This window comes from Streptosporangium sp. NPDC050855, assembly GCF_044456585.1.
Lineage (GTDB): Bacteria > Actinomycetota > Actinomycetes > Streptosporangiales > Streptosporangiaceae > Streptosporangium > Streptosporangium longisporum.
In genome coordinates, this window is record NZ_JBITFY010000001.1 from 1077820 (window position 1) to 1135490 (window position 57671).

Annotated in this window: 37 protein-coding genes, 1 tRNA gene and 1 pseudogene (2 of these 39 only partly in view); 26 read left to right on the forward strand and 13 right to left on the reverse strand. The window is 72.9% G+C overall.

The genetic code is table 11. From position 1 onward, the window contains the following. The 5 genes from ACIBCT_RS04870 to ACIBCT_RS04890 all read left to right on the forward strand — a co-directional run. Positions 1-950 carry the 3' portion of a hypothetical protein gene (locus ACIBCT_RS04870; protein ID WP_399186035.1) on the forward strand. Its footprint begins 733 nt before the window's first position, so the window shows 950 of its 1683 coding nt (coding positions 734-1683); its start codon lies beyond the left edge, outside the window; the stop codon is at positions 948-950. Positions 951-1091: 141 nt separating this feature from the next. Then, positions 1092-1223, forward strand: a complete 132-nt coding sequence (locus ACIBCT_RS04875) for a hypothetical protein (RefSeq protein ID WP_344889137.1) — start codon at positions 1092-1094, stop codon at positions 1221-1223. A 191-nt stretch (positions 1224-1414) separates the two neighbouring features. Then, entirely contained in the window at positions 1415-2710 is a 1296-nt protein-coding gene (locus tag ACIBCT_RS04880) for a glycosyltransferase family 4 protein (protein ID WP_399186036.1), read from the forward strand. Positions 2711-2716: 6 nt separating this feature from the next. Continuing rightward, positions 2717-6922 carry an alpha-(1->3)-arabinofuranosyltransferase family protein gene (locus ACIBCT_RS04885; RefSeq protein ID WP_399186037.1) on the forward strand — a complete coding sequence of 1402 codons (4206 nt, stop codon included), beginning with the start codon at positions 2717-2719 and terminating at the stop codon, positions 6920-6922. Further along, positions 6919-8277: a DUF3068 domain-containing protein gene (locus tag ACIBCT_RS04890; RefSeq protein ID WP_399186038.1), complete on the forward strand. Its 1359-nt coding sequence runs from the start codon at positions 6919-6921 to the stop codon at positions 8275-8277. The genes ACIBCT_RS04885 and ACIBCT_RS04890 overlap by 4 nt, the downstream gene beginning before the upstream one ends. Here the strand turns inward: ACIBCT_RS04890 and ACIBCT_RS04895 are convergent. Continuing rightward, entirely contained in the window at positions 8207-9484 is a 1278-nt protein-coding gene (locus tag ACIBCT_RS04895; RefSeq protein ID WP_399186039.1) for an acyltransferase family protein, read from the reverse strand. The genes ACIBCT_RS04890 and ACIBCT_RS04895 overlap by 71 nt on opposite strands. Positions 9485-9646: 162 nt before the next feature. Between ACIBCT_RS04895 and ACIBCT_RS04900 the strand changes: the two genes are divergently transcribed. From ACIBCT_RS04900 to ACIBCT_RS04910, 3 genes are all read left to right on the forward strand, one after another. Next, positions 9647-10564 (forward strand): DUF3068 domain-containing protein, encoded by a 918-nt coding sequence (locus ACIBCT_RS04900; RefSeq protein WP_399186040.1) that lies wholly within the window; start codon positions 9647-9649, stop codon positions 10562-10564. A 239-nt stretch (positions 10565-10803) separates the two neighbouring features. Further along, on the forward strand, positions 10804-11919 hold the full coding sequence (locus ACIBCT_RS04905) for an NAD(P)H-dependent flavin oxidoreductase (RefSeq protein WP_399186041.1): 1116 nt from the start codon (positions 10804-10806) through the stop codon (positions 11917-11919). 137 nt (positions 11920-12056) lie between these two features. After that, positions 12057-13790, forward strand: coding sequence for a hypothetical protein (locus ACIBCT_RS04910; RefSeq protein ID WP_399186042.1), 1734 nt, complete (start codon positions 12057-12059; stop codon positions 13788-13790). Position 13791: 1 nt separating this feature from the next. On the opposite strand, the gene ACIBCT_RS04915 is transcribed toward ACIBCT_RS04910, so the two are convergent. The 4 genes from ACIBCT_RS04915 to ACIBCT_RS04930 form a co-directional block, all read right to left on the reverse strand. After that, entirely contained in the window at positions 13792-15006 is a 1215-nt protein-coding gene (locus ACIBCT_RS04915) for a cysteine desulfurase-like protein (protein ID WP_399186043.1), read from the reverse strand. 354 nt (positions 15007-15360) lie between these two features. Then, on the reverse strand, positions 15361-17034 hold the full coding sequence (locus ACIBCT_RS04920) for a TROVE domain-containing protein (protein WP_399186044.1): 1674 nt from the start codon (positions 17032-17034) through the stop codon (positions 15361-15363). 302 nt (positions 17035-17336) lie between these two features. Beyond that, positions 17337-17396 (reverse strand) — tRNA-Ser (locus ACIBCT_RS04925). Positions 17397-17659: 263 nt separating this feature from the next. Beyond that, the gene (locus ACIBCT_RS04930; protein ID WP_399186045.1) at positions 17660-19801 is read right to left on the reverse strand and encodes a family 16 glycoside hydrolase; all 2142 of its coding nucleotides are present in this window, start codon (positions 19799-19801) and stop codon (positions 17660-17662) included. A gap of 242 nt (positions 19802-20043) precedes the next feature. On the opposite strand from ACIBCT_RS04930, the gene ACIBCT_RS04935 reads away from it, so the two are divergent. The 5 genes from ACIBCT_RS04935 to ACIBCT_RS04955 all read left to right on the forward strand — a co-directional run bounded on the left by ACIBCT_RS04935 (position 20044) and on the right by ACIBCT_RS04955 (position 26070). Continuing rightward, positions 20044-21063 (forward strand): LacI family DNA-binding transcriptional regulator, encoded by a 1020-nt coding sequence (locus ACIBCT_RS04935; protein ID WP_399186046.1) that lies wholly within the window; start codon positions 20044-20046, stop codon positions 21061-21063. Between the two features lie 207 nt (positions 21064-21270). Next, positions 21271-22626 (forward strand): extracellular solute-binding protein, encoded by a 1356-nt coding sequence (locus tag ACIBCT_RS04940; protein ID WP_399186047.1) that lies wholly within the window; start codon positions 21271-21273, stop codon positions 22624-22626. After that, positions 22626-23585, forward strand: coding sequence for a carbohydrate ABC transporter permease (locus ACIBCT_RS04945; protein ID WP_399186048.1), 960 nt, complete (start codon positions 22626-22628; stop codon positions 23583-23585). The genes ACIBCT_RS04940 and ACIBCT_RS04945 overlap by 1 nt, the downstream gene beginning before the upstream one ends. Continuing rightward, positions 23585-24436 carry a carbohydrate ABC transporter permease gene (locus tag ACIBCT_RS04950; RefSeq protein WP_399186049.1) on the forward strand — a complete coding sequence of 284 codons (852 nt, stop codon included), beginning with the start codon at positions 23585-23587 and terminating at the stop codon, positions 24434-24436. Before ACIBCT_RS04945 ends, ACIBCT_RS04950 begins: the two co-directional genes overlap by 1 nt. 2 nt (positions 24437-24438) lie before the next feature. Next, on the forward strand, positions 24439-26070 hold the full coding sequence (locus tag ACIBCT_RS04955) for an FAD-dependent oxidoreductase (RefSeq protein ID WP_399186050.1): 1632 nt from the start codon (positions 24439-24441) through the stop codon (positions 26068-26070). Positions 26071-26183: 113 nt separating this feature from the next. Here the strand turns inward: ACIBCT_RS04955 and ACIBCT_RS04960 are convergent, their stop codons facing one another. Next, the gene (locus ACIBCT_RS04960; protein ID WP_399186051.1) at positions 26184-26999 is read right to left on the reverse strand and encodes a crotonase/enoyl-CoA hydratase family protein; all 816 of its coding nucleotides are present in this window, start codon (positions 26997-26999) and stop codon (positions 26184-26186) included. 257 nt (positions 27000-27256) lie between these two features. Between ACIBCT_RS04960 and ACIBCT_RS04965 the strand changes: the two genes are divergently transcribed. From ACIBCT_RS04965 to ACIBCT_RS04990, 6 genes are all read left to right on the forward strand, one after another. After that, positions 27257-28807: an acyl-CoA synthetase gene (locus ACIBCT_RS04965; RefSeq protein WP_399186052.1), complete on the forward strand. Its 1551-nt coding sequence runs from the start codon at positions 27257-27259 to the stop codon at positions 28805-28807. Positions 28808-28862: 55 nt separating this feature from the next. Further along, a complete protein-coding gene (locus ACIBCT_RS04970) occupies positions 28863-29744 on the forward strand; it encodes a Zn-ribbon domain-containing OB-fold protein (RefSeq protein WP_399186104.1) in 882 nt (293 codons plus the stop codon). Then, complete coding sequence (locus ACIBCT_RS04975; protein WP_399186053.1) at positions 29745-30764, forward strand: thiolase domain-containing protein; 1020 nt, start codon at positions 29745-29747, stop codon at positions 30762-30764. Between the two features lie 77 nt (positions 30765-30841). Next, the gene (locus tag ACIBCT_RS04980; protein ID WP_399186054.1) at positions 30842-31999 is read left to right on the forward strand and encodes a thiolase domain-containing protein; all 1158 of its coding nucleotides are present in this window, start codon (positions 30842-30844) and stop codon (positions 31997-31999) included. 18 nt (positions 32000-32017) lie between these two features. Then, positions 32018-33613 (forward strand): acyl-CoA synthetase, encoded by a 1596-nt coding sequence (locus ACIBCT_RS04985; protein ID WP_399186055.1) that lies wholly within the window; start codon positions 32018-32020, stop codon positions 33611-33613. A 177-nt stretch (positions 33614-33790) separates the two neighbouring features. Beyond that, complete coding sequence (locus ACIBCT_RS04990; protein WP_399186056.1) at positions 33791-34606, forward strand: hypothetical protein; 816 nt, start codon at positions 33791-33793, stop codon at positions 34604-34606. Between the two features lie 75 nt (positions 34607-34681). On the opposite strand, the gene ACIBCT_RS04995 is transcribed toward ACIBCT_RS04990, so the two are convergent. Both ACIBCT_RS04995 and ACIBCT_RS05000 read right to left on the reverse strand, forming a co-directional pair. Next, complete coding sequence (locus ACIBCT_RS04995) at positions 34682-36598, reverse strand: Ig domain-containing protein (protein WP_399186057.1); 1917 nt, start codon at positions 36596-36598, stop codon at positions 34682-34684. Positions 36599-36652: 54 nt separating this feature from the next. Beyond that, positions 36653-38047: a glycoside hydrolase family 43 protein gene (locus ACIBCT_RS05000; RefSeq protein WP_399186058.1), complete on the reverse strand. Its 1395-nt coding sequence runs from the start codon at positions 38045-38047 to the stop codon at positions 36653-36655. A gap of 320 nt (positions 38048-38367) precedes the next feature. Here ACIBCT_RS05000 and ACIBCT_RS05005 point away from each other — a divergent pair, with 320 nt between their 5' ends. The 4 genes from ACIBCT_RS05005 to ACIBCT_RS05020 all read left to right on the forward strand — a co-directional run bounded on the left by ACIBCT_RS05005 (position 38368) and on the right by ACIBCT_RS05020 (position 43604). After that, complete coding sequence (locus tag ACIBCT_RS05005; RefSeq protein WP_399186059.1) at positions 38368-40299, forward strand: glycoside hydrolase family 127 protein; 1932 nt, start codon at positions 38368-38370, stop codon at positions 40297-40299. After that, positions 40296-41666, forward strand: a complete 1371-nt coding sequence (locus tag ACIBCT_RS05010; protein ID WP_399186060.1) for an ABC transporter substrate-binding protein — start codon at positions 40296-40298, stop codon at positions 41664-41666. The genes ACIBCT_RS05005 and ACIBCT_RS05010 overlap by 4 nt, the downstream gene beginning before the upstream one ends. A gap of 103 nt (positions 41667-41769) precedes the next feature. After that, on the forward strand, positions 41770-42642 hold the full coding sequence (locus tag ACIBCT_RS05015) for a carbohydrate ABC transporter permease (protein ID WP_399186061.1): 873 nt from the start codon (positions 41770-41772) through the stop codon (positions 42640-42642). Then, the gene (locus ACIBCT_RS05020) at positions 42639-43604 is read left to right on the forward strand and encodes a carbohydrate ABC transporter permease (RefSeq protein WP_399186062.1); all 966 of its coding nucleotides are present in this window, start codon (positions 42639-42641) and stop codon (positions 43602-43604) included. The genes ACIBCT_RS05015 and ACIBCT_RS05020 overlap by 4 nt, the downstream gene beginning before the upstream one ends. Positions 43605-43707: 103 nt before the next feature. On the opposite strand, the gene ACIBCT_RS05025 is transcribed toward ACIBCT_RS05020, so the two are convergent. Both ACIBCT_RS05025 and ACIBCT_RS05030 read right to left on the reverse strand, forming a co-directional pair. Next, complete coding sequence (locus ACIBCT_RS05025) at positions 43708-44712, reverse strand: LacI family DNA-binding transcriptional regulator (protein WP_399186063.1); 1005 nt, start codon at positions 44710-44712, stop codon at positions 43708-43710. A gap of 169 nt (positions 44713-44881) precedes the next feature. After that, the gene (locus ACIBCT_RS05030; RefSeq protein WP_399186064.1) at positions 44882-45895 is read right to left on the reverse strand and encodes a LacI family DNA-binding transcriptional regulator; all 1014 of its coding nucleotides are present in this window, start codon (positions 45893-45895) and stop codon (positions 44882-44884) included. Between the two features lie 243 nt (positions 45896-46138). Here ACIBCT_RS05030 and ACIBCT_RS05035 point away from each other — a divergent pair, with 243 nt between their 5' ends. Beyond that, positions 46139-49447: a discoidin domain-containing protein gene (locus ACIBCT_RS05035; protein ID WP_399186065.1), complete on the forward strand. Its 3309-nt coding sequence runs from the start codon at positions 46139-46141 to the stop codon at positions 49445-49447. A 376-nt stretch (positions 49448-49823) separates the two neighbouring features. After that, positions 49824-51290, forward strand: coding sequence for an aldehyde dehydrogenase (NADP(+)) (locus tag ACIBCT_RS05040; protein WP_399186066.1), 1467 nt, complete (start codon positions 49824-49826; stop codon positions 51288-51290). A gap of 146 nt (positions 51291-51436) precedes the next feature. Here the strand turns inward: ACIBCT_RS05040 and ACIBCT_RS05045 are convergent, their stop codons facing one another. Both ACIBCT_RS05045 and ACIBCT_RS05050 read right to left on the reverse strand, forming a co-directional pair. Beyond that, complete coding sequence (locus ACIBCT_RS05045) at positions 51437-54700, reverse strand: hypothetical protein (RefSeq protein ID WP_399186067.1); 3264 nt, start codon at positions 54698-54700, stop codon at positions 51437-51439. After that, positions 54697-56025 (reverse strand): SWIM zinc finger family protein, encoded by a 1329-nt coding sequence (locus tag ACIBCT_RS05050; RefSeq protein ID WP_399186068.1) that lies wholly within the window; start codon positions 56023-56025, stop codon positions 54697-54699. Before ACIBCT_RS05050 ends, ACIBCT_RS05045 begins: the two co-directional genes overlap by 4 nt. A gap of 332 nt (positions 56026-56357) precedes the next feature. Here ACIBCT_RS05050 and ACIBCT_RS05055 point away from each other — a divergent pair. Then, positions 56358-56537, forward strand: a pseudogene (locus ACIBCT_RS05055) (transposase); the annotation flags it as partial. A gap of 294 nt (positions 56538-56831) precedes the next feature. Here ACIBCT_RS05055 and ACIBCT_RS05060 read toward each other — a convergent pair. Continuing rightward, a protein-coding gene (locus ACIBCT_RS05060) for a M16 family metallopeptidase (RefSeq protein ID WP_399186069.1) crosses the window boundary here: on the reverse strand, positions 56832-57671 show its 3' portion. Its footprint extends 336 nt past the window's final position; the window shows 840 of its 1176 coding nt (coding positions 337-1176); its start codon lies off the right edge, out of view; its stop codon occupies positions 56832-56834.

Sequence of the window (57671 nt, forward strand, 5' to 3'; positions counted from 1 at the left end):
TGGGCAGCGCCGCCGTCACCGATCCGGCCGGGGTGCGGGCCTTCGCCCCCCGGGCGGACGGGCCGCTGGGGACCCTCGGCAGCCTGCTCACCCTGGGCGGGGTGTGGAACTCCGGTGCCGTCGTACCGGGGCAGGAGACCTGGTGGTCGGCCCTGGTCCGGCTCGCGGTGACCGTGACGGCCGTGGCGGGTCACGCCCTGCTCGTCCGGGAGCGACGGGAGCGGCGGCGGAGTCAGCAGCGGGGACGGGACGGGGCGTGGGAGTGGGAGGAGGGGCTGGCGGTGGCGTCCGCGGCGGGGCTGGCGGTGGGGTGCGCCGGCGCCTTCCTGCCGGGGGCGGTACAGGCGCTGGTCGGGTTCTGGCCCGGCTTCGGGCCGCTGCGCGACGGGCAGCTCTACCTCGCGCCCTTCGCGCTGCTCCAGGCGGTCGGCCTGGCCGCGGTCGCGGCCCGGCTGCCCGCGACGATCCGGCCGGGCATGATCCTGGTGCCGCTGCTGGTGCTGCCCACCTTCGCGCTGGGGGCGTTCGGCAGGCTGGTCGCGGTCGAGTACCCGCCCGACTGGTCGCGGGTGCGGCAGATCGTGGACGCCGACCCGGCCCCGGGGGCGCTGCTGACGCTGCCGTGGAGCGCGTACCGGGCGTTCGGCTGGAACGGCGGGCGGGTGGTGCTGGACCCGGCGGTCAAGTCCTTCCACCGCCGGGTGGTCTGGAACGACGGCCTGACGGTCGGCCTGGGGGACGGCCGCACGCTCGCCCTGGGGGCCGAGGACCCGCTGGCGCGCGAGATCGGCCCGCTCCTCGCCGGGTCCGGTGCCCTGACCGGGCCGCTGGCCGGGCGGGGGGTCAGCCACGTGCTGATCCTGAGGGCGAACGAGAACATGTTCCGTTCCAGGCTGCCGGGCGCGCGGCTGCTCCACGCCGGTCCGGAGCTCCTGCTCTACCGCCTCTGAGCTCGTGAGATGCAAATATTGTAGGATTTACCCAGCGGTAACTTTATTTATCACATTTTGACCAAGTTGCTGGCTGGCGAGCTGTATCACGTTCTACTCTCGGGCAGACTGCACGATCCACGCGTTGGAGGGAGAACTCGGGTGTTGCGAGTGATTGCCGCTCTGGCGGTAGGGGCAGTGCTGGCGATCGGAACCTCGGTGGCGGTCGTGAACGTCGCGGCACCGACCCCCGAGCCGCCCAACAGGCCGCTGTACAACTACGGCACCAGGTGACGGCCCGGGGCCGCCGACCGGCCCCGGCGCTCACCTGAGCCTTCGGGTCCCCGGCGCGGGGAATCGTCCCGACGGGACAGGGGCCGGCCTCGGCATGCCCGCGGACGCCCCTGTGTCACCGCGCCGCCGTTCCCGCATGCCGTGCGGAGACACGCCGTGCGGAGACACGCCGTACGGAGATAGGAGTGCTCGTGGCCGGACAGGGCGCCAGAGCGATCCCGCGCACCCCCGTCGCGCCCGCAGTGCCGGTCGCGACCGTCGCGCCCGCCGGTCTGGTCGCCGCGACCGGGCCGCGCCGGCTCTCCATGCGCGGGGTGCGCGTCGCCGTCCTGAACTTCCGCGAGCCGTCGCAGTCCGTGGCCGGGGGCGCCGAGGAGTACGCCTGGCAGGTCAGCCGCCACCTGGCCGGGCAGGGCGCCGAGGTGACGTTCGTCACCGCCAGGGAGGCCGGGCAGGCCGCGGCCGAGGAGCGCGACGGCATCGCGCTGCGGCGGATGGGCAACCCGTTCCTGGTCTACCTGCTGGTCCCGCTCTGGATGCTGCTGCGGCGCAGGCGCTTCGACGTCGTCATCGACTGCATGAACGGCATCCCCTTCTTCGCCCCCCTGGTGGTGAGCCGCCGGACCGTGGTCGTCTCGCTGGTGCACCACGTGCACGACCGCCAGTTCTACGCCTTCTTCCCGCCCTGGCTGGCCCGGATCGGCTGCTTCATCGAGGGGCCGGCGGCCCGGCTGGTCTACCGGCGCCGCCCGACCGTGACGGTCTCGGAGTCCTCCCGCGCCGAGCTGCGCGAGAGGCTGGGCTGGCTCGCGCCCATCCAGGTGATCCCGAACGGCAGCCCGGTGGCCCGGCCGGTGGCCGATCCCGGCGGGGTGGCCGGCGACCCGGCCGTGGTCTACCTGGGCAGGCTGGTCGGGCACAAGCGCGTCGAGCGGGTGGTGGACCTCGCCCGCGACCTCGGCGACGCCTGGCCCGGCATGCACGTGCACGTCATCGGGCGCGGCCACGAGCAGGAGCGGCTCACCGCCCACGCCTCCGGCCGGGGGGTGGAGGACCGGGTCCACCTGCACGGCTTCCTGCCCGAGGCCGCCAAGAACGCGATCCTGGGGGCCGCGCGGCTGAACGTCACCGCCTCGGAGTTCGAGGGCTGGGGGCTGACCGTGATCGAGGCCGCCGCGCTCGGCGTCCCCACGGTCGCCTACGACGTGGCGGGGCTGCGCGACTCGGTGCGCGACGGCGTCACCGGCTGGCTGGTCGGGGACGGTGAGACGCTGGCCGACGTGGTGGACCGCGCGCTCGGGGAACTGTCGGACCCGGTCCGGCGCGAGGAGATCCAGCAGGCGTGCCGGCTCTGGGCCGCCGAGTTCACCTGGGGGAGGACCGGCGCTACGATGACCGGACTGATCACCACAGAATTAGCCAAAAACGGTCGTCACCTTCATGCATCCGATCTCTGTCTCGCCTCGGGTGAGACCGACCCGCCGTAAGCGCCCGTGACCCCTGACACGTGGATCGCCCGCCTGTCGGCACCCGTCGCCGAGTTCGGCGCCTCCGACACCGGGCTCCGCCGCAGGCTCAGGCTGCTGGCCGGATGTCTCTTCCTCGCCGCGGTCGCCTTCCACATGGCGCCGGGCAGGCTCATCGCCGAGACCAAGCTGGACATGCCGATCAACCCGATCGGCTTCCTGGCCCAGGCGCTGAACATGTGGGACCAGGACTACCTGGGCCACCTGCAGAACCAGGCGTACGGCTACATCTTCCCGATGGGGCCCTTCTACACCCTGCTGATCAACTCGGGCATGCCGCCCTGGGTGGTCCAGCGCCTGTGGGTGACGCTGATGCTGTGCGCGGCCTTCGTCGGCGTCGCCCAGGTGGCGCGGGCGCTGCGGATCGGCGGCCCGCTCGCCGGGGTGCTGGCGGGCCTGGCGTACGCGCTCGCCCCGCACGCGCAGGCCCTGATGGGGTTCAACTCCGTCGAGTTCGCCCCCAGCGCCGTGCTGCCCTGGGTGCTGCTCTTCCTGATCAGGGGCGCGAGGGGGGAGACGACCCCGCGCCGGGCCGCCTGCCTGTCGGCGCTGGTCTTCCTGTTCGCCGGGGGCATCAACGCCGCCGCCGAGCTGGCCGTGCTCGTCGTCCCGATGATCTACCTGCTGACCCGGCGCCCCGGACCGCGCAAGCGGCGGCTGATCGCCTGGTGGCTGGCCGCGATCGCCGCGGTCTCCTTCTGGTGGCTGGTCCCGCTGGTGCTGCTGGGCCGCTACGTCTTCTCCTTCATGCCGTTCACCGAGAACGCGTGGACGACCACGGTCGTCGGGTCGCTGACCAACGTGCTGCGCGGCATGAACCACTGGGTGGCCTTCCTGCCGGTGGACGGCCGCCCCTACCTGCCCGCCGCCTACGAGCACGCCACCGTGCCCTGGCTGGTCGTGGTCACCGCCCTGGTGGCCGGGCTGGGGCTGGCCGGGCTCACGCTCGCCCGCACCCCCGAGCGGCCCTTCCTGGTCCTGACCGCCCTGGCCGGCGTGATCGTTCTCGTCGCGGGCCACACCGGGCCGCTCGCCGAGCCGCTCAGGGCGCTGCTGGACGGCCCGCTGGCCCCCTTCCGCAACCTGCACAAGTTCAACGCGCTGCTGCGGCTCCCGCTGGTGCTGGGCCTGGCCGCCCTGGTCTCCCACGTGGGGGCCGTCAGGGCCGCCGTCCGCCTCCCCGCGACGGTGGCCGTCGCCGCCCTGGCCGGGCTGACCCTGATGCCCGTCGCGACCGCCGGCATCGCCCCGGGCGGCGCCTTCGCCGACGTCCCCGAGCACTGGCGGCAGGCGGCCTCCTGGCTGGACGAGCGGGCCGACCAGGGCACCGTGCTGGTCCTGCCGGGGGCGCGGCGCGGGGAGTACACCTGGGGGCGCCCGCTGGACGAGCCGTTCCAGCCGCTGCTGAAGAAGGCCAGGTGGGTGAGCAACACGATCGTGCCCTGGGGTACGGCCGGGTCGAACCGCCTGGTCAAGGCGATCGACGACCGCTTCGCCAACGGGCAGGGCTCGGCGGGGCTGACCCGGGCGCTGCGCCGGATGGGCGTGCGCTACCTGCTGGTCCGCAACGACCTGGACCGCGTCGCCTTCGGCGATGCCTGGCCGGCCCGGGTGCACGAGGCCCTGGACCGCTCTCCCGGCCTGAGCAGGGTGCGCGGCTTCGGGCCCTCCGTCGGCTTCGAGGACTCCCCGACCGCGTCGGGCCGGCTCGACCAGCCGTACGCGTCCCTGGAGATCTACGAGGTCACCGGGGCGAGCCCGGTCGTCGGCACGGTGCCCGCGGCCCGGCCGCTGCGGGTCTCCGGCGCCCCGGAGGCGCTGCTCACCATGGCCGAGGAGGGCGTGCTCGGCGACGACCGCCCGGTGATCCTCGGCGACGACCCCGGCGCGGACGCGATCCCGGCCGAGGACACGGTGCTCACCGACACCATGCGCCGTCGCGAGCTGGTCGTGAGCGACCTGCGCAGGCCCTACACCGAGACGATGACGCCGGACGAGCCCTACGAGGGACGCGGCACCGCCCACGACCTCACCGACCCCGCCTGGGACGAGCCGAAGACCGTCGCCGTCCTCACCGGCGTCGAGTCCGTCACCGCCTCCTCCTCGCAGTCCAGGCTGGGGGCGACCCCGGGCACCCGCGACGCCGGGCAGCAGCCGTACGCGGCGCTGGACGACGACCTGCGCACCGGCTGGCGCTCCACCGGCTGGGAACCGGCGGTCGAGCAGTGGCTGGAGGTCCGGCTGGCCGAGCCGGTCGCGGTCCCCTCGATCCAGGCGGTGTTCGAGCGCTCCGAGGAGGCGGTGACGGTATCGGAGGTCATGGTGGAGACCGACACCGGCCGGGTCCGCACCCGGCTCGGCCTCACCTCGCTGTGGGAACGGCTCAACGTCCCGGCGGGGAAGACCTCCAGGATCCGGATCCGGGTGACCGGCGTCCTGCGCGACCCCGACCCCCGGGTCGGCATCACCGAGATCGCCATCCCCGGCGTCCGCCCTGGCCGTACCCTCGTGGTGCCCTCCGTGACCCCGGCGGACCCCTCCGGGGACGCCCCGGAGCCGGGACGGACGGTCGTGACCAGCCGGACCGACGCCGCCCCCGGCTGCATGCTCGGCTCCTACGCCTGGACCTGCGCGGACCGGCTGCACTACGTGGGCGAGGACGGCTACGCCTTCGACCGGTCGTTCCCGGTCGCCACCGGCCGGCGCGTGCTGGAGGGCAGGGCCGTGCTCGCCGACCAGCGGGCCGCCGAGACCGTGCTGATGCCCCCCGGCACCTTCCCGCGCGTCACCGCCTCCTCCACCGCGGCCGACGTCCCGGCCGCGGGGGCGTACGCGGCGTTCGACGACGACCACAGGACCGTCTGGTACGCCGGGCGGGCCGACCTCGCGCCCACCCTCACCGCCGAGCTGGGCAGGACCGTGACCCTGTCGCGGCTGCGGGTCGACTTCCCCGACACCAGGCTGGGGGCGCCACCGGTGCGGGTCACCGTCACCGCCGGTGACTCCGTCCGGTACGCGTGGGCGTCCCGGGACGGCTGGATCGGCTTCGCGCCGATGCGGGCCGACCGGGTCCAGATCACCTTCACCGCCCTGGGCTCGTGGCGGATGGAGGTGCTCGGGGTGTCCGTCCCCGGGATCAGGCCGCTGCCGGCCCTGGGGGCGCAGCCGCTGAGGATGCCCTGCGGGTTCGGCCCCATGCTCACCGTCAACGGGGTCGAGACGCCCACCGAGATCCGCGGCGGGACCCTGGGCGACCTGTTCGCCGGCCGCCCGGTCCCGTACCGCACCTGCGAGGCGGTCTGGACGCAGGCGGGCACGCTGCGGGTACGCGCCGCCGCCGCCCAGGGGTTCCGGGTGGACTCGATGGTCCTGCGCGGCACCGGCGGGACCGGCGGGACCATCGCAGGTCCCGGTGCGGCTCCGGCGGTGCTGCGCCCGGCCGCGGTCGAGAGCTGGGACGCGGGGGAGCGCCGGGTCCGGGTCTCCACGACCGAGCCCTCCTACCTGGCGCTCGGCGAGAACTTCAACGCCGGCTGGCGGGCCACGTTCGGCGGTCGCGTGCTGGAACCGGCCCGGCTCGACGGCTGGCGGCAGGCCTGGCTGCTGCCGCCCGGGGACGGGACCGTGGTGATGACCTACGCCCCGGACGGGCTCTACCGGACCGCGCTGCTCGTCGGCTGGGCGCTGGTCGCCCTGGTCGCGGCGCTCGCCCTGGTCCGGCCGCGCCGGGTGCGGACGCTCGCCGCCGCACCGGCCGCGCGGGTGCGGGCGGCCTGGCTCTGGCCGCTGGCCCCGGTGCTGGGCCTGGTGGCCGAGGGCTGGGCCGGTGCCGCGCTCGCCGGTACGGTGGCGGCGCTCGCGCTGTGGCTGCGCGGCGTCGCCTCGGCCGAGCACAGCGCGGGCGGCCGGGCGTACCGGATCGGCAGGGCGTTGCTCACGCCGTTCCCGGTGGTGGCGGGGCTCGGCGCGGCCGGTCTCGCGCTCGGGTACGGCGGGGAGGCCGGGGCGGTCGTGGCGCAGTACCTGTGCCTGACGGTGCTGGGCCTGCTGTTGGCCGCGGTGCGGGTGCCCCGGCCGTCCAGGCCGTGGCTGCGGGTGCCCGACACGGCCGTCGCGGTGCCCGTCGAGACCGCCCCGGCGCGACCGGCCGAGCGACCGGCGGAGCGACGGTGACCGGCCGCACGACGGACCCGCGGGCCGTCCCCGAGACGACCGGTCCCGAGACGACCGGTTCGGTGGCGACCGGTCCCGAGGCGACCGGTTCGGTGGCGACCGGCCGGGGGATGAGCGGGGAGCGGCTGCGCGGGGTGCTGGTCCTCGCCGCCGGGGCCTTCCTGATCACGCTGGCCGCGCTGGTCCGCCTGTACGTCTACCCCAGCGGTCTGGTGCTGCCCGCCGAGCAGAACCGGATCACCATGCTGACCACCGAGTCCGGCTCCTACCTCGACACCGCCGCCCTGCGCGTCCGCAGCGGCGTCCCGCTGGAGCAGGCCGTGGCCCGGTACGGCGACACGATCAGGTCCACGCCCGACGTCGCCGTGTGGACCGAGTTCGTCTCGCTCGCCACCCGGAGCGGGCAGCGCGTCGACTACCACGAGCGGCGCCTGGCCTTCGACCGGCGCACGGCGCAGGCGTTCCCCTGCTGCGAGGACTACGTCGACGAGAACCCCGACCCCGCCCCGCGCGGCCTGCTCTTCCGCTGGCCCTTCGAGGCCCGGCCGATCGCGTACCAGGTCTACGACCCGCTGGCCCGCAGACCGGTGACGGCCCGCTTCGACGGGATCGAGACCCTGCACGGCGTGCGGGTGTACCGCTACGCGCAACGCCTGGTCGACGAGCCTTACGTCCAGCAGCCCATGCGGCTGCCCGGATCCGTCCTGGGGCTGGAGGAGCCGGAGGAGCGGAAGACCGCGAAGCGCCCCGAGAAGAGGCGGACCCCGAGGACGCCCGGCCCTCCGGGGACCGCGAGGACCACGGGGACCGCGGGCACCGCCGGGACCTCGGGCACCGCCGGGACCTCGGGAGCCTCCGCGTCGGACGCGGAGCTGTTCCCGGTCGACGCCTACCTGGACGGGACCCGCACCTTCTGGGTGGAGCCGACCAGCGGCATGGTGATCGGGTTCAGGGAGAACCTGGTCAGGACCCTGCGCACGCCGGACGGCCGGGGGAAGGTCGTCGCGCTCGCGGCCGACCTGCGCACCAGCGCCGGGGACGAGCGCTGGAACGCCGGGGAGGCCCGGCAGTTCCGGAGCCGGGCGACGCTGGTCAACCTGGTGATCCCGATCTCCTTCCTGGTGCTGGGCGTGGCGGTGCTGGTGGCCGGTGTGCGCCTGATCCGCGCCGCCGGTCCGGACGGCGACGACGGCGACGACGGCGACGGTGCGGACGGCCGCGGGACGGGTGAGCCCGGCGACGGCGGTGCGGGCGGTGCGGGCGGTGCGGACGGTGCCGGCGGGGTCAGTCCCGGGCGGGACGGCGGCGCAACCGGTGCAGGCGCAGCGCCGGAGCCTCGACCAGCCGATGGCTGAGGTCGGCGAGCAGCACGGTGAGCGCGGTGCACACCGCCAGCGTGGAGAGCAGGCCGCCGCTGAAGGACTCCTGGCCGGTCAGCTCGTACCAGCCCACGATCACCACGAACTGCCACAGGAAGACGCCGTAGGAGATGCGGCCCAGGTAGCGCATCACCGGGTTGCCCAGCAGCGAGCGGATCGGCGAGGGGCCGGGGGGCTGCAGGGCGACGGGGGAGAGCAGGGCGAGCACGAACACCGTGTAGAGCGTCATCTCGAACAGGTCGGTCCACAGGTCCTGCATCTCGAACAGGCGGCCCCCCGCGATCGGGCTGGCCGCCACCACGTAGACCAGGCCGGCGATGATCCAGCAGGTCACCCAGGACTCGCGGATCCCCCGGGTCAGGCGCCGTACCGGAGCGTCCGGATCGGGTTCGGCGTGCGCCCAGAGCGAGACGACCGCCAGCGCCATGCCGGCGGCGAAGTAGACCAGCAGCCGGGGCAGCCAGAGGCCCAGCTCGGGGCGGTGGACCGGGTAGTGGCTGAAGGCCGCCCACAGCGGGGAGACCGCCCCGAGCGCGCAGACGCCGCCGAGCAGCAGCCGGGCCCTGGCGACCGGGTCCGCCCCGCGCCGCGCCAGCGCGTGCAGGGCGGCGGCGATCAGCGGCAGGGCCAGGTAGAAGGTCATCTCGACCGAGAGGCTCCACATCTGCCCGAGCCCCGGCGGGCTCACCCCGCCCCACCAGGGATCGGGGACGTAGTTCTGCACCAGCAGCACGAACGGCAGCCACTTCCACGGGTCGGCCGCCTGCGGCCAGGACCAGAGCGTCAGCGCCACCACGACCACCAGCCAGTACGCGGGCAGGATGCGCAGCGCCCGCTTCCACAGGTAGTCCCCGACGTCCGGGGCGGCCACGGCGTCTTCGGCGTCCCCGGCGTCCCTGGGATTCCCGGTGTCCCCGGCCCTCTCGTGGGCCCCGTGGACCCGGTCCGCCCCGGTTCCCCGTACGGTCCGGCGCGCCCAGGGCCGGTAGAGCAGGAAACCCGAGAGCAGGAAGAAGATCGGCACCCCGATGTCGCCCCGGGAGAGCAGGGAGGGCAGGAACCCCTCCCGCAGGGAGGCCCCCGTCGTGCTCGCCACGTGGTAGAGAAGAACCCCGAACGAGGCGACCGCGCGGACGCCGTCCATGGCGTCCAGGTGCCCCCCGATCGCGGGGAGATCGCCCACGTCACCGACGGCCGGCCTCCGGTGAACCGGCATAGAACCTGTTTCGGTCACTTTTTGGCATCCCTGGTGACGTAGATGACTCCCAGCACTAACATATCGCGAAATGGAACTTGTTATAGGGCAATCGGCACACCTGTATAGCGGACGGCCCCTGGAGGAGCGATGCGTCGCGTCATCGGTTTGGTACTGATCGGACTCGGGGCTTTCCTCCTTGTTCTCGCGCCCCTGGTGCGGTTCCAGGTGGCGCCCGCCCTGATCGCCGCGCCGGCCGACCAGTACGGGATCAGCAAGCTCGAGGCCACCGACGCGCAGTACTTCAGCGTCGGGGACAAGGGCAAGGTGGTGACCGGCGATCTCGACATCACCGTCACCACCAGGGGGGACGTCGCCGGGGCCCAGGGGGACCGGGTCGTCTGGGACGAGGTCATGGTGGTGAACGACGTCACCAACTCCAACCCCCTCATCACCTACAGCGAGCGTCGCAGCGCCTTCAACAAGTACACCGGCGAGGGCATCAACTGCTGCTCGGTAAAGATCAACGACGAGCCCGCCCAGCTCCAGGGCCAGATCTACAAGTGGCCGTTCGACGTGGAGAAGAAGACCTACAGCGTCTTCAACTCCACCACCGGCAAGGCGTTCGACGCCAGGTTCGTGACCGAGGAGCAGGTCGGCGGCCTGAGGGTCTACCGGTTCGAGCAGACCATCCCGCCGACCACGATCGACACCCTCTCGGCCCCGGCCTCCTACCTGGGCATGGACGAGACCGGTGACGTGGAGGTCGACCGCGTCTACGACGGCGTCAACACCTTCTGGATCGAGCCGACCACCGGCTCGCCGGTGCGCCAGGAGCAGCAGCGCCACGACGTGCTCAAGACCCAGGACGGCGTCGAGCGCTCGGTGGCCTTCGTCGCCACCGCGAAGATGACCCAGCAGACCCAGGACGAGCTGGTCAAGAACGCGACGGACGGCAAGAACACCATCACGATGCTCAGGACCACGATCCCGCTGGTCCTGCTGGTGCTCGGGCTGGCGCTGGTGATCACCGGCCTGCTGCTGATCAGGCGCCGCGCGGAGCGGTGAGGCGTCCCGGCCGGTGGCCGGGGTCCGTGACACGACCGGACGAGGACGGCGGCGGGAGGCCGCGGGCGGCGACGCCCGCGGCCTCCCGCCTTTCGCATGCCCTGGCGGGCATGGAACTGGAACCCGTTCCACACTTTTCGATGTTGATTACTCACGAGTAGCTTAGGTTCCGGAACGAAAGAAAGGTTCTGCATTAGAACACGTTGCAGTTTGTTCCCGGGCGGTCGTACAGTCACAGCATGCGGACACGTGTAACCGACATGCTCGGGATAGAGTTGCCGATCTTCGCGTTCAGCCACTGCCGTGACGTCGTCGCCGAGGTCAGTCGTGCCGGGGGGATGGGTGTGCTCGGCGCCCTCTACTTCACCCCCGAGGAGCTCGAGGTCGAGCTCGCATGGATCGACGACCACGTCGACGGCAGGCCCTACGGCGTCGACGTGGTCATGCCCGCCTCCTACGCGGGCTCTGACCTGGGCGTCGACTCCCCCGAGGACCTGGTCGGACGCCTCCAGGGCATGATCCCCCAGGGGCACCGGGAGTTCGTCGACGGCCTGCTCGCCGCCCACGGGGTGCCGCCGCTGTCGGCCGGCGCGGACGCGGGCAGGGTGCTGCTCGGCTGGACCGACGCCACCGCCCGACCGCAGGTGGAGGTGGCGCTGCGCCACCCGATCGCGCTGCTCGCCAACGCGCTCGGACCGCCCCCGGCCGACGTGGTCGACCAGGCCCACGCCAAGGGGGTGAAGGTGGCCGCGCTCGCCTCCACCCCCCGCCACGCGATCAAGCAGGTCGAGGTCGGCGTGGACATCGTCGTCGCGCAGGGCACCGAGGCCGGCGGGCACACCGGGGAGATCTCCACGATGGTCCTCATCCCGCAGGTGGTGGACGCCGTCGACGTCCCGGTGCTGGCCGCCGGGGGCATCGGCGACGGCCGCCAGATGGCCGCGGGGATGGCGCTGGGCGCCGAAGGGGTGTGGACCGGCTCCATCTGGCTCGCCGTCGAGGAGGCCGACACCCCCGAGATGGCCAAGCGCCGCATCCTGGAGGCCACCTCGCGCGACACCGTCCGCTCGCGGTCCTGGACCGGGAAGCCCGCCCGGCTGCTCCGCAACGAGTGGACCGACGCCTGGGAGGCGGCCGACTCGCCCGGCACGCTGCCGATGCCGCTGCAGTTCATGCTGGTCTCCGACGCGCTCCGGCGGATCGGCCGCTCCGACGCGGCCGAGCTGGCGACCTTCCCGGCCGGGCAGATCATCGGCACGATGAACCAGGTCAGGTCCTCCAGGGACGTCGTCTTCAGCATGATCGAGGGATACCTGGGCGCCGTGGAACGATTGGGTCGCATCACCGATGAGTAGGTAGCCTCTCCGGGGCGCGTACGTTAGGAACTCATCCAGAGCGACGAGTGTGGAGAACGATGCCGTCCCCCCAGGTCACAGACCGTGTCCCCGCCTCCCGGGCAGGTGCCCCCCGGCCCCCGTCCCGGGACCGGCGGGTGTTCGCCGTCGCCCTGGTGCTCGTCGTGGGCCAGCTCGCCTGGCGGGCCACGATCCTGAACCGGGGCGGCTTCTTCGGCGACGACCTCAACATGATCGGGCGGGCCACGGCCGAGCCGCTCGACCCGGGGTACCTCTTCGGCGTCTACTCCGCGCACGTGATGCCGGTGGGGATGATCGCCAACAAGCTGATCGTCGTCTTCGGCGCCTACAACTGGACGGTGACCGCCGCGGCGCTGCTGCTCCTCCAGCTCGCCGCCTCCCTGGCCGTGTACCGGATGCTGCGCGTGCTGTTCGGCACGCGCCCGGCGATCCTGGTGCCCTTCTCCCTGTACCTGTTCTCCCCGCTCGCGCTGCCCGCCTTCTACTGGTGGGCGGCGGCGGTCCAGGCGCTGCCGCTGCAGATCGCCATCGCCCTGGCCGTCGCCTCGCACGTGACGTTCCTGCGCTCGGGACGGGGGACGGACGCGCTGGTGACCGGGCTGTGGTTCCTGTTCGGGCTCTGCTCCTTCCACCTCAAGGCCGTCTTCGCCATCCCCCTGCTGCTCGTCCTGATCACCGTGCTGTACTTCCCGGTCCGGGAGCGCCTGCGCTCCCTGGCGGTGGTCCTCGGCGCGTACGCGGCCGTGGCGGGCGCGTACTCGGTCCTGTTCCTCCTGCAGCTCGACCGGCTGCACGGGCAGAGCGTCGAGACGCCCGCGGCGGAGGTGGCGGGCCGGGCGACGGCCCGGATGCTGGGCGTGACCTTCCCGGTGCTCGCGGCCGGAGGCCCGGGGAGCTGGTGGTACAAGTTCTACGCGGTGCCGCCTCCGCTGATGGTCGGCGCGGCCTGGCTGCTCGTCGCGGCGGTCGTCGCCGTCACCCTGTTCTTCCGGCGGGGGGCCTGGAAGGCGTGGCTGATCCTCGCGGTCTACCTCCCGGTGCTGATGGTGCCGATCCTGGCCGGGCGCGCGTTCGACAAGGCGCTGGGGGAGGAGGCCCGCTACCTCGCCGACGCCGTCCCGGTGCTCGCCCTGTGCCTGGCGCTGGCCACCCTGCCGCTGCTGGGCGAGACGCGGCCGTACCGGCGGCGGATCCCGGCCCGCGGCGCGGTCCGGGCGGCCTGCGTGACGCTGGCGGTGGCCGTCACCGCCCTGTCGGTGTACTCCGGGGAGAGGTACGTGGCCGGGACCGAGCCGGGCCGCGCCGAGATCCGCTCCTACCTCGCCTCGGTACGCGCGACGCTGGCCGCGGCACCGCCCGGCTCGGACGTCTACCCGCAGAAGACCCCCTACGACCGGTTCGGCTTCGGCTACGGCGACGAGGGCCTCAGCAACCTCACGCTCAGCCCGCTGGCCCCGCCTGAGCTGGCCGCGCTCATGCGCAACCCCCGGCCCGCGGCGAGCCCGCTCGTGCTCGACCCCACCGGCCGCAGGCTGGTCCCGGCCCGGCTCACCGGCCCCTACGTCGCGGCGCCGGGCGGCTGCTTCCCGCAGCAGGGCGGGGTGATCTCGATCCCCCTCGCGCACCGGGGCGGCATGGTCGTCCTCGGCCTCGACTACCGCTCGACCGCCCGGACGGCGGCCTACGTGCGGGTCGGCGGGCAGGAGGTCGAGGTGGTCTTCGAGCAGGGGGCCGGGAAGATCCACGTTCCGTTCACCGAGCCCGGCCGTTCGGTCCGGATCGAGGTGCTCTCGGCCCAGGCCCAGGTCTGCGTCACCGGCGGCCTCTTCGGCGGCCCGGCCCCGGGGTGACCTACCCGCCGAGACCGGAGGCCAGCTCGCGGACGCCCTCCAGCAGCCGGTCCACGTCGGAGGCGTCGGTGTAGGGGGCGATCCCGGCCCGGACCGCGCCGGCGTCGCCCAGGCCCAGCCGGCGCGAGCACTCCAGGGCGTAGAAGTGGCTCGCGGGGGCGTTGACGCCGCGCCCGGCCAGGAAACGGTAGACGTCGGCGGGCTTGACGCCGTCGACGGAGAACAGCGTCGTGGGGGTTCGCTCGCGCGTCGCCGCGCCGTACGAGGTCACCCCGGCGATCTGGGCCAGGCCGGTGTCGAGCCGGTCGAGCATGGCCCTCTCGTGGGCCTGCAACGCCGCCATCGAGACGGCCAGCCGCTCGCGCCTGCCTCCCTCGCCCGGCACGAGACCGGCGAGGAAGTCCACCGCCGCCGTCGTCCCGGCCAGCAGCTCGTACGGCAGCGTGCCCAGCTCGAAGCGCTCGGGCACCGCGTCGCCGGAGGGGAGCAGCTTGTCGGGACGGATCGTCTCCAGCAGGGCGGGGTCGGCGGCGAGCACGCCGAGATGCGGGCCCAGGAACTTGTAGGGCGAGCAGGCGTAGAAGTCGGCGCCGAGCCGGGCGAGATCGACCGGGACGTGCGGCGTCAGGTGCACGCCGTCGACGTAGAGCAGGGCCCCGGCCGCGTGCACCCGTTCGGCGATCGCCGGGACGTCCGGCCGGGTGCCCAGCAGGTTCGACGCGGCCGTGACCGCCACCAGCCGGGTGCGCCCGCCGAGCAGCCCGGCGACCTCGGCCACGTCCAGCTCGCCGCGCCCGGGGTCGAAGTCGGCCCAGCGGACCGTGACCCCGCGCGCCTCGGCCGCCTGCACCCAGGGCCGGATGTTGGCGTCGTGGTCGAGCCGGGTGACCACCACCTCGTCGCCGGGACGCCAGTCCTTGGCGAGCGCGCGGGCCATGTCGTAGGTGAGCTGCGTCATGCTCCGGCCGAACACGACGCCGTCCGGCCTGGCGCCGAGCAGGTCGGCCATGGCCTGGCGGGCCTCGGTGACGATCCGGTCGGCGCGCCGCTCGGCGGCGGTCTCGGCCCCCCGGTTGGAGACCGCCGACCCCAGCACGCCGGCCACGGCCCGCGCGACCTGCTCGGGGACCTGGGAGCCGCCCGGCCCGTCGAAGTGCGCCGCCCCCTCGTCCAGCGCGGGAAAACAGGCCCGTACGGCCGCCACGTCGTATGTCACGGAGTCTCCTTCGTCGCGCCTGCCGTCCATCTTGCCAGGGCGCGACCGGACCGGCCGGACCGGTCCACGGCCGGGCGAGGGGCCGGTCCGCGACCGGCAGAGGGGTGGGGGGGGGGGGGGGCGGCGCCCCCCCCCCCCCCCCGGAGCCGCGGGCGGGGGGGGGGGGCGGCCCCCCGCGGGGGGGGGGGGGCGCGCGCCGGCGCGGGGGGGGGGCCCCCCGCCGCCCGGCGGGNNNNGGGGCGGGGGGGGGGGGGGGGGGGGGGGGGGGGGGGGGGGGGGGGGGGGGGGGGGGGCGCGCGCGGGGGGGGGGGGGGCGCGGCCCCCCCCCCCCCCCCCCCCACCCCTCCTCCGTTCTCAGCGGCTCCGGAGGAAGCCGTTCACCACCGAGGGCAGGGACGCGTCCAGGCCCGCCATGTTGAGCACGCCCGCGTCCTTCGGGTCGCCGATCGAGTGCCCGGCCGCGGTCATCGCGGTGACCACGACGCGCACCCGCGGGTTGACCGCATTCCGGTAGGCGGCCAGCGCCTGGCTGGGGTGGGAGCGGCCCGCCCAGGTCTCGTTGTCGGTGAAGACCACGATGCCGTCCACGTGCCGCTTCTTCCGCAGCGCCCAGTCGAACGGCAGCGACAGGTCGGTGCCGCCCCCCGAGGGCCGCCAGGAGGCGATCTCCCGCAGGTTCGTCCGCGCGCTCACCCGGGAGGTGTGCACGGAGGTGTCGACGTCGATGACGTGCACGTTCCCCCTCTCGATGCGGGCCAGCATGACCGCCATGGCGCAGCCCACCTCGTACGGGGAGCCGATCTCCGACCCGCCCACGGTGAGGCGGCCGCCCCAGGTGCCGCTCATCGACCCCGAGGAGTCCACCGCGACCAGCAGCCGCCTGCCGGACGGCTCGACCGTGCCGAAGGAGAGCTCGTAGGTCTCCTCCAGCGCGTCCAGGATCGCCGGGACCGGCCGCCACGTCTGGACCTCGGCCCGCGGGTTCGGCCGGGAGCGGCCCGAGGCGTAGACGCGCAGGGCCAGCCAGGCGTCCATCGGGTGGATCCGCGCCCGCAGCAGCGCCTCGGCGTCGGTGAGGCGCGCGACCGCGCGGCCGGTGGCGTCGCCCAGCGGGACGAGGGTGCCGATCCTGGTCATCCGCGCGAGGTTGCGGATGAGCGCGGTCAGGCCGACCGTGTCCACCAGCGCGTCCCAGACCTCGGGCTCGCGCAGCATCGCGTCGGGCAGGAACTCCCACGGCACCCGCCGCTCGGACACGACCCGCACGGCCTCGGCCGGCGTGCTGACCGCCCTGGCCGTGAGGAACCGGTCGACCGCGGGCAGCGCCTCGCGGGCCGCGTCGTCGCCGACGTTGCCCGCGATCCACCCGAACAGCGCCCGGTGCTCGGGCGTGGCGGCCGCGGGGTGGGCGATGCGCAGCACGTCCCGCAGCGCGAGGGCCTCCCCGGCGGGGGTCCTGCGCTGCATCGCCTTGCACGCCCGGAACGCCACCGCGTCCGGCTCGTCGCGCAGGAACCAGCTCGCCAGGGTCGTCCGCAGCGCCCGCCCCACGACCAGGGAGGAGCCGTTGCGGCTCGGCTTGCCGCCGAGAGCCTTGAGGTAGCCGACGAACATCGCCAGGTGGTCGGTGGTCCGCACGACCAGCGGGAACGCGGCCTTGACGGCCTGGCGGGTGCCGGGGTCACCCCGGGCGAACGCCGCGGCGAGCGCGAAGACGGCGGGGCGGGGCTTGGGCGCGCGGGGCGGCCGCGCGGTGGAGACGTCCACGATCAGCCGGACGGCGCGGGGGCCGTCCTCGTCGATCGCCCGGAACAGCACGTCGGCGTTGTCGGCCGTCAGCCTGTCCTCGCCCACGTAGTACGTGCCCCCGGTGGTGCCGAGGATCAGGAAGTCCTCCAGCCCGTTCCAGACGTCCTTGGCGAAGCCGTAACCGCCGGCGTTGTTGCGGACCTGGTCGCGGCGGCCGGGGAGGCGCCGCATCTGCGACGTCACGATCGTGGAGATCCTCGCGAGTGGATCACGTGCCATGGCGCTCTCCTTCTGGCTCGACCCGCCGGGGAGCGGGTGTGGGGACGCGGCCCGCCGGGGTGCGGGCACGCGAAAGGGGAGGGCGGATGTGGTGACGAACGCCGGGCTTTTCCAATTGCTCTGCCGTCTGAGCTACACCGTGGCCGGGCCACGGTGGCGGGACTCGAACCCGCGACCCATTGATCCCATAACCGACGTTCTTCGACCCGCCCTCCCCTTCCGATCGGTCCTGCCGGTGGTACGGATGTGGGAGCTCCGACCGGCATAGGTGTCCTTGGCCGCTGGACGACGGATCCACAGGGTGGATCCGGCGGGATTCGAACCCGCGTCACCCGCTGAGAAGGCGGTAACCGACCGGATTCGACCCGTACCGCCGGCAGGACCGGCCGGTTCACCGGGCCGGGAGAAGACGCGGATGTGGCGACCCCGGCCGGCTTCGAGATCCGGGGATCCCGTCAGGAGTCGAACCTGTGAACCGATGACCGACCGGGTTCGACCCGTGCCCTCTCCGAGCCCGGCGAACCACGTGAAACGCTACAGAGCCACCGGAGAGCGCGCACCTGCATTTCCTGCGGGGTGGGTGCCGGGCCGGGCGCTCACCCCCGGGCAGCCCGCGTCCGGGGGGCTACGGCGTCGTGACGAGCAGGTCGTCGAGGGTCGCGGTGCCGGAGTGCATGCGCAGGCCGACCCTGCCGGACGCCGGTCCGGTGGCGGGGCCGGTCCAGGTGAGCACCTGGGCCCCGTCGACGAAGCCGGTGACGGCCGAGCCGGACATGGTCACCCTCAGCGTGCGGAACGTGCCGGGGACGATCGGGACGGAGGCGCCGGCGAGCAGGGTGAGCGTGCCGCCGCTCTTCCTGTACAGGTCGGCGGTGTCGGTCGTGTCGTTGAGCCGGAACAGGTAGAAGTCGGACGCGGACGCGTACCGGAAGACCAGGCCCGCGTTGGCGCCCGCGGTGTTCACCCTGACCCGCCCCTGGACGGTGTGGTCGGTCCAGGGGACGGAGCCGGTGACGGCGAGGCTCTCGGCGGGCGCGGTGGAGGTCTGGGAGTACGCGCCGCCGGTGACCGACCACGACCCGCCGGAGGTCGTCCAGCCCGCCGCGTCGCCGTCGCCGAAGTCGTCCGACAGCAGGACGGTGGCGGGGACGGCGGCCGACTCGTGCGCGCCCCGGTCGGGGGCGCCCTGGTAGAGCGCGGTCCCGAAGAAGTCCCGGCCGCCGGACGGGGAGACCGCGACGCCGCTGTCGATCGCGGGCGAGCCCGGCCGGAGCCGGTAGGCGCCCGCGGAGGCCAGGCCGGTCGCGCCGCCCGGCGTGACGAACCGGGGATCGGCGATGATCTCGTGGGGATCGTCGGGCTGGGAGGCGTTGGTCCCCCAGTAGAGGTTGTGGTCGTAGGTGACGTTGCCGCTGATGCTGTAGGCGCCGCCTGCCTGGTTCACGAAGATGTTGCCGACGTAGGCCACCTGCCCGGTCGACGTCCCGGTCATCTGGCCGGTCTGCCCGGCCGAGCGGTAGAAGACGTTGTTGTGGACCTTCAGGTCGCCCGACCCGTTGACCAGGTGGAACACCCCGACGCTGCGGTCCAGGTCGTTCTGGGAGATGTTGTAGCGGAACACGTTGTCGTCGGTCTGGTCCATCACGAGCAGCGTGCCGCCCTCGTTGTCCTGGCTGTAGTTGTACTGGTAGACGCTGCGGTGGACCCTCTGGTCGAAGTCCCAGGGCTGGCCGTCGCCGTCGAGCCTGCGGGTGCGGAAGGCCTGGTTGAACTGGAAGACCGCGTCGGTCGTGGCGTACATCCACTGCGCGGCCACGACCGCGATGTCGTCGAGGTACGGCAGCGTCGAGGTGGTGGACTCGCCGATCCGGTCGGTGGTGTTGTGCTCGACGAGCGGGGCCAGCCCGGAGCGGACGAGGATCCCGTCGCGGTGGATCCGGGTGACGGTGTTGCCGCGGATCACCAGGTTCCGGAAGGCGTCGAGGTCGTGCGCCCAGGTGGTGTTGAGCAGCGCGTCGGTCATGGTCTGGATGCCGGTGTCGGCGACGTTGTCGATGGTGTTGCCCTCGATGAGCACGTCCGTCCAGGTGCTCTCGGGGTCGGTGGCGGCTCCCCGGGCGTGGACGTTGATCCCGCCGGTCCGCCGGTCGGTGCCGAACACGTCGTGGACGTACATGTTCCTGACGTGGATGTGCGCGAGGTTCCCCGCGCCGGCGCCCTCGCCGACGACGAGGACCCCGCTGCGCCGCCGGTCGGTGGGCTGCTGCCCGCTGGTGATCTCCAGATCGCCGATCTCCCAGTGCGAGACGTTCCGCAGCCGCACCCCGAAGCCCTCGCCGTTCACGGCCGTGTCGGCGAAGTCGACGCGGGGCCTGGCGCCGGTGCCGTACCGGCCCAGGACGATCGGCGATCCGGCCGCTCCCGAGCCGCGCAGGTCGAGGTACTGGCCCGTCCAGACGCCGCCGGACTTCAGCAGGATCCGGTCGCCGGGGCCGAAGACCTGGGCGTTGACCTTGCCGAGCGTCCTCCACGCCGTCGCGGCCGAGGTCCCGGCCGCGGTGTCGGAGCCGCCGGTCGCGTCGACGTGGTAGGTGGTCCCGGCGACGGCGGCACGGGAGACCCGGTCCGCGCCGGTGTGGACGGTCGCGGCCGTACGGGAGACGGCAGCCGTGCCGGAGGGGGAGACGGTCCCGGCCGCGTGGGCGGCCTGCGGAAGGAGGAGTGCGCCGACGAGCGCCAGGACGGCCGAGGTGCCGGAAAGCCCCACGCTGATACCTCTGATTCGTATTAGTAATACATGACCTGCGAAAACATGCGCTTCCCCGATTCGTAGGGGGAAGGTAGCCCCCGGGCTTCGCGACCGTCAAGGGCGGGCTTCCGGCAGGTTTCGAGATCCTTTCGCCGAAGGTGTTGACAGCGCCCCGTCCGTCTTGCAAGGTTTCGCCAATACGAATCAGCCAACATCCCTTGATGGCTGTCCCCGCTGAACTGATACGAATTAGGAGAGTGATGGAGGGACAACGGCGCCGGGCCCGCCAGGCCGACGTTGCCAGGCTCGCGGGCGTCTCCCAGGCCACGGTCTCCGCGGTCGTCAACGGCCGGGGCCCGGAGACCGGGATCCCGGAGCAGACCGTCCAGCGCGTGCTGGAGGCGGTGCGCCAGCTCGGTTACGCCGCCAACCCGGCGGCCCGCAGCCTGCGCGGGAAGCGCAACCGCCTGCTCGGCGTCCACACCTTCGAGTCGATCTTCCCGGTCGACCAGCTCGACTTCTACCACGAGTTCCTGGTCGGCATCGAGCAGCAGGCCGTCGCCGACGGCTACGACCTGGTGCTGTTCGCCTCCACCGAGGACCTCGACGGCCGCCGCCGGATCTACAGCGACGGGATGAACCGGCTCGCGCTCGCGGACGGCAGCGTCCTGCTCGGTGTCGAGCCCGGCTCCACCGAGCTGGCCCGGCTCGCCGCCGAGGGATACCCCTTCGTCCACATAGGGCGCAGGACCGTGCCCGGCACCGAGATCGCCTGGGTCGGCGCCGACTACGCCAGCGCCACCCGGGAGGTCGTCGGCAGGCTCGCCGCGCTGGGTCACCGGCGCATCGCCTACGTCACCGGGCCGGACCGGATGGAGGTCTTCCTCGACAAGGAGGCCGGCTACCGGGCCGGCTGCGCCGACGCGGGACTGCCCGAGCTGATGTACGTCACGTCGCAGCTCGACCCGGCCTGGGTCGACGCCGCGCACGCCGGTGGCGTCACCGCCGTCCTGGCCGAGAACGAACCCCTGGCCAGGCAGCTCGTCGCCGCGCTGGCCGAGCGCGGCATGGCCGCTCCCGCGGACATGTCGGTGGTCGTCCTGGTGACGATGACCGAGAGCGGCTGGAGCAGCCTGCGGATCCCCCGCAACGAGATGGGCCGCAGCGCGGTGAAGATGCTCACCCGTATCCTGGCCGGTTCCGGGGACCCGGGCGACCGGCACCACCTGCTGCCCTGCGGCCTGCCCGACGACCACATGATCGGCCCGCCCGGATCCTGACCACGACCGAACCCCACTTCCCGGCGGCCACCCGATCGGCCCGCCCGGACTCTGACGACGAACCACGACCGGCCCCACGGCTCCCGATGACCACCTGACGGCCCGCCGGGCTCCCGGCCACGAACGAACACCTCCCACCTCCCGGCGGTCCAGCGCCGGGAGCCGCCCCTCCCCCTTTCGAATCACCCTCCGAAACAGGAGCAGCTCATGATCACAAACCGGTGGACGTCCGTCGACAGGCGCGGACTCCTCGCCGCCGCGACCGCCGCGGGCGTCCTTCTCGCCGTGACGGCCTGCGGGACGGGCGGCGGTGGCGCCGATGGCGCCGATGGCGCCGGTGGCGCGACCGGCGCGGGAGGCGGGGACGCGAACGCCGCGCTGACCGTCTGGTTCCCCGGCAACTCCGCCCCGGAGATCGAGCTCGTCACCAAGAGGCTGGTGCCGGAGTTCGAGGCCGCCAACAAGGCGAAGGTCCAGGTCACCTTCGTCGACTGGGCCCAGATGTCGCCCAAGCTCAACGCCGGTTTCGCCGGCAACAGCGCCCCCGACGTGTTCGGCCACGGCCCGGCCGCCGCCGCAGGTTTCGCCGCGGCCGGGCGGATCGAGCCGCTCGACGACCGGATCGCCGCCCTGCCCGCCGAGGACAGGACCGACCTCGCGCCCTACCTGGCCGGTGGCCGGGTGGAAGGCAGGCAGTACCTGATCCCGCTGGGCGGCAACGGCGTCCTCGTCGCCTACCGCAAGGACCTGCTGTCGGAGGCCGGCGTCACCGAGCCGACCACCTGGGCCGAGGCCGCCGAGGCGGCCGGGAAGCTGACCGTCCGCGACGGTGGAACGATCCAGCGGGCCGGGCTGATGCTCCAGTCCGCCAAGATCCAGCGCGTGCAGAGCTTCCAGGGGCTGATCGGCTCCGAGGGCGGCACGCTGCTGTCACAGGACGGCCGGAAGGTCACCTGGAACTCACCCGAGGGCGTGAAGGCGCTGGAGTACTTCGCCGGTCTCTACAGCGGCGACGCCAAGGTCAGCGACCAGCTCGGCCGCGACTTCGCCAACCAGCCCGCCGGGCAGAACCCGCTCGCCACCGGCAAGGCGGCGATGGTCTCCGCGACCGCGGGCCAGGTGCTCCAGATGGTCAAGGCCGTGCCCGGCCTCGCCTCCAAGATCGGGGTGCTGCCCCCGCTGAGGTCCGCCGAGGCGAAGACCTTCGGCGGGGCGACCACCGGCCTGTTCGTCAACGCCGACTCGGCGAGGAAGGACCTCGCCTGGAAGTTCACCGCGTTCATGGTCTCCAAGGGCGTGAACGAGCGCTACGCCGAGGCCGTCGGCGGGCTCCCGGTGCGCGCCTCGGCCGCCCAGGGCGCCTACGTCACCGGGCAGCCGCTGCTGAAGCCGTTCATCGACGCCGCCCCCGCCTACCAGGGCAGCCCGAACGTCCCGGCCTGGGTGCAGGTCCGCGACGTGCTCGACAAGCACCTGGAGGAGGCGCTGGCCGGGAAGGCGACCGCGAAGAAGGCCCTGGACGACGCGGCGGCCGAGGCCGGGCCGCTCCTCGCGGCCCAGTGATGGCGCTCCTTGCCGAGCGCGGCGGCGACCGGCCCGCGGCACCGTCGCGGACCGGTCCCCGGGGGATCCGGGGGGCCCGGGGCGCCTCGGGCAGGGGCCCGACCGGGCGCCGCAGGCTCGTCGGGCTCGCCTTCACCGCCCCGGTCCTGGTCTACCTGGCCGTCTTCCAGCTCTTCCCGGTGCTGTACGGGTTCTACCTGAGCTTCACCAGTTACAGCCCGCTCGACCGGGGCGCGCCCCGGCCGGTCGGTGTCGGCAACTACACGGCCCTGCTCGGCTCGGCCGACTTCCTGAAGTCCCTGCGGGTGACCCTCCAGTTCGTCGCGGAGGTGCTGCCGTTCGCGGTCGGCATCGCGCTCGGCCTGGCGCTGCTGGCCAACCGGAGGATCCCCGGCATCGGGCTGCTGCGGGCCGGGCTGTTCCTGCCCCGGATCGTCCCGCTGACGGCGGTCAGCCTGGTGTGGCTGTGGATGTACTCCCCGGACGGCTGGTTCAACGACCTCGCGGGCTCCCTCGGCCTCGCCCCCCGCGACTGGCTCCTCGACGAGGACACCGCCCTGCACTCGGTCGCGGTCATGCGGGTGTGGAAGGCCCTCGGCGGCAACATGGTGCTCTTCCTGGCCGGGCTCCAGGCGATCCCGGGCGTCCTGTACGAGGCCGCGAAGATGGACGGCGCGGGCGCCTGGGCACGGTTCCGGCACGTGACGCTGCCCGGCCTGCGGCCGGTGATGGTCTACGTGGTCACGATCAACATCGTCTACCTGTCGCAGTCGTTCGCCGAGATCTTCATCCTCACCGGCGGCGGGCCGCTGGGCTCGACCACGACCACCAACTACCTGATCTACCAGGAGGCGTTCCAGAACAACCGGTTCGGCTCCGCCAGCGCCATGGCCTTCGTGCTGTTCGCGGCGATCTTCGCCTTCGCGCTCGTCGCGATGCGCGGGAACGGGAGGAAGTGATGCGCAGGCCGGGATCCGTGGTCGCGCTGGTCATCGCCACGCTGCTGGTGCTCGTCCCGTTCTGGTGGATGGTCTCGATCGCGTTCAAGCCGGAGTCGGAGGTGTTCTCGGCCGAGCCGAGGCTGCTGCCGGACGACCCGGTCCTGGACAACTTCTCCGTCGCCCTGGACGCGGGCAACCTCGCCACCGCGATGACGAACTCGCTGGTCGTCGCCCTGCTGGTCGTCGTCGCCAACTGCGTGTTCGCACTGCTCGCCGGGTACGCCTTCGCCAAGCTGCCCTACCGGGGGAGCAACGCGATCTTCATGACGATCGTCGCGACCACGATGGTGCCGGTGGCGGTGACCGTCATCCCGCTGTTCCTGATCGCCAAGGGGATCCCGCTGGCGGGCGGGAACGACCTGCTCGGGCGGGGCGGCTCCGGGCTGCTCGACTCGCTGGCCGGGCTGACCCTGCCGCACCTGATCGGGCCGCTCAACGTCTTCCTGGCCCGGCAGTACTTCATGGGCCTCCCCGACGAGCTGGGCGAGGCCGCCCGGGTCGACGGCGCGAGCGAGTTCCGGCTCTTCTGGAGGATCTACCTGCCGCTGGCGAGACCGCTGGTCGCGACCGTCGCGGTGTTCGCCTTCACCGCCGTCTGGGACGACTTCCTCTGGCCGCTCGTCATCACGAGCTCACCCGGGACGCAGACCGTCCAGCTGGCCCTGAGCCAGTTCCTGACCGGCGGGAACGTCGCCTACGGGCCCGCCATGGCCGGCTCGGTGCTGGTGCTGCTGCCGGTCCTGGCCGTCTTCGTCTTCAACCAACGCAGTTTCGTCGCCGGCCTGTCCGAGGGCGGCGTGAAGGGATGATCATGCAGGAGACGCACGCGCCGGTGCTGGTGGTCGGCGGGGGCCTCGGCGGTGTCGCCGCGGCGCTGACCGCGGCGCGACTCGGCCGGCGGGTGGTGCTCACCGAGGAGACCGACTGGCTGGGCGGCCAGCTCACCGCCCAGGCGGTCCCGCCGGACGAGAACCCGTGGATCGAGTCGCGCTACGCCTCGCCGAGCTACCGCAGGCTGCGCGAGGGCATCCGCGGCCACTACCGCCGCAACTACCCGCTGCGCGCCCCGGTGGCCGCGCAGCGCCTGCTCAACCCGGGCCTCGGCGTGGTCAGCGGGCTGTGCCACGAGCCCCGGGCGGCGCTGGCCGTCATCGAGGAGCTGCTTGCGCCGTACCGGACCGCGGGGCTGGTCACCGTCCTGCTGCGGCACGTGCCCGTGGCGGCCGAGGTGACGGGAGACCGGGTCGACGCGATCACCTTCGCCCGGCCCGACGGGACCGAGCTGGTCGTGACGGCCGACTACGTCGTGGACGCCACCGATCTCGGCGACCTGCTCCCGCTGGCCGGGGTCGAGCACGTGGTGGGCGCCGAGGGCGTCGCCGACACCGGGGAGCCGCACGCCGCGCCCGTGGCCGACCCGCTCGACCAGCAGGCCGTCAGCTGGTGCTTCCCGCTGGAGTACCGTCCGGGCGAGGACCACACGATCGACCGCCCGGCCGGCTACGCCCACTGGAGCACCCACCGGCCCCCGTTCTGGCCCGGACCCCAGCTGTCCTGGACGGACGTGGAGCCGATCGACCTGTCGGTACGCTCGCGCGGCCTGTTCCACGACAACGGGCACGTCCCCGGGGAGCACGACCTGTGGCACTTCCGCCGGATCGTGGCCGCGGAGCAGTACGAGCCCGGCGTCATCTCCCGCGACGTCACCCTGGTGAACTGGCCGCAGATCGACTACTGGGACCGGCCGCTGATCGGCCCCGGCGCCGACCGGGACGCCGCGCTGGCCGGTGCCCGCGACCTGTCGCTGTCGTTCCTGTACTGGATGCAGACCGAGGCCGGGTACCCGGGCCTGCGGTTGCGTCCCGACCTCGTCGGCACCGAGGACGGCCTGGCCAAGTCGGTGTACGTCCGCGAGTCGCGGCGGATCAGGGCCGAGTTCACCGTGCTGGAGCAGCACGTCGGGGTCCAGGCGCGCGCGGGTTCCGGCGGCGGGTCCCTCGCCGGGTCCCTCGCCGGGTCCGAGGTGTTCGCCGACGCGGTCGGGCTGGGCTCGTACCGGATCGACCTGCACCCGAGCACGTCCGGCCGCACCTACGTCGACGTCGACTGCTACCCCTTCCAGATCCCGCTCGGCGCGCTGCTGCCGCAGCGGGTCGACAACCTGCTGCCCGCGAACAAGAACATCGGCACTACCCACGTCACCAACGGCTGCTACCGGCTGCACCCCGTGGAGTGGAGCATCGGCGAGGCCGTGGGCGCGCTGGTGGCGCAGGCGCTGGCCGTCGGCCTGCCGCCGCGCAAGATCCGCTCCGACCCGGCCCGGCTCGCCGACTTCCGGCGGACGCTGACCGAGACCCTCGGCATCGCCCTCGCCTGGCCGGAGGAGATCAGGACCACCCCGTGCGGCCGGCAGCCCGCCGTCCCGCAGCTCGTGGAGGACTGACGCGACCGCACCGGCCGCACCGGCCGGGTCCGTGTCCGGGGCCCGCCGTCCACCGGTTCGCGGGAGACCGGCACGACCGCCCCGGCCCGGCCCGTGAGGGACGGGCCCGGGGGTCACTCGCCCAGGTAGACGGCCGGGCGCTTCTCGCGGAAGGCGCGCGAGCCCTCCTTGGCGTCCTCGGAACCGATCACCGGCCAGCCCAGGCCGTCGGAGACCTTCAGCGCCTCGGCCTCGGCCATGCCCAGGGTCTCGCGGTAGGTGCGCAGGATGGCCTGGACGGCGAGCGGGCCGCACTCGGCGACCTGACCGGCGATCTCCAGGGCGACGGCCAGCGCCCGGCCGTCGGGGACGATCCGGTTGACCAGGCCCATGGACAGCGCCTCGGCGGCGGTGACGGCCCGGCCGGTCAGCAGGATGTCCATGGCGAAGGCGTAGGGGATCTGGCGCGGGAGCCGGACGGCCGAGCCGCCCATCGGGAACAGGGCGCGCCTCGCCTCGAACAGGCCGAGCGTCGCCGACTCGGCGACCACCCGCAGGTCGGTGCCGACCAGCAGCTCGGTGCCCCCGGCCACGGCGTACCCCTCGACCGCGCAGACGACCGGCTTGGACGGCAGCGCCCCGGTGTCGCGGAGCAGGCCCTTCCAGTGGAAGTCCGGGATGGCCGCGGCCCGCTCCCTGACCCTGGGGTCCTGAGAGGGGGTGCCCATGGCCTTGAGGTCGGCGCCCGCGCAGAACGTCCCGTTCGCACCGGTCAGCACGGCGACGCGCACCCCGGGCTCGGCCGAGACGTACGCCCAGGCGTCGGCCAGGCCGACCAGCATGTCCGTGGAGAGGGCGTTGCGCGCCTCGGGCCGGTCCATGGTGACGACGACCACGTGGCCGTCACGCTCGATCCGGCAGTGCGGGGTGCTGATCGGCAGAAGCTCCACGGGACGACCTCCGTTGGTCACGAGCACGTGCCCGGCACTCCTGGATCGGGTGCCGCAGGGCGTGAAAGAGTCGAGGTCCGGGCGGGACCGGTGGCTTGTATCAAGCGCTTGCTCGGCATGTCTCCCGGGGTTAGTCTGCCCATGCGTACAAGAACGAATTCTTGTTCCATCTTTCCCGTTCCGCCAGGGGTTGAAGCAAAAAAGAGAACGTGATTCACCCTGACGGTCCCGGAGCCTTTCGACAGAGAGGACGGCCGATGGGCACGCTCGGTTTCTGGAGACTGGCCGCCGCCGACCCCGCCTGGGTGGCCGCGGTGGACCCGGACGGCACCGAACACCGCGCCGGCGACCTCCTGGCCCGTGCCAACCGGCTCGTCCACGGCCTGCGCGACCTCGGCCTGCGGCCGGGCGACGGCGTGTGCGGGCTCGTGCCCAACGGCTCCGACGGGCTGGTCCTCTACCTGGCCGCCCTCCAGGCCGGGTGGTACTACACCCCGATCAACTGGCACCTCACCGGCCCCGAGATCGGCTACATCGTCGCCGACAGCGAGGCCGGGGCCTTCTTCGTGGACGAGCGCCACGCCGAGGAGGGCATGCGCGGCGCCGCCGCGTCCGGCATCGCCCCCGAGCGCGTCTTCGCGTTCGGCCGCGTGGAGGGGGCGCGGCCGGTCTCGGACCTCACCGAAGGCCGGCCGGACACCGCCCCGGCCGACCGCACCGCGGGCGCCACCATGCACTACACCTCCGGCACCACCGGCAGGCCCAAGGGGGTGCGCCGCCCCCTCAGCGGGCTGGACCCCGACGACGCCGCCGAGCTGATGACGTTCCTGCTCACCCTGTTCGGCGTCACCCCGCTCGGGGAGAACGCCCACCTGGTCACCTCGCCGAACTACCACACCGCGGTCACCCAGTTCGGCGGGACGGCCCTGCACATGGGGCACACCCTCGTCTACATGGACAGGTGGGACGCCGAGGAGACGCTCCGGCTCTGCGAGAGGTACCGCGTCACCAGCTCCCACATGGTCCCCACCCACTTCAAGCGCCTGCTCGCGCTCCCGGCCGGGACGCGGGCGAAGTACGACCTCTCCTCGCTCAGGTGGATGATCCACGCCGCGGCCCCCTGCCCGGTCCCGGTGAAGTGGGCGATGCTCGAATGGTGGGGCGACTGCATCTACGAGTACTACGCCGCGACCGAGGGCGGCGGCACCATCGCCACCCCCGAGGGCTGGAGGCGGTACCCCGGCACGGTCGGCACCGCCTGGCCGATCAGCGAGCTGCTCATCGTGGACGAGGACCTGGAGCCCGTCCCGGCCGGGACCCCCGGCACCGTCTACATGAAGATGGCCGGGGTCGCCTTCGAGTACAAGGGCGACCCGGCCAAGACCGCGGCGAACCGGCTGCGCGACCACTTCACCGTCGGCGACATCGGCTACCTCAACGAGGAGGGCTTCCTCTTCCTCTGCGACCGCAAGGCCGACATGATCATCTCCGGCGGGACCAACATCTACCCGGCCGAGATCGAGAACGAGCTGATGGTTCACCCCAAGGTCGCGGACGTGGCCGTGTTCGGCATCCCGGACGACGAGTGGGGCGAGCAGATCAAGGCCGTGGTCGAGCCCGCCCCCGGGGTGACCCCCTCGCCCGAGCTGGCCGCCGAGCTGGTCGAGTCGCTCCGGGGCCGCCTGGCGAGGATGAAGTGGCCCCGCTCCGTCGACTTCATCGAGGAGATGCCCCGCGAGCCCAACGGCAAGCTCCTCAAACGCAAGCTGCGTGACCCGTACTGGGAGGGACGCGAACGTGCCATCTAGCGAGACCGCCGGGCACCCCGGCGACGGCGGCGACCACGGCGGGGACGGCGGCGCGCTGCGGGCGACGCACGTGCTGGAGTTCCCCGGCGGCTACACCCGCACCACCGGGCCGGTGATCGGGCGCTTCCTCACCGAGCTGCGCGACGGGCGCCTCGTCGGGGTCCGCACGGCCACCGGGCGGACGCTGGTGCCCCCGCTGGAGTACGACCCCGACACCGGCGAGGCGGTCACCGGCGAGTACGCCGAGGTCGGCCCGGCCGGCACCGTGGAGAGCTGGGCGTGGGTGAACACGCCGCGCAAGGGCCACCCGCTGGACCGGCCGTTCGCCTGGGCGCTGATCCGGCTGGACGGCGCCGACACCGCGCTGGTGCACGCGGTGGACGCGGGAGACGTCAAGGCGATGCGTCCGGGGCTGCGGGTCCGCCCCCGCTGGCGGGCCGCGCGCACCGGCCACATCACCGACATCGAGAGCTTCGTGCCCGAGGTCACCAGGATCGTCTCCGAGGTCCGCGTCGAGTACACCGTCACCCCCGGCCTGGCGCTGACCCGCTTCCTGGAAGGGGTCGCCCAGGGCGTGCTCATCGGCTGCCGGTGCGGCACCTGCGGGAAGGTCTACGTGCCCTACCGGCTCTCCTGCCCCGAGTGCGGCGTCACGATCACCGAGGAGACGGTCGTCCCGGACACCGGCACGATCACCACCTTCGCCATCAACAACCTGCCCGACCCGCGCGCCCCCGAGGTGCCGTTCGTCTCGGCGTACATCCGGCTGGACGGCACCGACATCCCGATGATCGCGCTGGTCGGCGGGGTCCCGGCGCACGAGGTGCGCCAGGGCATGCGGGTGCGGGCCGTGTGGGTGCCCGAGGAGGAACGGACGATGTCCATGTCGAACATCAGGTGGTTCACCCCCACCGGCGAGCCGGACGTGGAGCTGTAGATGCGCGAGATAGCGATCGTGGCGTTCGCGCAGACCCGGCACAGCGCCGTCGACGAGGGGCAGAGCGAGTCCGAGCTGATCCTGCCGCCGCTGGACGAGGTCAGGGCCGCCACCGGGCTGCGCACGTTCGGCTTCACCTGCTCGGGGTCGTGCGACTACCTGGCGGGCGCGCCGTTCTCCTTCGTCTCCGCGCTGGACGCGCTCGGCGCCTGGCCGCCGATCTCCGAGAGCCACGTCGAGATGGACGCGGCCTGGGCGCTGTACGAGGCGTGGGTCAGGCTCCAGCACGGCGACGTCGACACGGCCCTGGTCTACGGCTTCGGCAAGTCCTCCCTGGGCGACCTGCGGGAGATCATGACGCTCCAGCTCGACCCGTACTACCTGGCCCCGCTCGGCCTGGACCAGGTCTCCTTCGCGGCGCTGCAGGCGTCCGCGGTGGGGGCCGACCGGGCCGAGCTGGACGAGATCGTGCGGCGCAGCCGCGCCGACGGCCGGGCCAACCCGCACGCCCTGGACCTGCCGGAACCGGAGGGAGCGGAGACCGAGGTCGCGCCGCTGCGGCCGTACGACATCGCGCCGATCACCGACGGCGCCGCCGCGCTGGTGCTGGCCGCCGGGGAGGTGGCCGGGGAGCTCGCCGAGCGCCCGGCCTGGATCACCGGGATCGCCCACCGGATCGAGCCGCACTACCTGGGCATGCGCGACCTGTCCCGGTCGGTCTCGGCCGCCGGCGCGGCGCGGGCCGCGGGGGTCGGAAAGGGCGGCGTCGACGTGGCCGAGCTGCACGCGCAGTTCAGCCACGAGGAGGTCGTGCTGCGCCGGGCGCTGGAGCTGCCCGAGGGCACCCGGATCAACCCCAGCGGCGGCCCGCTGGCCGCCAACCCGGTCATGGCCACCGGCCTGATCAGGATCGGCGAGGCGGCCGGGCGCATCCTGGACGGCACCGCGGACCGCGTCATCGGGCACGCCGCGGCCGGCCCCTGCCTGCAGCAGAACCTCGTCGCCGTGATGGAGGCGTAGCCGATGGAGCCGGTGGAGCCGCTGAGGGCGGCGGGGCCCGCGCGACCGGGGAAGCGAGCGAGGAACGGTGAGCGAGCATGAGCAGTGGTGACCCCTGCGCCGTCATCGGCGTCGGCCAGACCCGCTACACGACCAAGCGGCACGACGTCTCCATCGCCGGGCTGGTCCGCGAGGCCGCCCAGCGCGCCCTGGTGGACGCGGACCTGACCTGGAAGGACATCGACGCGGTCGTCATCGGCAAGGCGCCCGACCTGTTCGAGGGCGTGATGATGCCCGAGGCGTACCTGGCCGACGCGCTGGGCGCCGCGGGCAAGCCGATGATGCGGGTGCACACCGCGGGCTCGGTCGGCGGCTCCACCGCGCTCGTCGGCGCCTCGCTGATCCAGGGCGGCGTGCACGAGCGGGTGCTGGTGGTGGCGTTCGAGAAGCAGTCGGAGTCCAACGCCACCTGGGCCCTGTCCACCCACCTGCCGTTCAGCGCCTCGCTGGTCGTCGGCGCGGGCGGCTACTTCGCCCCGCACATCCGCGAGTACATCCGCCGCTCCGGCGCCCCGGGGCACGTCGGCCACCTGGTGGCCGTCAAGGACCGGCTCAACGCGCTGAGGAACCCGTACGCGCACCTGAGGATCCCCGGGATCGACCTGAGGATGGTCGAGTCGACCCCGATGCTCTGGGAGCCGATCCGCTACCTCGACACCTGCCCGTCCTCCGACGGCGCCTGCGCGATGGTGCTGGCGGCGGCCGACAGGCTCACCGGCACCACCCCCGCCTGGGTGCTGGGCACCGCCATGCGCTCCGAGCCGATCTTCCGCGCGGGCCGCGACACCGTGAACCCGCGGGGCGGCAAGGACTGCGCGGCCGACGTCTACCGGCAGGCCGGGATCACCGACCCGCGCAGGGAGATCGACGTCGCCGAGGTGTACGTGCCCTTCTCCTGGTACGAGCCGATGTGGCTGGAGAACCTCGGCTTCGCCGCCGAGGGGGAGGGCTGGAAGCTCACCGAGTCCGGGGCCACCGCCCTGGACGGGGACATCCCGTGGAACCCCTCGGGCGGCGTGCTGTCGAGCAACCCGATCGGCGCCTCCGGGCTGATCCGGTTCGCCGAGGCCGCGCTCCAGGTCCGCGGCATGGCCGGGGAGCACCAGGTCGACGGGGCCCGGCGGGCCCTCGGGCACGCCTACGGGGGCGGCGCGCAGTTCTTCGCGATGTGGATGGTCGGCAGCGACAAACCCTGATCCCCCAGGAGGGGTGCGATGGAGTTCAACCACGCGGATCTGTTCGAAGGACTCGCCGACGCGATCGGGGATCGCGTGGCCGTCGTCTGCGGCGAACGCCGCCTGACCTACGCCGGGCTGGACGCGCACGCCAACCGGCTCGCCCACTTCCTGCACGACCGCGGCGTGCGCGCCGGGCAGCACGTGGGCGTGCACCTGTACAACGGCGTCGAGTACGTCGCGGCGATCCTGGCGGCGCTCAAGCTCCGGGCGGTGCCGGTCAACGTCAACTACCGCTACGTCGAGGCCGAGCTGCTCTACCTCTACGACGACTCCGACATCGTGGCGCTGCTGTACGACGTGGAGTTCGCAGACCGGGTGGCGGCCGTGGTGCCGCGGGTGCCCGCCCTGCGGCACCTGGTCGCGGTGGGCGGCCCCGCCACGGTCGAGGGAGCGGTGCGCTACGAGGAGGCGCTGGCGGATCAGCCGGAGACCCGCGGGTTCCCGGCGCGCTCCGCCGACGACCTCTACATCATCTACACCGGCGGGACCACCGGCATGCCCAAGGGCGTGATGTGGCGGAGCGAGGACCTGTTCTTCGCCTTCGGCGGCGGAAACCCCTACGGCGAGCCGCGCACCAGCCCGCAGGAGGTGATCGACGCGGCCGTCACCGCGGGCCCGATGACGATGATGGCCGTCGCCCCCCTGATGCACGGCGCCGCCCAGATGGCCACGTTCATCACCTGGTGGATGGGCGGCACCATGGCGTACGTGCGGAAGTTCGACGCGGCCGAGGTGCTGCGGATGATCGAGCGGGAGAAGGTGCTGAGCGTCAACATCACCGGCGACGCCATGGCCCGGCCGCTGGCCGACGAGATCGCGACTGGCGCGTACGACCTGTCGTCGCTGTTCGTGCTCAGCTCCACCGGCGCGATCCTCAGCGGGTCGGTACGCGCCCGGCTGGAGGAACTGCTCCCCGGCCGGATGATCATCGACAGCTTCGGCTCCACCGAGTCGGGCTACACCGCCTCGGCGGTCCCCGGCTCCTCCCCGGAGGCCGGGCTGCGCTACCAGGCCAACCCCACCGCCGGGCTGGCCGTGCTCGACGGGTCCCTGGAACCGGTCGTGCCGGGCTCGGGCGAGGTGGGCACCATCGCCAGGAGCGGCCGCATCGCCTCCGGCTACTACAGGGACGAGGCCAAGACGGCCCGTACCTTCGTGACCGACCGGCACGGCGTGCGCTGGCTGCTCACCGGGGACATGGCCACGGTCGAGAAGGACGGCACGATCGCGATCCTCGGCAGGGGGGCGGTCTGCATCAACACCGGAGGGGAGAAGGTCTTCCCCGAGGAGGTCGAGGCGGTCCTCAAGGGCCATCCCGCGGTCTTCGACGCGGTGGTGACCGGCGTCCCGGACGAGCGGTGGGGCAGCCGGGTGGCCGCGGTGATCGAACCGCGCCCGGGGACGGCCCCGACGGCCGAGGAGCTGCGGGCCCACTGCCGGGAGAGGATCTCCGGCTACAAGGTGCCCCGGACGTTCGCGTTCGTCGAGGAGATGGTCCGCTCCCCGGCGGGCAAGGCCGACTACCGCTGGGCCAGGCGGACGGCCGAGGCCGCCGAGCAGTCCCCGGCCTGACCCGGGCACACGCTCCGAACCCGGGGCTCCACCCGCAGAGCAGGTGCACGGAGGCGCGGAGAGCAGGTCCCGCAGGCCCCCGGAGGCTCGGAGGGCAGGTCCCGCAGGAGAGCGGGGAGGGTCGGGTGACGGGGCCGGGCGGGTGAACCGCGCGGGCGCCCGATCCGTTCCGAGGGTGTGATCCGCATACTGCTGGCCGCCGTCACGCTCCTGCTCCTGCTGGCTGGCTGCTCCGGGGGACCCACGGGCACCGTGAGCGGCGCGACCGTCGAGCCCACCGGGAGCGGCGAAGGCGCCGGGAGCACCGGGAGCACGGAGACCCCGGGCACCCCGGGCACCCCGGGGAGCACCGAAGGCGCCGGGGTCCCCGGGGACCGGCCGTCCGACGTCGTGGTCCGGTTCCACCGGTGCCTCGGGATGACCTGCGACGGGGGCGACGCCATGAGCGTCACCGCCGGAGGGCGGGCCCTGTCCCTGCGGAAGGGGGAGCTGGTCGCCGTCACGCTGCCGCGGGCCGAGCTGCGCGAGCTGCGGGCCGGGCTCACCGCGGACCTGGCGGGGCGGGAGGGCACGCTCGACCGCACCGAGGGCGCCACCGACCAGCCCTTCGCCGTCGTCACCGTGGTGGACGCGGCCGGCAGGACCCACGAGACCCGGCTGGAGGGGTCCCCGACGGCCGAGGACGCGAGGATCGTCGCCGCGATCGACCGTCTCGGCGCGCTGACCGCCCGGATCCGCTCCACCGGCACCCCCGACCGCACCGGGCCGATCACGGTCACCATGTACGAGGACCCGAACACCCGGACCGGCCGCGAGGCGGCCTGGCCCGGGGACGTCCCCACCCCCATCACGTCCGGCAACCACGGCGTCCGGGAGTACCGGGGAGAGCAGGCGGAGGCGGTGCGGGCGGCCCTGGGCGGCCCGGGGGACGAGGTGGGGGTGCGGGCCGGGGACAGGGTCCTGGTCGCTCGCTGGGAGGCGGTTCTTCCCTGAGCCGCCCTCCCGCCGCGCCCCTGTCCCCGGCACGCGTCCGCCGGTCCGGTCCGTACGGGCCGGACCGGCGGCGGGTCAGGCGAAGGACCTCACCTCCAACAGCCCGACCGCGTCTGGATCGCCGTTCAGCACGACCCGCAGCCGGGTCGTGCTCACCTGGCCGAAGGTGACCCGGTTGAAGGCGTCGGCGGCGACGGGATAGCCGCTCGGGTTCGGCACGTCGGCGTAGGCGGTGCCGTTCCAGTACTGCAGTCTCCACGACGCCGGTCTGTCGACGCCCTGGCCGTCGTCGAAGAAGTAGACCTCCGCCGACCGGAGGGTCTGCGCCGACGGCCAGGTGAGCTCGGCCCACTGGGTGCCGGTCTCGGGCCAGGTGCCCCAGCGCGGGTTGACGGTGTCGTCGGACGAGGCCGGGACGATGCCGTCGTTGATCGCGGCGACGCTCTCCCAGGGGGAGGTGTAGGAGGCCGACGGGGTCGCGGCGGTGGCCAGGTTCTGCTCCGCACCGGCTCCGAGGGTGAAGGTCCTGGTGACCGGGGTGCTCATCCGGTCGTGGTCGCGCAGCTGCACGGTGAAGGTCGCCGGGGCCGTCGAGGTGGTGGTCCCGGTGATGGCGCCGGTGAAGCGGTTCAGGGTGAGTCCCGGCGGCAGGCTCCCGGAGGTGATCCTCCAGTCGTAGAAGGGCACGCCGCCCTTGGCGGCCAGCGTCTGCTGGTACGCCTGACCGGCGACGGGCCGGGGCAGGGCGGTGGTGACGATGGACGGCGGCAGGAACGGGGTGAGGTCGCGGTTGATCCGCCACCCGGCGTTCTCGGCCACGAGCAGGGCGAGCTTGGTCAGCATCCAGCGGCGGGTGGGGAACATGTGCGACCAGCCGCCGCTCTGCCCGCTGAGACGGTCCCAGTACGGCTGGGTGCCGGGGACGTGGTAGCCGGACTCCAGCGGGACGGCGCGGCCCTGGTAGGCGATGACGTCCTGGTCGTTCACGCCGCCGGAGTCCACGTAGGCGCGCATGCCGGCCCAGTCGCTGTGGTAGGCGACGGCGTGGCCGTACTCGTGCATGACCAGGCCGTGGACGTCCAGCACCGAGCCCTGGATCTCCGTCTTGTACCAGTCCTCGTCCGAGAGCGAGGTGAAGAGCTGCTTGCCCGCCTCGTCGTACTCGAAGATCATCGCGGTGGACCGGTGCAGCGGGCCGGGGAGCTGCTGCCCCTGGCGGGTGTGGTACTTGCCGTTGCGCGCGGGGTAGCCGGTGGAGTGCGGGCTCTGGATGCCGCGGAAGAACACGTACATGCCGTTGTAGGCCCGGTCGTTGGTCACGTTGACGGTGTTCTGCCACTCGTTGCCGGGCAGGTGGTTGTTCTCCGCCCCGGCCGCGACCGTGTCGAACGGCGCCATGTCGAAGAAGCGGAACCAGTCCTTGACCGCCTCCTCGGCCGCGGTGCGGAAGGCCGGCTGGGAGAAGTACCCGGTGATGGTGTCGTAGCGGTAGTCGAAGGTGACGGGGATGGAGGGCTGCAGCGCGGTCTTCTCGTCCTGCTGCACCCTGATCGGCATGGACTGGGTGTACACCTGCCTGCCGGCGTCGGTGGTGGTGAGCCGGAGCGTGTACAGCTCGTCCTGGCCCGGACCGCGCTTGGAGTGGATGGCCAGCCGGAAGACCTTCTGCTCCGCGGCGTTCGCGAACGTCAGCCGCTTGGTCGCGCCGGTGGCGGTGAGCTGGCTGGGCAAGTCCATCATCAGGCGCGAGGTGCCCTCGGCCTTGAGGTCGACGGTGACGGGATAGGTCACGCCCTCCGGGGGGCGGACGGTGAGCTCGATGTAGGGGTTGGCGAGGTAGCCCTGCCAGTCGACGAGCTGGACCCCGTGGTCGTTGATCGTCCTGCCGAACATGTCGACGACCGTGACGGTGGGCGCGGCCTGCGCCGCGGGCGTCGGCACGGCGACCAGGGCGGAGGCGAGGAGCAGGAGGGATACGAACAGGCGTTTCATGACATACGACCTCGATTCTTCGGTGCCGGTGACGCGGGGACGCGGGGACGCGGTCTAGGAGAAGACCTGCCACTCCAGGACGCCCGTGGAGAGGGCGGGCCTGGAGGTGATGCTCATCCGCAGCCGGGTGGTGTTGACCTGGCCGAACGTGGTCGTGTTGAAGGTGTCGGCCGCGGTCCCGCAGGACGACTGGCCGGGCACGTTCACGTAGGCGCCGCCGTTCCAGTACTGCACCTGGCAGGAGGCCGGCAGGTCGATGCCCTGGTCGTCGTCGAACCAGTAGGTCCTGACCGACCTGACGTTCTGGGCGGTGGGCCAGCGGTACTCGATCCACTCGGTGCCCTGGTGGTCCCAGTTGCCGTAGGCGCCGTGGCTGCGGTCGGCCGAGCCGGCCGGGGTGAAGCCGTCGTTGACGGCGCCGAGCGTCTCCCAGGGGGAGACGTAGGAGGTGGACGGCGTGGCGTTGAGGGCGAGGTTGGCCGGGCCGGTGGGGCCGGTGGTCTGGACGACCTTCCGCATGGTGCCGTCGGCGTTGAAGGACAGCCTGTCCAGGGTGACCGACCTGCGGAAGTTGCCGCCGCCGGGGGCCGCGGCGTTGTGGTACACCATGTACCACTGGCCCTTGTACTCGATGATCGCCGGGTGGTTCGTGGTGGAGGAGACCTGGTCCAGCACGACGCCGCGGTGGGTCCACGGGCCCATGGGGCTGGAGGCGGTGGCGTAGCGGACGCAGGCGTAGCCCGGGGCCGAGCAGCCGGAGTCGTTGGCGGCGTAGGCCAGGTAGTAGACGCCGTTGCGCTTGAACATCCAGGGGGCCTCCCAGAAGTTGCTCACGCCGGCGGGGGTGACGACCGGGCCGTTGATGGAGGTCATGTCGGCGTTGAGCCGGGCGGCGCGCAGCCCGTAGTAGGAGCCCCAGTACATGTAGACCTGGCCGTCGTCGTCGGTGAAGACGGTGGGGTCGATGTTGAGCGGGGAGGAGTTGGGGGTGGAGTCGCTGACCAGCGGCCCGCCCTTGGCGTCGGTGAACGGCCCGGTCGGGCTGTCGCCGACCGCGACGCCGATGTTCATCCAGCCGGGGCCGTTGCCGTTGATCGAGACGTACCAGTAGTACTTGCCGTCGGCGCCGCGCTCGACCTCTCCGGCCCAGGCGTCGCCTCCCGCCCAGGAGAAGTTCGGCACCGACAGCCTGGCGCCGTGGTCGACGAAGGTGGTCGCGTCGCCGGAGCTGAAGACGTGCCAGTCGCGCATGACGAAGTTGGTGCCGCCGGCCGGTGCCTCGTCGTGCCCGGTGTAGAGGTACAGGGTGTCCCCGACGACCAGCGCGGCCGGGTCGGCGGTGTAGATCGAGGTGGTGATCGGCGCGGCGGCGGTGGCGGAACCGCCGGCGGTCATGACGAGGGAGAGCCCGAGGGCCGCGGCGATGATCGCCGACCAGCGTCGTCTCATGGGTGAACGCTCCTGGGGGGTCTGAGCGGGAGTGTTGTTAGCGCTAACACGGCGTACCGGGAGGAGACGCGCGGTGCGTGTCACGCGGTGTTCACTTTCGGTTGGACCCGAGTGTTGGCGAAAACCGATACCTCGTCAAGACTCACTTTTCTCATGGGCGACGCCGCCGGAGAATAAGCCCAGGTAGAAGCGACAGGCAATTGCTGAAAAGGTTTTCAGGATCGTGTACGCAAGCAGCCGTCGAGGGTGGGTCTTGACGGGTGATGTGTCACATCTTACCGTCCGGGGAGAAAACCTATTCCCAATTTTTCGGGAGTGCGATGCCTGACGTACGTGATCAGATCCGCGGTCCGGTGGTCCCCCCGGCGGGCACGCGACGGCCGCTCGGTGTCGACGACGTCGAGATCGGCGGGGGACCCTTCGGGCGATGGCAGCGGATCAACCGCGAGGCCGGCATCGCGCTCGGCCGGGAGAGGATGGAGAGCTCCGGCGTCCTGTCCAACCTGAGGTGGGCCGCGGGGGAGGGGGACGGGCCGTACCGGGGCTACCGCTTCCAGGACTCGGACCTGTACAAGCTGCTGGAGGCGGTCGCCTGGGAGCACGGCCGCGACCCGGACGGGTCCCACCGGGCGTTCGTCGCCGAGTCCGCGGCCCTGCTGGCCAGGGTACAGCGCGCGGACGGCTACCTGAACTCGCACTACCAGACGGTCAAGCCGGACAGGGTCTTCGCCGAGCTGGAGCACAGCCACGAGATGTACTGCGCCGGGCACCTCTTCCAGGCCGCGGTGGCCGCCGTCAGGACCGGCTGCGGCGAGGAGGCGGGCGAGGAACTGCTCACCGTGGCGCGCCGCTTCGCCGACCACCTCGTGGACGTCTTCCTGACCGGCGGCCACGGCGGTCTCGACGGGCACGCCGAGGTCGAGACGGCCCTGGTCGAGCTGTACCGCCTCACCGGTCACCGGCCCTACCTCGATCTCGCGGCCGGGCTGGTCGACGCCCGGGGCAAGGGGCTGGTCGCCGAGGTCGGCACCGGGCCGCTCTACGCGCAGGACCACCTGCCCGTACGGGAGGCCGGCACCCCGGTCGGGCACGCCGTGCGGCAGCTGTACCTGGACGCCGGGGTCGTCGACGTCGCCGTCGAGACGGGCGACGCGTCGCTGCTGGAGTCCTCGGTGCGCCGCTGGGAGGACATGGTCGCCACCAAGACCTCCGTCACCGGCGGGCACGGCTCGCGGCACGACGGCGAGGCGTTCGGCGAGCGCTACGAGCTGCCCCCGGACCGCGCCTACAACGAGAGCTGCGCGGCCGTCGCGAGCGTCCACTGGAGCTGGCGGCTGTTCCTCGCCACCGGGCACGGCCGCTACACCGACCTGATCGAACGCACGCTGTACAACGCCTTCGCCGCCTCCACCTCCGCCGACGGCACCCGGTTCTTCTACGTCAACCCGCTGCAGCGCAGGACCGACCTCGTCGAGGACGCCTACCTGGGCAGGCGCCGGGAGTGGTTCGCGTGCGCCTGCTGCCCGCCGAACATCATGCGGCTGGTCTCCTCGCTGGGCCACTACGTGGCCACGGCCGACGACGACGGGCTGTCGGTCCACCAGTACGTGCCCGGCCTGATCCGCGCCGGCGCGATCACCCTGGCCGTCGAGACCGACTACCCGTGGGACGGCCGGATCGTCTTCACCGTCCGCGAGGCGCCCGGCACCGTCCGGACGCTGAGGCTGCGGATCCCCGCGTGGAGCGCGACGGGCGACCTGACCCCCGGCCCGGACGGCTACGCCGCCATCCGGCGGGCGTGGCGGCCGGGCGACACCTTCACCCTCGACCTGGACATGTCCCCCCGGCTGGTCCACCCGCACCGCAGGATCGACGCGCTGCGGGGGTGCGTGGCCGTGGAGCGGGGGCCGCTCGTCTACTGCTTCGAGCAGGCCGACCAGGACGCCGACGTCGAGGACCTGGCGCTGGAGCCCTGCACGCCGCTGCGCGTCGTCGACCGGCCCGACCCGTACGGCCTGCCCGGGGTCGGCAGGACCGTGCTGATCGAGGCGGACGCCGTGCGCCTTCCCCCCGCGCCGCCCGCGGGCCTGCCGTACTCCACCCTCCCGGCCGGTCTCCCGGCCGGCCCTCCCGCGGTCACCCGGCCCGGCACGAGAACGACCGCCACGGCGATCCCCTACCACCAGTGGGACAACCGGGACGGCGGCGCCATGCGGGTCTGGATCCCCCTCGCGCAAGGACGCACCCCATGAGAAGACGGGACCTGTTCAGGATGGGCGGCCTGGCCGCCCTCGGCGCCGCGACGGCGGCCTGCGGCGTGGGCGGCGGGGCCGAGAGGGCGGGAAGGGCGTCGCTGCAGTTCATGTACTGGGGCTCGGCGTTCGAGCAGAAGGCCGTCGCCGCGATGCTCCGGGAGTTCGAGCGCAGGAAGCCCGGGGTGAAGGTCTCCGCGCTGTTCACCCCCGACGAGTACGACGTGAAGCTCAACACCCTGGTCGCCGGGAACCGGATGCCCGACGTGGGATACGTGCCGATGGCGATGTCGTTCCGCCTCGGCGAGCAGGGGAAGCTGCTCAACCTCTTCCCGTACCTGACGAAGTACCCGCAGCTCGCGGGCTACCTCCCCGACGCCTACCTCTGGTCGGGGCAGGACAGGCTGCACGGCGTCGCGACCGCCAACGAGATCGAGCTGCTCTGGTACAGCAGGTCGGCGATCGCGGAGGCCGGGGCCGAGACGCCCCCGGCCCTGGCGGCGAGCGCCTGGACCTGGGACCGGCTGGTCGAGAACGCCCACAGGCTGACCGTGGACCAGGACGGGAGACACCCCGACGAGTCCGGGTTCGACCCCCGGCGGATCAGGAGGTTCGGGATCTCCTGCAGCCTGACCTACCCCCCGGCCTGGTACGGGTTCCTGCGGAGCAACGGCGGTGACTTCGCCGACGAGGCGGGCCGCAGGTGCCTGCTCGACGCCCCCGAGGCGATCGAGGTCTTCCAGAACCTCCAGGACCTGATCTACGAGCACCGCGTCGCCCCCGGTCCCGGGCAGCTCGCGGCCACCGGCGACGACGTGCCCGGCACCAGCATCCTGCTGAAGACCAGGCGGGTGGCGATGGTGGTCGACGGGCACTGGAGCCTGCTCGACATGAACGAGAGCAAGGTCGACTACGGCATCGGCGTGCTGCCGGTGTACGAGCGGCCGTACACCACCGCGCAGGTCGCCGGCGCCTCGGCCGTGTTCGCCGGCACGAAGCACGTGGAGGAGGCGGTCGAGCTGTTCGCCTTCCACATCGACCCCCGCCACGTCGACCTGTACGCGCGCGGCCTGTGGATGCCCCAGGAGCGCAGGTACTACGAGGACCAGGCCGCCATCGACTCCTGGACCAGGAACGACTCCCACCCGCCGGAGTTCCGCACCGCGGTCGTCGACTACGCGCGCGACCACGGCGTACCGGCCTTCGGCAACCGGATCAGGGACATGACCGTCATCGGTTCCGACGTGCTCACCCCGGCCCTGCAGGAGATCGAGAGCGGCGAGCGCCCGGCCGCGGCGATCCTGAAGGAGGCCGCGCCGAAGATCACGGCCATGCTGCGCGGCCGGCACCACACCCAGGGACTGTGAGATGCCCGCCCTCCCCGACCGGCGTCTCTCGGACCGGCGTCTCTCCGGCCGACGTCTCCCCGATCGGCGTCTCTCCGGCCGGCGTCTCTCCGGCCAGCGGCGCATGGAGCGGCGCTGGGGCGTGCTGATGGCCGTGCCCGCGATCCTCGGCTTCGCGATCTTCACGGCCGGGCCGATGGTGGCCTCGTTCGCCTTCAGCCTGACCGACTGGCAGATCGGCGGCACCCCGTCCTTCGTAGGCGTGGACAACTACGCCGCGCTGGCCGGGGACGAGCTGTTCTGGACGTCGCTGACCGTCACGACGTACTACACCCTCGGCGCCGTGCCGCTCGGGCTGATCGTCGCCTTCGCCGTCGCCCTGCTGCTCAACCAGAGGGTCCGCGGGCTCTCGCTCTGGCGGACCGTCTTCTACCTGCCGACGCTGGTGCCCGCGATCGCGAACGTGGTCCTCTGGATCTGGATCTTCAACCCCGACTTCGGCCTGCTCAACTCCCTGCTGCGCCAGGCCGGCCTGCCCGCCGGGCAGTGGATCTACGACGAGGCGACCGCGATCCCCTCGCTCATCGTCATGAGCACCTGGGGGTTCGGCAACACCATGGTGATCTTCCTCGCGGGCCTGCAGGGGGTGCCCCGGCACCTGTACGAGGCGGTCTCCATCGACGGCGGCGGGCCGCTGCGGCGCTTCTGGCACGTGACCCTGCCGATGATGACCCCCACCATCTTCTACAACCTCGTCGTCGGGGTGGTCGGCACCTTCCAGGTCTTCAACCAGGCGTACGTGATGACGGAGGGCGGCCCCGACCACTCCACCCTCTTCTACGTGTACTACCTGTTCCGCAAGGCGTTCGTCGAGAGCGAGATGGGGTACGCGAGCGCGCTGGCCTGGGTGCTCTTCATGATCATCATGGTGCTCACCTTCCTGATGTTCCACAACGCCCGGCGCTGGGTGTACTACGAGATGGCGGGTGCCCGATGACCGCGACCGGTGCCCCGCGCCGCCCGAGCCCGGACCGGGACGGCACCCCCGGTGCTCCCGGCACCCCCGGCGTCCCGGACGACCCCGGCGCCCCGCCCGCCCGTGCCGGGGCCGCCGCGACGCGCCGTCCCCGGCGGTACGGCAGGGTGCTGGTCCACCTGGCCCTGGTGGCCGGGGCCCTGCCGACCCTGGTGCCGTTCGTGTGGCTGGTGCGCAGCTCGCTCATGGAGGACGCCCAGATGTTCGTCGCGCCTCCCGAATGGATCCCCTCGCCCTTCCGGTGGTCCAACTTCACCGAGGCGCTCACCGCCCAGCCGTTCGCCCTCTACCTCCTCAACACGGTGATCATCGCCGTCGTCGGCGTGCTCGGCACCGTGATCACCTGCTCGATCGCCGCCTTCAGCTTCTCCCGGCTGCGCTGGCGGGGACGCGACGCGGTCTTCGCCGTCCTGCTCAGCGCGGTGATGCTGCCGTACGCGGTGACGCTCATCCCGACGTTCGTCATGTGGCAGGAGCTCGGCGCGCTCGACACGTTCGTCCCGCTCACCGTGCCGAGCTGGTTCGCCGGGGCCGGGGGAGGGGTGTTCAACGTGTTCCTGCTGCGGCAGTTCTTCCTGACCATCCCCTTCGAGCTGGACGAGGCCGCCTACATCGACGGCGCCTCGCCCGGCCGGGTCCTGTGGACCGTCGTCCTGCCGCTGTCCCGGCCCGCGATCGTCGTGGTGACCATCTTCACCTTCATCGGCACCTGGAACGACTTCCTCGGGCCGCTGCTCTACCTCAACGACGAGAGCAGGTACACCCTCTCGCTCGGCCTGGCCTCCTTCCAGAGCGTCTACATCACCCAGTGGGGCTACCTGATGGCCGCCTCGGCCGCGGTGATCGCCCCGATCATCGCGCTCTTCTTCTTCCTGCAGCGGTACTTCATCGAGGGGGTCACGCTCACCGGCATCAAGAACTGAGGGCGGAGCGCGCGGACGGCCGGCGGTCGTGGGCGGCCCTGCTCGCGATCACCTCGCCGAGCGCGAGCGCTTCCAGGACCCCCGGGTGATGCCGGGGACGCGCTCAGACCGTGGAGTCGCGGATGACCAGGCGGCAGGGCATCCGGTGGACGCCCGGGGTGGCCCGGCCGTCGATCGCGGCGAACAGGTGCTGGGCCGCCGTACGGCCCAGGGCCTCCAGGTTCATGTCGATCGTGGTCAGCGGGGGCCTGGTCTCGGTGGACAGGACCTCCCAGTTGTCGTAGCCGACGACCGCCAGATCCTCGGGCACCCGGCGGCCCCGCTCGCGGACGGTCTCCATCAGGCCCGCCGCGATCTGGTCGCTGCCGCACACCACCGCGTCGGTCTCGGGATCGGCGCGCAGGATCACGTCGGCGGCCTGCCGCCCCCAGCGCTGCGACCACGCGCCGTACAGCACCTGCCCGCCGGACAGGGACAGGCCGGCCTCCTCCAGCGCGGCCGCCACCCCGGCGGCGCGCTCACGGGCCGCCTGGTAGTGGGTCGGGCCGGTGACGTGGGCGATCCGGCGCCGTCCCAGGGTCAGCAGGTGCCGTACGGCCTGCGCGGCGCCGTCGACGTCGTCGGGGACGAACGACACGTCCGCGGGATCCTGGGAGGGGGCGTAGGCGTAGACCACCGGTATCGGCAGGTCGCGGCTGACCGACGGGCGGGGGTCGGTGCTCTCGCCCACCACGATCAGGCCGTCGACGCGGCGGGTGAGCAGCGTCCGGACGTGGTGCTGCTCGCGGATGGCGTCCCCGCGTGCGTCGCAGAGCAGCACCGCCATCTCGCCCGCGCCGAAGGCGTCCTCCGCGCCGAGCAGCACGGGGATGCCGAACCGTCCCACGCTGTCGCTGGTGAGCAGGCCCACGGTGCGGGTCTGCCCGGAGAGCAGGCCGCGGGCCAGGGCGTTGGGCCGGAAGGAGAGCTCCTCGGCGGCGCGGAAGACGCGCTCGCGGGTCTCCGCCCGCACCTGACCGCGCCCGTTGAGCGCCTTGGAGGCCGTCGCGATGGACACCCCTGCGCGTGTGGCCACGTCGGTGATCGTGGCGTGTCGTTGGGGAGCCATCTGAGAGAAAACCTTTTCTACTGGGGGACGTCCACCCCCGTCGAAGATAGCCGCCGACGTGCCGGGGAGCAAGCCCACCCAGGCGTCTGACAAGGGCATATACATGGTACGGCGAGTAAAAGCCTTTTATCGCCCTCGCGCTTCCGCGGGGACGCGCCCGGCCGGCCGCCTACGCGGGACCGGTCGACTCGCGGATCACCAGCCGTCCCGGTCGGCGGACGACGCCGGAGGCCCGGTGCCCGTCCAGCGCGGCGGACAGGTAGCGCACCGCCGCGGCGCCCAGCCGTTCCAGGCCGGGGTCGACGCTGGTCAGTGGCGGGTGGCAGTCGGCGGCCAGCGGGGCCCAGTTGTCGTAGCCCACCACCGCGACGTCGCCGGGGATCAGCCGGCCGAGGTCCGCCAGGGCCTGGCAGGCGCCGTCGGCGATCTGGTCGTTGCCGCAGAAGATCGCGTCCACCCCGGGCTCCGCGCCGAGCAGCGCGCGCGTCGCGTACCGTCCCCAGCGCCGGGACCACTCGCCGTGGAACGGCCGCCCGCCGGCCAGGCCGAGCCCGTGCCCGTCCAGCACGCCGCGCAGGGCGGTCAGCCGGTCACGCGCGGCGCGGTAGGACTCCGGGCCGGTGATGTGCCCGACGCGGCGGCGTCCCAGCGACAGCAGGTGCTCGGCGGCCAGGCGCGCGCCGCCCGCGTCGTCGGCCAGGAGCGACAGGTCCCGCGGATCGTCGGACTCGCCGTAGACGTAGACCACGGGCACCGGGACGTCGCGGGTCAGCGAGGGGCGCACGTCGTTGTCCTCGCCCAGGATGACGAACCCGTCCACCTGCCCGGCCGTCAGGGTGCGCAGGTAGTGCTCGCGGCGGCGGGGGTCGCCGCGCGCGTCGCAGAGCACCGCGGACATCCCCTCACCGCCCAGCGCGTTCTCCGCGCCGAGGAGCACCGGCATCGCGAAGCGCCCGTCACGCTCGTCGGTGAGCAGCCCGATGGTGCGCGTACGGGCGGCGGCCGACCCGGGGGCCGCGCCGGGGCGGAAGGACAGCTCGGCCGCGGCGCGCCGTACCCGGAGCCGGGTGGTCTCGGCGACCTCGGACCGGTTGTTGAGGGCCTTGGAGGCCGTCGACACGGACACCCCCGCGCGCCTGGCCACGTCGGTCAGGGTCACCGCTTCGGATCGATGTCGACCCACCGAAATCCTTTCCAGGTCGTCGCGACCGTGTCCGGGTCTCGTACACGCGCGGCTCACCCTATGCCGCACCCGTCCTCCCGATCAACGGTCGCGTACCGGTCTGCGTTATCGAAATTTAACATTGCCGAAAACCTTTTCGGGGCCGATCGTGAACTAGGACGCGGTCTCCGGCCGCGCCGGCCGTTCCACCGTCCCCCGTCCCTCCTCCCCGCACCCCGCCCGGCACCCCCAAGGACGTGACGCATGCCGACATCAGCCCGCTTCAGACGACGATCAGTGACCGTGGCGGCGACGCTCTGCCTCGCGATGAGCTCGCTGACGGTCCTCGCCCAGGAGGCGTCCGCGGACCAGCCCATCGGGTACCCGGCCTTCACCGGCCCGGCCGTCCCCGCGCCACCGGTGGGATACACCACCGGCAACATGATGAGGGCCATCTACGACGCCGAGAGCTCCGGGACGAACTTCTGGATCGACCGGCTGCTCGCCCGGCCCGGCAGCGACCCCTCCGACGCCGACGGCGGCATCCTGATGACCCGCGGCCGGGCGTTCTTCATGAAGACCCACACCCCGGGCACGCTGGGGTTCGCCGGCAAGGCCGCCTACATCGAGAGCATCAACGACCAGAGCGCGTTCACCGTGACGGTCACGCCGGGCTCCCTCAGCGAGCAGGTGAGCCAGCGCTGGCAGGCGCCCAGCCACTACAGGAGCGTGCACACCGGCAGCGGCATCCGGGTCGAGCAGACCAAGTTCGTCACCGAGAACAACGTCGCGGTGGCCAACCTCTCGATCGTCAACACCGGCTCGTCCTCCACCACCGTGCAGCTGCGGGCCGCCTCGCCGTACGCCACCTCCGGCAGCGGCAACGAGCTGACCGGCACGGTGAACTCGTTCAAGAACCTCACCACGATCCGCCCGCGCCTGTCGGGTGACGGCTTCACCGCCTCCGGCGGGGCGCTCACCCGGTCGATCACCGTCGCGGCCGGGGCCACCGCCACGGCCAAGGTGGTCATGGGGTTCGTCACCGACGAGATCCCCGAGTCGCTGAGCGAGTACAACGCCTACAAGGGCTACGGCAACGCCACCGCGTTCGCCACCCACGTGCGGGCCTACAACCTGTGGTGGGCGCAGAACATCCCCTACTTCGACGCGCCCGAGCCGGCCATCAAGAAGAACTACTACTACCGCTGGTGGCTGATGCGGTTCAACAGCCTGGACGCGAACCTGCCCGGCCAGACGTACCAGTTCCCCACCTCGATCGAGGGCGTGCTCGGCTACAACAACGCCATCGCGCTGACCCAGCCGATGCACATCGACGACCTGAAGTACCTGCGCACCCCGCTGTACGCCTACGGTGACTGGCTCTCGGTCGGCCAGACCTCCCGGGGCGGCCGGTTCATGGACAACCCCGGCGACCCGGACAACTGGTCCAACAGCTACACCCAGTACATCGGCGAGGCGGCCTGGAAGAGCTACCAGATCCACGGCGGCCAGCCCGCCATCGCGGCGAACCTCGCCAAGTACGCCGAGGGTGACGTCAAGGGCCAGCTCAGCCACTACGACCGTGACGGCAACGGCCTGATCGAGTACGACTGGGGCGCGCTGACCGGCAACGACGCCGACGCGGTCTCCTTCCACTGGCGCGCGGGCAACCTCGACCGCACCGAGTCCGCCTACGTCCACAGCGGGGCCCTGGCCGCGGCCCAGGCCTACGACACGATCGGCAACGCCACCAAGGCCGCCGAGATGCGCGCCCTGGCCACCCGGGTGCAGAACGCGGTCGTCAACGTGCTGTGGAACCCCACCGCCAAGGTGCTGCAGCACCGGCACGTGGCCACCAACGCGCTCAACCCGTGGAAGGAGATCAACAACTTCTACCCGTACGCGGTGGGGCTGATGCCCAACACCGCCACCTACCGCGAGGCGCTGCGCCTGTACGCCGACCCCGCCGAGTACCCGATCTTCCCCTTCTACACGGCCAACCAGCGGGACAAGGCCGCTGCCGCGGCGGCCGGCAACCCCGGCAGCAACAACTTCTCCACCATCAACTCCACCGTGCAGTTCCGGCTCTACTCCTCGGCGCTGCGCAACTATCCCAGCCCGTACATCTCCAACGAGGACTACAAGAAGCTGCTGTACTGGAACGCCTGGGCGCAGTACGTCGGCGGCAACACCCAGTGGCCGGACGCCAACGAGTTCTGGGCCAACTGGAACGGCTCGTCCATCACCTACCGGTCGTGGATCCACCACAACATCCTCGGCAGCAGCAACTGGACGCTGATCGAGGACGTGGCCGGGCTGCGTCCCCGCAACGACAACAGGGTGCAGCTCTCGCCGATCAACATCGGCTGGTCGCACTTCGCGGTCAACAACATCCGCTACCGCAACGCCGACCTGTCGATCGTCTGGGACGACCCGGCCGACGGCGTGACCCGCTACCCGGGGGTGCCCCAGGGGTACTCGATCTTCATCAACGGGACCCGCGCCGCGACCGTCGACCGGCTCGTGCCCTTCGTGTGGGACCCGGCCACCGGCGGGGTCACCTTCACCGGCACCGCGGGCACCGTGACCCACAACGTCGCGGTCCCCGGGATGCAGGCACCCCAGCAGGTCGTCCACTCCGAGGCGCGCGTGGTCGACGCGCTCGCCAAGGCCGGGGTCGACCTGAGCGCGAACCTGACCAACCTCGCCCAGGGCGCCACCGTGTCGGCCTCGCACACCGCCTCCGGCACCAGCGTCGGCGCGGCCGTGGACGGGTACCCGATCAACGAGCCCTTCTGGGGAGCGGGCGGCTCGCCCAACGCCCAGGACTGGTACGAGGTCAACCTCGGCAGTGCCAGGACCCTCGACGAGGTCAGGCTCTACTTCAAGGACAGCCGCCCGGCGAGCGGCACCTACCGGGCGCCGTCGTCGTACCAGATCCAGTACCTCAACGGCTCCACCTGGACGAACGTCGCCGCGCAGGTGAGGACGCCGGGCACCCCGCAGGGCAACTACAACCTGGTCCGGTTCACCCCGGTCAGCGCCCAGCGGGTCAGGGTGCTGATGACCAATGCCTCCGGCGCCAAGAGCGGCCTCACCGAGATCAAGATCTACAACCGGGGCGGGACCCAGCAGCCGCCCACCGGCAACCTGGCGCCGTCGGCGACTCCCTCGGCCTCCTACACCTCGGCGTGGGAGTCGGCCGCCGCGCTCAACGACGGGATCGACCCGGCCTCGTCCAACGACACGGTCAACCCGCGCTGGGGCACCTGGCCCGAACAGGGTGAGCAGTGGGCCCAGCTGACCTGGCCGTCGGCGGTCTCGGTCAACCGGGCGCAGGTCTACTTCTTCGACGACGGCCAGGGCATCGACCTGCCGGCGTCGTGGAAGCTGCAGTCCTGGAACGGCACCGCCTACGTGGACGTGCCCGGCGCGAGCGGCTACCCCGTCGCCGGCGACCAGTACAACACCGTGACGTTCACGACCGTGAGCACGACCCGGCTGCGCGCGGTGCTGCAGAGCGCCTCCGGGGCCTCGGTCGGGATCCTGGAGGTCAAGGCGTTCGCACCGTAGCGAACGCCCGGCGCTCGTTCCGCGGTGATCCCCGGTGATCCCCGGTGTCCGTGGTGATCCTCGGTGTCGCCGGTGGCCGGCCACCGCGTGGTGACCGCCCGACGAGGGCCGTCCGCCGGGCGGAGGGGACCACGAGTCCCCTCCGCCCCGTCCCCCCGTCCCCCCGGCTCCATCAACCCCACCGCGTCCCCCGCCCTGCCCGGCCGGGGACGCGGTGGTGTTTCATGGTGATTCGCGAGGTCTGGAGGGTAGCGAGAGGATGTCGGATGAACGGCCTCGGGCAGGCCGACGAGGTGGCCGCTGTTACGGAAAGCGCTTACCGTAGGAGGGTGGTCCCCGCGGGGCGTCAGAGGCTCCATTGAGGAAAGGCTTCATCTTGATCCACTCAGTTGACCCCAGAACCGGTGAGTCCACCGGAGATCCCTTCCCCCCGACCTCGGACGCCGAGCTGGACGCGATCGTCGAGGCGGCCCGTGCCGCCGGATCCTCCTGGCGTTCCGCCGACCGGGCCCCCGTGCTGGAGGCGGTGGCGGCGGCGCTGGAGGCGAACGTCGAGGAGCTGTGGCAGGCGGCCGACGCCGAGACCGCGCTCGGCGAGACCCGGCTGCGCGGCGAGGTCGGGCGCGCCGCGGGCCAGTTCCGGCTCTTCGCCCAGGTGCTGCGGGACGGCGGGCACGTGGAGGCGGTGATCGACCACGCGACGGCCCAGCCGCCCGTCCCGGACCTTCGCCGGATGAACCACCCCCTGCCCGGCGTGGTGGGCGTCTTCGCGGCGAGCAACTTCCCCTTCGCCTTCTCGGTCGCGGGCGGCGACACCGCCTCGGCCCTGGCCGCCGGCTGCCCGGTCGTGGTCAAGGCCCACGACGGGCACCCGCGCACGTCGGAGCTGTCGTGGCGGGTCATCAGGGACGCCCTGCCCGATCCGGACCTGCTCGGCCTGGTCAGCGGGCTCGACGCCGGCAAGCGGCTGGCCGGGCACCCGTCGGTCTCGGCCGTCGGCTTCACCGGCTCCATCCCGGGCGGCAAGGCCATCCAGGCACTGATCGCCGAGCGCCCCGACCCCATCCCGTTCTACGGCGAGCTGGGCAGCGTCAACCCGGTCGTGGTGCTGCCGTCGGCGTCCCGCGACGGCCTGGCCCAGGGCTTCGCCACCTCGCTGACCCTGGGAACCGGCCAGTTCTGCACCAACCCCGGGCTGGTGTTCGTGCCCGACGACGCCGAGCTGCTGGCGTCCATCGCCGACGCGGTCTCCGCCACCGAGGGCGGGCCGATGCTCACCGAGCGGATGCAGGGCGGCTTCCTGCACGGGCTGGCCAGGCTGGGCAAGCTCTCCTCGCTGGCCCAGGGCAAGCCGGGGGAGGGGGCGTTCGCGGTGACGCCGCAGGTGTTCGTCACCGACCTGGCGACGTTCGCCGGGGACCCGCACGGCATCGCCGAGGAGTGCTTCGGCCCGGCGGCCGTCGTGGTGGTCTACACCGACCCGGCCGAGCTGCCCGCCGTCCTGGAGCGGCTGGACGGCTCGCTGACCGCGACGATCCACGCGACCGACCCCGCCGAGGCGCGCGCCAGCTCCGAGGTGCTGCTCAAGAAGGCCGGGCGGCTGATCTGGAACGGGTGGCCGACCGGGGTCGCGGTCCGCTGGGCCATGCACCACGGCGGCCCCTGGCCCTCCAGCACCGCCGCCGCCCACACCTCGGTCGGCGCCGCCGCGATCCGCAGGTGGCTGGTCCCCACCGCCTACCAGGACTGGCCGGCCGAGCTGCTCCCGCCCGAGCTTCGCGACGACAACCCGCTCGGCATCCCCCGCAGGGTCGACGGCGTCCTCGTCGAGGGCCGCGGCTGACACGCGGCCGTCCTCCCGCGTACGGAGCGGATCGGTCCTCGATCCCCTCCGTACGCGGAAGGCACCGGACCTCCCGTACGGGAGGCCTGGCCGGTGCGGAACGAACCGGCCAGAACCGGACGGATGCCGGCACGGACGTCGTCAGGTCATGACGGGGCTCCGGTGAGCTGGGCGTGAAGGCGCCGGCACTCGTGGACGAAGCGGATCGTCCGGCGGCTCCGCGCGAACTCGGCGACGACCGGGATATCCCCGCGCGCGCCGGTCCAGCGTGCCACGTCGGCGGCGAAGGCGACGAGTTCGGTGTGGGTCACGGTGATGCGCCGTCCCTCGCCCGGCAGCATCCCGGGCAGCAGGGCGCGCAGGATGCGCCACACCTCGTGGTGGCCGCCGGCGTCGGCCAGCTCGGTCAGGGCCGCGATGGCGGGGCGGGTCTCCAGCCAGGTGCGGCGCAGCACCAGCGCGAGCTGACGGCCGATCGCCTCGGCGGGCAGGTCGCCTCTGGCCGCCATCCGCAGGACCACCGGGATCGTCCCGGGCGCGCGGCTCCCCAGCAGGAAAGCGATGATCACCGCCGTCGCCTCGCCCACCGGCCCGTCGCAGGCGGCCAGGCCGGACAGTTCCGCCGGGGTCACGCTCGTGTACCACTGACCACGGAGCACGAACGGCAGCATGTTCACGGCCACCACCTCGCGGTGCGAGGGCAGCACGGCCGGCCACCCGCCCATCCCGTTGCCCATGTCCTCGCCCGCCCAGTCGGACGGCTGCCGCAGCAGCACCTCGTCGATCAGCTCGTCGCCGGTGGGCGCGGCCCGCAGCACCGGGGTCAGGCGGACCGCGGTGAAGTGCTCGGGCTCGCCGTCGCCGAACTCGGCCATGGACGCGCCCACCATGTGGGTCCACCGGAGACCGCACTCCGGGTCGGGCATGCCCTGCCCGGCCAGCCACTCGGCCACCCTGCGCGCCGCCGCGGAATCGATCTTCGCGGCCCGGTCGGCGGCGGCCGGGTGACCGCCCCGTGGCAGCCGCAGCAGCGCCTGCGCCAGATCGGCCCGCAGCGGTTCCACGCCCGCGGCGGCGCACGTCTCCAGCCGGTCGAGCAGCACGTCGGGGTCGAGGTGGCCGGTCGTCCACGTCGGCGTGGCCAGCAGCACCGGTGGCAGCGTGCCGGCGCGCAGGGCCCCGTACAGCTCCGCGTAGCGGTTGACGAGGAGGTCGGACGGCGGCGACAGACGCTCCGGGTACGGGAGCCGGTGCCGCCGCCGCCACTCGTGCACGGGAGGAAGCGGCTCGGGCTGGAAGGAGCGCAGCCGGGGCGGGACGAAGCCGACGGTGACCGCCACGAGCGGCTCGTCCGGGCCGGGCGGGGGCACCGGCAGGCCCTCGCGCATGGCCGTGATCCGGTCGGGGTCCACCCCCAGCTCGGCCATGCGCTCGTAGACGTCGTGCAGGACGTGCCACGGCATGGCCTCCACCGAGTCGTCGTAGAGGACTCCGGGCTCCACCGGGCGGCGCTCGCGGTGGTCCGGGAGGGCGTCGTCGAAGTCCCCATGCCCGTCGAAACCCCCGGCCTTGCCGGCCTCACCGGCCTCGTCCGCCCCGTCGGCCTCCTCCGGCTCGTCGGGGCCGGTGCCCGGTGCCCGGTCGTCGTCGGAGGGCTGTCCGTACAGGTGGACCCGGCCGCCTGCGAAGGGGATCGGCCGGCCGCCCTCGACGGCCACGGCCCCGGCCGGGCCGTCGTCGCTGGTCCAGGTGATGAAGACGACGCGGAACGGGGCGTCGTCGTCGAGGTAGTGGCCGGGGCGCCAGAAGCCGATCGTCGTGAACCGTCCTTCCGCCGGCTCCAGCTCGATCTCCTCGCCCCGGGCGAGCGGACGGACCGAGACCGAGTGACTCGCCCCGTCCCAGAACCTCTCCGGACCCATGGGGGGGATCTCCGGCAGGGTGCCGGGCACGACGAGCTCCTCGGCCAGCACGGCCTGCCACTCGTCGGGGCCGGTGATCTCGTCCCTGTCCGGCCGGTACCGCGTCCGCTGCTCGACGTGCGGCCTCAGCCTGCCGATCAGGTCCGCGCGGTCCTCCGCGGCCCCGGTGACGAACGCCGCCATCCAGCGCTCCTGGTCGATCCACCGCTCGTGCCGGCCCGGGAAGATCGACGGCTCGGGGAAACGCCCCGGTGAGGGCACCTGCGGCAGCGGCGGGAACCGTCTGGCCTCGATCAGCTCCTCGACGGCCCCCTCCCCGCCGAACCGGGCGGCGAGCCTGGCGCCCACGTCGCCGGGAAGGTCGGGGATCGCGTCGAGGATCGCCTCGGCGTGGCCGGCGAACAGGCCGGAGTGCTTCAGGGTGAGCTCGACCGCGCGGTTGCGCACGTCGAAGGACTTGTGCGCGTACGCCGTGATCAGCGCGGTCACGAGATCGCTGGCCGCCTCGGGCGTGGCCCGGATCGCCTGGTCGAGCCAGCGCAGGCCCGTGGCGGCGAGCTTGGCCTCGTCCCGGAAGGTGAGCGCGTCGACCGCCTCGACCAGGTCGGCGTGGTCGAGCGGCATCGCCCCGCGCACCTGTCCGGCGGCGACCTCGGCGACCGTGCCGGGAGCCGACGGCAACAACCGCAGGTAGTCGCGCAGGCGGGGCGCGGACTCCGCGGGCGTGGGGTCGAGGAGCATGTGCAACCGGACGAAGAACCGCAGGTCCTGCGCCTCGCCGCCGCGCAGGAAACGGCTCACGCAGCCGTCGAGCACCTGCTGTCTGGGCAGCTCGCGGGCGACGGCGGCCAGCCAGCGGGTCGGGCGGGGCTCCAGCCGCTCCTCGCGGAGGACGCGGCCCGCGCCGTCGGCGTCGAAGACGCGGGGCAGCAGCACGGGGGTCAGCGGGTCGTCGGCCACGCTCGGCGCGGCCAGCCAGGCGGCCACCAGCGGGTCGTGGTCGGGCGGCACCGCGCCGGACTCACGCAGCAGCGCCACGGCCAGCGGCGCGATGCGCTCGGCGGGACGGCGCACCCGCCGGGCCAGCCGGACCGCGACGTCACGACGCCACTCCGGTGGGCGGGTGGCCGCCACCCGGCACACCTGGGCGACATTGGGGTCGTCGGCCCAGCGGCGGTTGACGTCGCGGCCGGTCATCCACGTCACCGCGGCCGCCGGGCCGGTGATGACGCCGACACCGGTCAGCAGCAGCGCGCCGGCCAGCCTGTCGAGCAGGTCGCCGACCTCCCAGGAGGCCATCTCCTCGAAGTCGTCGGGATGCAGGGCGCGCACCTGCTCGGTGTGGACCCGGCGCAGCTCCTTGACGAGGCCGGGCAACCGCCCGCTCAGCTCGGCTCGCTCCTCCTCGGTGAGCGTGACCAGCCGGTCGGCCAGGCGGGTGACCTGGTTGCGGACGATCAGGTCGCAGATCTCCGTCCAGAGGGTCATCGGGGGACCTCCAGGGCGGCGCGGGCGACGATCCGGGCGGCCAGCACGTGTTTGCACGGCCCACGGGAGCCGCGATGGTCCCACCACCACTCGCAGGTGCAGGATCCGTCGGCCAGCGAGACCCGGCGCACGCCGCCCGGGGTGCGGACGGTGGCCAGCTCGCCTTCGAGGTGCACGGCGCCCGCGTCGACGAGCCTGCGCGCCTTGGCCAGCCGCGGGTTGAGCAGGATCACGTTGTCCTTGTCGTAGGGCAGCTCGCGGTGGAAGTGGGCGGCCTCCGCCAGGTCGTAGCCGACCCGGCCGGCGACGCCGAGCCGCGTCAGCGCGGCCCGCACCCGGTCGGCGGGCAGGCCCGCGCGGTCGGCCAGCAGGCCGATCTCGATCTCGGGCTCGAAGTTGAGCAGCATGCCCACCACGTCGGCGTCGTCCTCGGCCTCGTCGCCGGCCAGGTCGTCGAGCACCGCGCCCTCACCGGAGAAGCCGCGCCAGCGCTCGGGCGAGAGGGTGAGCGTGTAGCGCATGCCGGGCAGTTCCAGCTCCCAGGCGCTGGATGCGGCGTCGGCCGGGCCGTACACCCGCAGGGACTTCGCGAAGCGCAGCAGCGGCAGGAGGGTGCCGAGCCGGTTGGGGCCGGCGAGCTGGACCGAGCCCGGAACCTGATGGCCGGAGACCTTCAGCTCGCGTCCTGACTGCGTCACCCACACCGTGCCCTTCCTGGGCAGCCCGCGCAGGAACCGCACCGCCGTCATGCCGGTCAGCTCACCACGCTGGTCCATGCCCGAGGCGATGACCTGCACCTCGGCGAAGCCGCGCAACCAGCGCTCGGGCAGCGGCACCTTCTTCTCCACCACCGCGCCGTCCATCGTGGTCACGACCAGCTCGTCGAGCCCGACCCCCAGGTGCAACGGGTCCCGCGCGCCGATGCGCGCCAGCGCCTCCCGGAGCGGAGCGTTCACGTCGACGTTGGTGGTGCCCCGGTCGAACACCTCGCCGTCGAGCGCGCCGCTCAGCAGATCGAGCCGGGCGTACACGCCGCCGCAGGCCGAGAACGACTCGAACCGCAACCGGTCTCCGTTGCACGTCACCACCGGGTCGCGCACCCAGCCGGGCCGCGCCTGCGGCTGGTGGTAGCGGGCCAGCGCCACGTCGGCGACGCCGAGCAGGGCCGCCGCGGCGGGGGCCGCCCGGGTCACCACGCCGCTGAAGAACCGGGGGGCCACGGCCGGGCCGGACAGGGCCCGCCCGCCGGAGGTCGCCAGTCCGAGACGGCCGTCCACAAGGGAGGAGGGCGCGGCGTACGTGTACGCCTGCGTCGCTGAAGTCATGGCCGGGACGTTAGATCACCTCACCGACAAACCGGCGCGGCGGAAGCCGGTCGCCGGCGGTCCCCGGCGAACCCGGCGGTCCTCGGGGCATCGGGGACGGCCGGGTTCGCCGAGACGGCCGGGTTGGTCGGGACGGCCGGGTTGGTCGGGACGGCCGGGTTCGCCGGGGACCGCCGGGTTGGTCGGGACCGTCGGGTTCCCGGAGCGGGTTCCCGCCCGGCCCGCCCAGGAGCTGTTCGAGGTTCGGATCCATATGAGGGCCCGTAGCGGGCTGGTCGTGGCTGGTAGAACTCGGACGTGGCGCGTTTTGATGTGAAGGGTGCCGAGGGGCGTTGATCGAGCCGTATCTGTCGGTGGCGGTCATCGGGCCGCTTCCTCGGCGGGTGCGTGATCGGTTCGACGGGATCTTGTGGCGGTTTCGTACGGGATCTGGCCGGCGTGATGTGCCGGAGCGGTGTGGGTCTTGGTCCACGTTCTATTCCCGGTTCAGTGGCTGGGCCAAGGCCGGGGTGTTTCAGGGGTTGGTGGACGCGCTGCTCGTCGAGGCCGCTTTGCGTGGGCAGGTCGGGCTGGAGGTGGTCAGTGTGGACTCCACGATCGTGCGGGCGCGTCAGGAGCCGGCCGGGCCGGCGGTCGCCGGGGAGTACCCCGGCCTGCTCCAGAGCCGTCTTGAGCGAGAGCGTTCCCGTACGGCCGGAACCAGCCCCGATGACCTGTATGGCCTTTGGCCGTTTCCCCCGGAGACCGTGCGGCGGCTACAGGGGAAATGTCCATCATCGCCGGAGGCCGGCGAGGAGTCCCGCCGGTCACAGGGACAGGGGGGAGGCGAGCGTACCGGGGTCGGCGGCGACCAGGCCGGAGAAGCGCCCGGGCGCGAAGAAGTCCTTCGCCGCCGCCACCACGTCGCGAGACGACACGGCCGCCAGGCGGCGGGGGAAGTCGAGCAGCCACAGCGGGTCCCTGCCCTTGGCCGCCATGTCGGCGAGGGCAGAGGCGAAGGCCGCACGGGGGGCCAGGCGGGTGGCCATGGAGCCGAGCGCGTAGGCCCGGGCGGAGTCGATCTCCCGCTCGGTGGGAGGGTGCGTGCGCATCCGGCGCAGCTCGGCGGCCAGCACCTCGAGCGCGGCGCCGGTGGTGGCCGCCGCCGTGTCGGCCTCGATGGCCAGCAGTGCGCTGCCGGGGTGGGTGTCGAAGAAGGTCGTGACGCCGTACACGTAGCCCTTGTCCTCGCGCAGGCTCCTTGACAGCCGGGAGGAGAGGTAGCCGCCCAGCACGTTGAGGGCCAGGAAGAGGGCCGGATAGCGCGGGTGCCCGACCGTCACCGCCTGCGCGCGCAGGCGGACGCGCGACTGCGGCGCGCCGGGCCGCGGCAGCAGCGCGAGCCGGCCCCCCTCGATGGGGGGAAGCGGCGGCAGGGGCGGGGCGGGGCACGGGGGTGTCGGCCAGCCGGCGAGCGCCTCGCCGGCGGCGTCGGCCAGGCTTTCGGGGTCGTCCCGGCCCAGGATCACCAGGACGGCGCCGGACGGGTCCAAGGGCCGCTCCGGCCACCGCCCGACGTCCTCCTCGCTCACCTGGAAGGCCACCGGGTGATCGCCGAACAGGTGCCGCGCCAGCTCGTGCCTGACCGTGATGTCGGGGTGCGCGCG

Bases quoted from the DNA above. Each gene is read 5' to 3' on its own strand.
- ACIBCT_RS04900 (WP_399186040.1), top strand. From the start codon at position 9,647: ATGCGTCGCGTCATCGGTTTGGTACTGATCGGACTCGGGGCTTTCCTC.
- ACIBCT_RS04905 (WP_399186041.1), top strand. From the start codon at position 10,804: ATGCGGACACGTGTAACCGACATGCTCGGGATAGAGTTGCCGATCTTC.
- ACIBCT_RS04920 (WP_399186044.1), bottom strand. From the start codon at position 17,034: ATGGCACGTGATCCACTCGCGAGGATCTCCACGATCGTGACGTCGCAG.
- ACIBCT_RS04935 (WP_399186046.1), top strand. From the start codon at position 20,044: ATGGAGGGACAACGGCGCCGGGCCCGCCAGGCCGACGTTGCCAGGCTC.
- ACIBCT_RS04940 (WP_399186047.1), top strand. From the start codon at position 21,271: ATGATCACAAACCGGTGGACGTCCGTCGACAGGCGCGGACTCCTCGCC.
- ACIBCT_RS04945 (WP_399186048.1), top strand. From the start codon at position 22,626: ATGGCGCTCCTTGCCGAGCGCGGCGGCGACCGGCCCGCGGCACCGTCG.
- ACIBCT_RS04950 (WP_399186049.1), top strand. From the start codon at position 23,585: ATGCGCAGGCCGGGATCCGTGGTCGCGCTGGTCATCGCCACGCTGCTG.
- ACIBCT_RS04955 (WP_399186050.1), top strand. From the start codon at position 24,439: ATGCAGGAGACGCACGCGCCGGTGCTGGTGGTCGGCGGGGGCCTCGGC.
- ACIBCT_RS04965 (WP_399186052.1), top strand. From the start codon at position 27,257: ATGGGCACGCTCGGTTTCTGGAGACTGGCCGCCGCCGACCCCGCCTGG.
- ACIBCT_RS04975 (WP_399186053.1), top strand. From the start codon at position 29,745: ATGCGCGAGATAGCGATCGTGGCGTTCGCGCAGACCCGGCACAGCGCC.
- ACIBCT_RS04980 (WP_399186054.1), top strand. From the start codon at position 30,842: ATGAGCAGTGGTGACCCCTGCGCCGTCATCGGCGTCGGCCAGACCCGC.
- ACIBCT_RS04985 (WP_399186055.1), top strand. From the start codon at position 32,018: ATGGAGTTCAACCACGCGGATCTGTTCGAAGGACTCGCCGACGCGATC.
- ACIBCT_RS04995 (WP_399186057.1), bottom strand. From the start codon at position 36,598: ATGAAACGCCTGTTCGTATCCCTCCTGCTCCTCGCCTCCGCCCTGGTC.
- ACIBCT_RS05000 (WP_399186058.1), bottom strand. From the start codon at position 38,047: ATGAGACGACGCTGGTCGGCGATCATCGCCGCGGCCCTCGGGCTCTCC.
- ACIBCT_RS05005 (WP_399186059.1), top strand. From the start codon at position 38,368: ATGCCTGACGTACGTGATCAGATCCGCGGTCCGGTGGTCCCCCCGGCG.
- ACIBCT_RS05010 (WP_399186060.1), top strand. From the start codon at position 40,296: ATGAGAAGACGGGACCTGTTCAGGATGGGCGGCCTGGCCGCCCTCGGC.
- ACIBCT_RS05015 (WP_399186061.1), top strand. From the start codon at position 41,770: ATGGAGCGGCGCTGGGGCGTGCTGATGGCCGTGCCCGCGATCCTCGGC.
- ACIBCT_RS05020 (WP_399186062.1), top strand. From the start codon at position 42,639: ATGACCGCGACCGGTGCCCCGCGCCGCCCGAGCCCGGACCGGGACGGC.
- ACIBCT_RS05025 (WP_399186063.1), bottom strand. From the start codon at position 44,712: ATGGCTCCCCAACGACACGCCACGATCACCGACGTGGCCACACGCGCA.
- ACIBCT_RS05035 (WP_399186065.1), top strand. From the start codon at position 46,139: ATGCCGACATCAGCCCGCTTCAGACGACGATCAGTGACCGTGGCGGCG.
- ACIBCT_RS05045 (WP_399186067.1), bottom strand. From the start codon at position 54,700: ATGACCCTCTGGACGGAGATCTGCGACCTGATCGTCCGCAACCAGGTC.
- ACIBCT_RS05050 (WP_399186068.1), bottom strand. From the start codon at position 56,025: ATGACTTCAGCGACGCAGGCGTACACGTACGCCGCGCCCTCCTCCCTT.